Raw genomic sequence first — 57671 nt, forward strand, 5'->3', positions numbered from 1 at the left:
CCTTTGCGGGGAGATGCCGCACCAGCGGCGCCATCGCCTTGCGATGCTGGTCGATCAGGTGCCGCCTGAAGTCGGCGCGCACCCGGCGGCCTGCCCTCGTCATCGCGATGGCGCGTGCCAGATGCGGATGACGGTCGAACCGCTTGCACAGTTTGCGGAAAATCTCGGGCAGTTCGTCCGGCGAGGTGAAGGGAATGTAGCTGAAGACGTTGTCCTCGATCCATTCGCCGGCCGCGGCAAACAGCTCCGCGCGGGTCTTGAAGTGCCGATAGATGGTTCGCTCGGCCACTTTCGCGCGCTTGGCCACCGCGGCCATGGAAATGTCGTCGGCCTCTTCATCCTCCAAAGTCTCGACAAACGCCGCAACGATGCGCTGGCGCGTCATCTCGGCATATTCGTCGCGAAGGCTTGCAGCATGTCGTTCGACTGTACTCATGTCATAAGTCTGACACCTGTCGATTTGCAGGGTCAAGCCGAGACTTGAGGCACGCGGCGCCGCAACAATGGGCGCCTGCCTGCTCCCGGAGGCCAACGGCCGCCGCGAGCACGACCACCGCCTGCCGCCTGAAAAATGGACTTTTGCCCGCCACCAAAATCGGATTTGCTCCGCCGACAAACAGCGCGGGCAACGACGCCGCGCCGGACACGCAAGGGAGCTGCTCATGAACGGGCTTGGCGGACTGAACAAATCTCCCAATGGCGTGGTCATCGGGCTCGTGCAATTGCAGCTGCCGAACGTCGTGACCCGTGCCGATCTCGCCCGGCAGACCGAGCGCATCGTCTGGATGGTCGGCAAGGCCCGCCGCAACCTCTCCACCATGGATCTGGTGGTGTTCCCCGAATACTCGCTGCACGGCCTCTCGATGGACACCAATCCCGAGATCATGTGCCGGCTCGACGGGCCGGAGATCGCGGCGTTCAAGCAGGCCTGCATCGACAACAGGATCTGGGGCTGCTTCTCCATCATGGAGTTCAACCCGCACGGCAATCCCTACAATTCCGGCCTGATCATCGACGACCACGGCGAGATCAAGCTCTATTACCGCAAGCTTCATCCCTGGATTCCGGTCGAACCGTGGGAGCCGGGCGACGTTGGCATTCCCGTAATCGAGGGGCCGAAAGGCGCCAAGATCGCGCTGATCATCTGCCATGACGGCATGTTCCCGGAAATGGCGCGGGAATGCGCCTACAAGGGTGCCGAGATCATGATCCGCACCGCCGGCTATACCGCACCGATCCGCGACGCCTGGCGCTTCACCAATCAGGCCAATTCGTTCCAGAACCTGATGGTCACGGCAAACGTCTGCATGTGCGGCTCGGACGGCTCGTTCGATTCCATGGGCGAAGGCATGATCGTCAATTTCGACGGCAGCGTACTGGCGCACGGTACCACCGGCCGCGCCGACGAGATCATCACCGCCGAGGTGCGCCCCGATCTCGTGCGCGAGGCCCGCATCAGTTGGGGCGTCGAGAACAACATCTACCAGCTCTGGCACCGCGGCTATGTCGCGGTGAAGGGCGGCGCGATGGACTGCCCCTACACCTTTATGCAAGACATGGTTGCAGGCAGCTATCGCCTGCCGTGGGAAGACCAGGTCAAGGTCACCGACGGCAACTCCTGTGGCTTCCCGGCGCCGACGCGGATGTTCGGCAGGACGGCCAAAGCCGCGGAATAAGCGGTTTTCCGGCCGAAACCGCGACATTCTGGCACGGTTGTTGCTCCTTTTGACGCTCAAGTTGCGTCAAACCGGGGGAATCCACCATGTCGACCATTACCGCGGCACCCACCGCTGAGCCCAAGCCGCTCTATACGTCCCTATTCGTCCAGGTCCTGGCCGCACTGGTCCTGGGCATCATCCTCGGCGTGGCCGCTCCGGACTTTGCCATCGGCCTGAAGATCCTCAGCGACGCCTTCCTGAAGCTGATCTCGATGATCGTGGCGCCGATCGTGTTCTGCGTGGTTGTGCATGGCATTGCCGGCGCCGGTGACCTCAAGAAGGTCGGCCGGGTCGGCGTCAAGGCGCTGCTGTATTTCGAGGTCATGACGACAGTCGCGCTCGTGGTCGGCCTGTTGCTTGCCTACATCTTCGGTCCCGGCCACGGCATGAACATCGATCCCTCGACGCTCGATGCCAAGGCGCTCAACACCTACGCCGACAACGCCCACAAGCTGGCGGGCGGTGGCGTCGGTGCATTCCTGATGAACGTGATCCCGACCACATCGTTCGACGCGCTGTCGCGCAACGACGTGCTCCAGGTGCTGTTCTTCGCCGTGCTGTTCGGTGTCGGCTTGGCGCTGGTCGGCGGCGAGAAGGGCGCTCTCGTCACCTCGGTCATCGACGCGGCCTCCACGGTGCTGTTCCGCGTCATGGGGCTGATCGTTCGCGTTGCCCCGCTCGGCGTTCTCGGCGCGGTCGCCTACACCGTCGGCAAATATGGCGTCGGCTCGCTGAAGCAGCTGGTTTCGCTGGTGATGCTGTTCTACATCTCGGTCGGCATCTTCGTGCTCGGTGTGCTCGGCAGCGTGATGGCGCTCGCCGGCATCAACATCCTGAAGTTCCTGTCCTACCTGCGCGAGGAATTGACCATCGTGCTCGCGACCGCCTCTTCCGATGCGGTGCTGCCGCAGATCATGAAGAAGCTGGAGCGCATGGGCGTGAAGGATTCCGTGGTCGGCCTCGTCATCCCGACCGGCTACTCCTTCAACCTCGACGCCTTCTCGATCTATCTCACGCTGGCCGTCGTCTTCATCGCGCAGGCCACCAACACACCGCTGTCCTTCGGCGATCTCCTGCTGGTGCTGGGCGTCTCCCTGATCACGTCGAAGGGCGCGCACGGCGTCCCGGGCTCGGCCATCGTGATCCTGGCCGCGACGCTGAACGCGGTGCCGAGCATTCCGGCGATCGGCCTTGTGCTCGTGCTGTCGGTCGACTGGTTCATCGGCATGGCCCGCGCAGTCGGCAACCTCATCGGCAATTGCGTCGCGACCGTGGTCGTCGCCGCCTGGGAAGGCGACCTCGACCGCGCCAAGGCAGCCAAGGTGCTCGAGGGCGGCGAGCTGGTGGACGTGACGGCGGGATAGCGCGGCGGTTCAGTCGTTCCACTGGAGGAGCGGCGTTCCGTACGCCCTCCTCCACACCGACAGGAAGCGCGGGAACCAGGAGTGCGCCACCGCGCCTTTATAGGCCCAGGTGCGATACTTCAGCCCCTGCTCCGAGATCAGCTCCTGATAACCGCCGTGGACCTCGGTCGCGGTGCGGATGTCTTTCAATATCCCTTGCGCGCAGGCGCGATAGATATTGCTCTCCGAGAATTCGTCAAAGTCCAGCATGCGATCGGCGAACTCGACGTTGAACGTCGGCCACGACGAGCGACCCTGATAGGCCGGTGCCGCAATCTTGTGGATCATCTTGTTCCGCGGATTATCCGCCGACACCAGGAAGTGGAACGTGCTGGGGATGCGGAAGCGAGGCTCGGCGAGGATCAGATCCGTCGTGGCCGCGAACAGCGCACGCTCGCTCGGATCGTTCATATTCCAGAAGCCGCGATGCACGCTGACGAAATCCAGCGCGACCATGGAGGCCGGCGCGCCCGCCGGGCCATCCAGCGAATGCCTGATGTAGCCGTCCTTGCCGAACAGGCGGAGCAGACCCTTCTTGTACTCTGCGAGGTCGCGCCCGAGCAGCCGCTTCAGCTCATTTTCATCGACGATGCCGAGTTGCACGCCCCACACGAACGTCGTGTAGACGCAGGCATTGGTGACAAAGCGCCGGCGCTCGGCGCGGGTGTCGGTTGCTGCCGAACGAGGGCCGCTGGCGTCGCAGAGCAGATATCTGGCGCCGTCAGCATCGTACGGCTCGAGCTCGCTTGCGAGCTTCAGGGTCGCACGCTTGAGATCGGCGCCATATTCGACCAGCAGCAGGCGACCGGCATGCGCGCATTGCGACATCGCCAGATAGGACGACGCCCGCCTCTCGGCCGAGAGCATCTGCTGCAGACCCGCCAGAATGCCGAGCAACGTATCCGAGGGACGCGAGAAATAGTTCACGCCGAGATATCGGCCGCGCCCCGCCGGAACGATTGTCGTGGTGACGACATCGGCGCGAACTGCCTGCAGCAACAGGCGCACGCTTTTCTCGAGCAGGCGGGCCCGACGCAGCGCATCCTGCGCGTCCATGATGGTCTCGGGGTCGAGGACGTCAGGATAGAACCAGGCAAAGTCGCGCGGATAATAGGCGGAGGCGTGCGGAGCACCTGTGACGAGGAAAGCCTCGGTCACCGAAAAAGCGCTGTCCATCGAGTGGCGATAGAGGTCCTCGATCGCCGACGGCGAATGCTGCGACTTTCTCATGAAGCGGTCGCCGAGAAAATTCACCGCCTGAAGCGCGTTGGCGACCAAGGTCGCAGCCGCGCCCTGGTAAAACCGGTTCTCTTGCCGGCTTGAAATGGAATTGTCGCTGTTCATTTGTCTAAGTCGGCTGGCGCCTGGTGAAGTTACGCCATTTTACACTTCTCTGATTCGTGTCTCTACCCGGTGACTTCCGGGCCTACGCCGCTCTCGGCTTGAAATTCTCGATCACCCTGAGCAGCACCCGCGCGCCGGCGTCGGCGTCTGCAAGTTCGACATGCTCGTCGGGATGATGGCTGATGCCGCCGCGGCAGCGAACGAAGATCATGCCGACATCGGCGATGTCGATCATCGCCATGCCGTCATGCCCCGCTCCGCTCGGCAGCTCGAAGGTGGAAAGACCTTCGGCTGCGATCGCCTGCGCGATCTGATCCTTCAGCCAGGGCGCGCAAGGGACAGTGCGGTTCTCATGGGTGACATCGAGCTGAAGCGCCAGTTGCCGGCGCTTGGCGATCGCCTCGATCTGGCGGACCACGTCGGCGACCGCGCGCTTGCGATGCATGTCGGTCGGCGCTCGCATGTCGATGGTGAAGGATACCTCACCCGGAATGACATTGGTCGCGCCGGGCCTCGCCTGGATGTAGCCGACGGTGCCGACCAGCCCGCCCTCGTCGGTGCGGCAGAACTGCTCGATGGCGCCGATGCATTCGGCCGCGCCTGTAAGCGCGTCGCGGCGCAGCGCCATCGGCACGGTGCCGGCGTGACCGGCCATCCCGGTCAACCGTGCCGCCAGCCGTGTCGCGCCCGCAATCGCGCTGACGACGCCGACAGGGAGATTCCGGGCTTCCAGCACCGGCCCCTGCTCGATGTGCAGCTCGAGATAGGCCAGCAGCTCGCGCCGGGCGCGCGCGGCCGCGCCGATATGATCGGGGTCGAGGCCGAATTCGATGATCGCATCGCGCATCGACACACCGTCCCGGTCGCGCGTGTTCAAAACGCTCTCGTCGAACGTGCCGGCCATTGCACGACTGCCGAGCAGGGTCGAGGCGAAGCGCACGCCTTCCTCGTCGGCAAAGCCGACCACCTCGATCGCGAACGGCAGACGTTTGCCCCGGCGATTGAGGTCGGCGACACAGACAATCGCCGTGATCACACCGAGCGGGCCGTCCCATTTGCCGGCATCGCGCACCGTATCGTAATGCGAGCCGAGCATCAGGCAGGGCGCTCCCGGCTGCTCGCCATCATAGCGGCCGCAAACATTGCCGATCGCGTCGAGATGCGCGCTCATGCCGGCCTCGCGCATCCAGCCGAGAATGACGTCCGAGGCCGCGCGCAGCTCCTTCGTGAGAAAGATGCGGGTGAGCTTGTCGCCGTCTTCCGAGATCGCCGCGAGCTCGTTGACCCGACGAACGATCTCGTCGCCGAGCGATGCATTCTGAACGGCGTTACCAGCACCCATCTCGGTCAAGCTTTCCATCCTGGAGACCGCGAGGGGCGGTCGCAGTATCAATCGATACAAGTTCGGTGCCAGCGAATTCAGACCAGCGCCGTCGCGAGTCAGCCGCGTGGTTAGCATGAATGTGGACGATCAGCCGGCCGTCTGCAGTCGTCCATCCGCGCGACAGACGGTTTAAGATTGCTTAACTACATTGCATACAATCAGAAAATACTGCCCAGAATTTAATCTCACACCATCCTGATCAAAATTTGCACATTTGATATATATCATATTTTACAAATGGTTACATCGATATGCACACCCCTTAACCTCTGGCATGAAGCTTGCGACATCCCATCGCGGGCTCCGCCAGACCGGCGCAGCCGCGAGATTTGAGGCGGTCAATCCGCCAAGGGGAGCAAGCAATGGATTTTGGCAGGATTTCACGACGTCATTTGTTGCAGGGCGGTGCCGCCCTCACCCTCGGCGCAGCGGCAGGCGCCCGCCCGGCCTTCGCGGCCGAGACCACGATCGGCTTCATCTATGTCGGCTCGCGCGACGACTACGGCTACAATCAGGCCCACGCGCAGGGCGCGGCGGCGCTGAAGAAGATTCCGGGCCTCAAGGTCGTCGAGGAAGAGAAAGTCCCCGAGACCGACGCGGTCGAGAAGACGATGGAGTCCATGATCAACCTCGACGGCGCCACCCTGCTCTTCCCGACCTCGTTCGGTTACTACAATCCGCACATGATCAAGATGGCCACCAAGTACCCGAAGCTGCGCTTCGAGCACTGCGGCGGCCTCTGGACCGACAAGGACCCGAAGAACGCCGGCAGCTATTTCGGCTATATCGACGAAGCCCAGTACATCTCGGGCATCGTCGCCGGCCTGACGTCGAAGAGCGGCAAGCTCGGCTTCGTCGCGGCCAAGCCGATCCCGCAGGTGCTGCGCAACATCAATGCCTTTACGCTCGGTGCGAAGTCCGTCAATCCGAAGGCCACCACGCAAGTGATCTTCACCGGGGACTGGTCGATGCCGGTCAAGGAGGCCGAAGCCACCAACAGCCTGATCGACCAGGGTGTGGACGTGCTGACCTGTCACGTCGACGGCCCCAAAACCATGGTCGAGAACGCCGCGCGGCGCGGCGCCTTCGTCTGCGGCTATCACACCAACCAGTCGGCGCTGGCGCCCAAGGCCTACCTCACCGGCGCGGAGTGGAACTGGGAAGCACTCTATCCGAAGTTCGTCAAGATGATCGCCGCCGGCGAGGGCATCCCGAACTTCTACCGCGGCGGCCTGAAGGAAGAAATCGTCAAGACCTCGCCCTATGGTGAAGCCGTCTCGGCCGAGGCGCGCAAGGCGGCGGACGAGGCGAAGGCCAAATTCCTGTCCGCGGACGGCTTTGCCATCTTCAAGGGCGGCCTGGTCGACAACAAGGGCAAGACCGTCATCCCGACCGGTACCGACCGCGGTCAGAAGGATCCCGAACTCGAGAAGATGGACTATCTCGTCGAAGGCGTGATCGGAGCGACTTCGTGACATCAGAAACAGCGGATTCTGCCCAGGCGGTTGGGACGATTGCCCCGACCGCCGACCCCGGCTTTCTGCAACGCCACGGCGGCACGATCGAGTATGTCCTGATCCCCGGCGCGGCGCTGGCCGGCGCGCTCGTGGTCTTCGGCATCTTCGTCATGCTGTTCGGCAAGAATCCGCTGGATCTCTATTTCTATATGTACCAGGGCGCCTTCGGCACCTGGTTTTCCTGGCAGAATACGCTGACGCGCGCTGCGCCCCTCATTCTCACCGCGCTTTGCACCGCGCTGCCGGCGCAGCTTGGGATGGTCATTATCGGCGGCGAGGGCGCGCTGTTGATCGGCGCGCTGTCGGCGACCAGCGCAGCACTGCTGCTTCAGGGCATGCCGCCGCTCGTCGTGCAGATCGGCATGGTGATCGGGGGCGTGATCGGCGGCGGCTTGTGGATCATGCTCGCCGGCGCCTTGAGGCAATATCGCGGCGTCAACGAGACGATCTCGAGCTTGCTGCTCGTCTACATCGCGCTCGCGATCCTCAATCATCTCGTCGAAGGCATGATGCGGGATCCCGCAAGCCTCAACAAGCCGTCGACCCGCGAGATAGGCGCCGCCAACATGATCGGCTCCATCCCGGGCACCGACGTGCATTGGGGCCTCGTCTTCGGGCTGATCGCCGCGGTAGCGGCCTACATTCTGATCTATCACACCGTGTTCGGCTTTGCCGCGCGCGTTGCCGGAGGCAACATCCGCGCTGCCAAGATCGTCGGCCTCGGTGTCAGCAAGCTGATCCTCACCATCTGCTTCCTCGCCGGCGGCGCCGCCGGCCTTGCCGGCATGGTCGAGGTCGCGGCCGTCCAAGGTCGGACCAATGCCAATCTCGCGGCCGGTTACGGCTTCACCGGCATCCTGGTCGCCTTCCTGGCACGGCAAAATCCGCTCGCCATCATTCCCGTCGCGATCCTGCTCGGCGGCATCAGCGCCAGCGGCGGCTTGTTGCAGCGCCGCCTGGGACTGCCTGATGCATCGGTGCTGGTGCTTCAGGGCATCATCTTCGTCTTCGTGCTGGCCAGCGATGCGCTCTACGGCCGCATTGGATTCCTGAAGGGCAAGTCCTGATGGCTGACGGATCGATCGGACTCTGGACCGTCCCGCTCGCCGTCCTCGGCGGCGCCATTCGCGTCTCGACGCCCTTCCTGTTCGTGAGCTTGGGGGAATGCATCACCGAGCGTTCGGGCCGCATCAATCTCGGCCTCGAAGGCACGCTGGTGATGGGCGCGATGAGCGCCTACGGCATCTCTTACCTGACGGGATCGCCCTGGCTCGGCGTGCTCGCGGCCGGCATCACCGGCGCCTTGCTTGGCGCGCTGCATGCCGGCATCTGCTCGCTGCCGCGCGTCAACGACGTCGCGGTCGGGATCGCCTTGATGCTGTTCGGCACCGGTCTTGCCTTCTATCTCGGCAAGCCGCTGATCGAGCCCACCGCGCCGCGCCTGCCTGCGATCGATTTCGGCTGGTGGAGCGACATCCCGCAAGTCCGCGCCGCGCTGCGCATCAACGTGCTGTTCCTGATCGGCGTGGTGCTGGCGCCGATCCTCTATTGGGCCTTCCGCATCACGCGCTGGGGCCTGCTCATCCGCACCGCCGGCGAAAGCTCGGACGCCGCGCGCGCGATGGGCCATTCCGTTCTGCTGATCCGTCTGCGCGCCACCATGGTCGGCGGCTTCCTCGCCGGCATCGGCGGCTCCTTTCTGTCATTGTTCTATCCCGGGAGCTGGAACGAGGGCCTCTCCTCAGGCCAGGGCATCACCGCGGTCGCGCTGGTGATATTCGCGCGCTGGGATCCCCTGCTCAGCCTCTGGGCCTCGCTCGCCTTCGGCGGCGCGGCGGCGCTCGGGCCGGCGCTGCAATCGGTCGGCGTCACCTCCGGCTATCACCTCTTCAATGCAGCGCCCTACATCCTGACACTGGCGATCATGATCATCACCTGCTCGCCGAAACGCACGCTGACCGGAGCCCCGGCCGAATTATCGATCACCCGCTAGAAAGCGAGATCATGCCCGAGCGCTATATCAAATCCGAGCCTTACGCCTGGCCTTACAACGGCGATCTCCGCCCTGAAAACACCGCGCTCATCATCATCGACATGCAGACCGATTTTTGCGGCGTCGGCGGCTACGTCGACAAGATGGGCTACGATCTGTCGCTGACGCGGGCGCCGATCGAGCCGATCAAGAAGCTGCTCAGCGTCATGCGCAAGCAGGGCTTCCACATCATCCATACCCGCGAAGGCCACCGTCCCGACCTCTCCGACCTTCCCGCCAACAAGCGCTGGCGTTCGCGGCAGATCGGCGCCGGCATCGGCGATCCCGGCCCGTGCGGGCGCATCCTGGTGCGCGGCGAGCCCGGCTGGGACATCATCGAGGAACTGGCGCCACTGCCGGGTGAGCCGATTATCGACAAGCCCGGCAAGGGCTCGTTCTGCGCCACCGACCTCGAGCTGATCCTGCGCGTGCGCGGCATTGAAAATATCGTGCTGACTGGCATCACCACCGACGTCTGCGTCCACACCACCATGCGCGAGGCCAACGATCGCGGCTTCGAATGCGTGCTGCTCCACGATTGCTGTGGCGCGACCGACAAGAGCAACCACGATCACGCGCTGAAGATGATCAAGATGCAGGGCGGCGTGTTCGGCGCGGTCTCGACCTCGGACGCTTTCATCGGAGCGATCTCGTGATCATTGGCGAGCCGCCACCGCTTGTCGGCGCCTTCGGCGTCGACGCGCTCGCCATGACCATGCGCTTCGGGGACTTCCTGGCCCTGGACAATGTCGAACTGAAGGTACGTCCGGGCTCATTCCACGCGCTGCTCGGCGAGAACGGCGCCGGCAAATCGACACTCGTCAAATGCATCATGGGCTACTACCACGCGACGGAAGGCGACATCCTCGTCGGCGGCCGCGAGCAGGCGATCGCCAATCCGAAGGATGCCCATGCGCTCGGCCTCGGCATGGTCTACCAGCACTTCACGCTGGTGCCGGCGATGACGGTTGCCGAAAACCTCGTGCTTGCCCGCGACGACGTGCCGGCCGCGGTGAACTGGCCGAAGGAGATGAAGGAGCTCGAGGCTTTCCTGGCGCGCATGCCTTTCAAGGTGCCGCTGTCAGCCAAGGTCTCCGACATCTCCGCCGGCGAACGGCAGAAATGCGAGATCCTTAAGCAGCTGTATCTGAAGCGCCGTTTCCTGATCCTGGATGAGCCGACCTCGGTGTTGACGCCGGCGGAGGCCGACGAGGTGCTCGGCATGCTCCGCGACATGGTCGTCAAGAGCGAGCTGACCATCCTGATGATCACGCACAAGTTCCGCGAAGTCATGGCCTTCGCCGACGAGGTCACGATCCTGCGCCGCGGCAAACTCGCCGGCGCCGGCAAAGTGTCGGAACTGACGCCGGACGCAATGGCCCGCACCATGATCGGCGCCGAGGAGCTGACCGTTCAGCCGCCACGCACCGGCGAAGCCGGCAAGGCGCGCCTGGAGCTGGAAAAACTCCGCGCGCTCGACGATGCCGGCGCCGTTGCCGTGCATGACGTCTCGCTCACCGTGCGTGCCGGCGAGATCGTCGGCATTGCCGGCGTCTCCGGCAACGGCCAGCGCCAGCTCGTCGAAGTCCTGGCCGGCCAGCGCGAGGCGGAGGGCGGCGAAATCCGCGTCGCCGGCGATCCCTATCACGCCAGCCGCGAGGAGATGCGGCGCCACAAAATGTCGCTCCTGCCCGAGGAGCCGCTCAAGAACGCCTGTGTCGGCGGCATGAGCGTTGCCGACAACATCGCCTTCCGCGAGTTCGATCGTGCACCTTTTGCCAGCGGCGGCTGGTGGCTCAACCGCGGCGCTTTCCGCGACGATGCCAAGAAGAAGATCCGCCAGTACAAGATCAAGACGCGCGCGCCGGAGACGCCGATCTCGGCGCTCTCAGGCGGCAATGTGCAGCGCGCCGTGCTCGCCCGCGAGCTTGCGAGCGATGTCGAGGTGCTGATTGCGGCCAATCCCTGCTTTGGGCTCGACTTCGCGGCCGTGGCGCAGATCCACGCCGAGATCATGGCCGCACGTAACCGTGGCGCGGCGGTGTTGCTGGTGAGCGAGGACCTCGACGAATTGCTCGAACTCTCGGACCGGCTGGTGGTAATGTTCCACGGCGAATTCGTGTATGAAGCACGAACGAGCGAGGCAGATCTCACCGAGGTCGGCCGGCACATGGCGGGGCACTGACTGCGGAGGCGCGATGGACGGCACAAGCGAACGCGACGAGCGGTTCCTGCGCCTGTCCTTCGCGGTGGCGAGCCGGTCCCTCACCCATGGCAACCATCCCTTCGGCTGCATCGTCGTCGGCGCCGATGGCAAGGTGCTGATCGAGACCGAGAACGGCTACATGCCTGACCATGACGGCACTGCGCATGCCGAGCGCCTCGCAGCCACGCAAGCCTGCCGCACGCTCCCTCGCGATGTGCTGGCAGCGGCGACGCTGTATTCCTCAGCCGAACCCTGCGCGATGTGTTCGGGGGCGATCTACTGGGCCGGCATCGGCCGCGTGGTCTACGGCCTTAGCGAGCACCGCTTGCGCGGCATCACTGGCAACCACCCGGAGAACCCGACGCTCGACCTGCCTTGCCGCGACGTCTTTGCGAGCGGCCAGCGACCGACCGAGGTGATTGGCCCGCTCCTGGAAGACGAGGCCGCAGCACTGCACGACGGCGTTTGGACGAAGTAGGCGCAACAACATTCGATTTCGTAGGGTGGGCAAAGGCGCGTTCGCGCCGTGCCCACCATCTCTCTCGGTCGCAAAAAATGCGTGGGCACGCTTCGCTTTGCCCACCCTACGGCAGTTGTGCCTCCGCGTCTCAAAGGCAGAATGGCGCCGCGCATTCCTGCGCGACGCCATCCTAACCCTGAAGTCTCGGGCGGTCAGAACTTCACAGTGACACCGCCGTAGACCGTGGACTCGGTGCAGCTGTGGGTGCTCTGGCCGGTCGCGGCGACCGTGCAAACGCCGGGCATGGCGTTGTGGTCGAGGCCGAACTTGTTCTGCCAGTAGCGATAGGCGACCCAGAGGTCGACGAAGTGCGAGTACTTGTCACCGAAGGCCGCCTTCGACGCGTCGAAGGTCAGGCGGATCGGTTCGCTGTTCAGCTCGGTCTTCGAAGCGGTCGAGAACCGGCCGATGCCCGAGAGCGCGGGAAGGCCGTTCGAGTCGCCCTTCGGGCCATACCAGCCGGCGCGGCCGCTGATCGACCAGAACTGCATGTTCGGCGGCAGGAAGCCGAGATCCATATAGTAGTTGATTTCGACCGCCCAGGTCGCACGGTAGCTGACGTTGCCGTCGGAGTTGCAGGTCACGCCCGCGACACCAGGGCCGAACAGGCCGCACTGCGTGAAGGCGTTATGGTTCGAGAACTCCCAGTACACCAATGGCGCGACGTCGACGTATCCCTTGTAGGGAAGGTCGAAGGCGAACTGCAGACCACCGACAACGTCGCGCTTTGCGGGCGCCAGGAAGTTGTTTTCGGTGTTCGCGTCCATACCGACTTCGAACGAGATGTTGTGCAGCGGGCCCATGGTGAAGGCCTTGGTGTTGAACAACTCGTTCCAGCCGAAGGTCGAACGGAACAGGCCATAGATCTCGGTGGCGCCGGCGCAGTTGCTGGCGGTGCCGTTGATGTTCACGCCCGGCGCGACACAGGGCGATGCCGGATCGTTGTGACCCGACTTGAACATCGAGATCGTGAAGAAGTTGGTGCCGTAGGCCCAGAGGTCGAAGTGTGTGAACGAGTAGACTTGCTTGGCGGTGGTGCCGTTGATGCTGCCGTCCGGCCGGGTGCTCCACATGCCGGGGTCGGTACCCTTCGGCATCCAGGAGAACGACACGCGGTCATCGATCACCAGGAAGAACGGAAGGTCAGGCGCCTTCTTGGCCGCTTTGACCGGCAGATCTGCCGCGTGAGCCCAGCCACCGATGGCCAGCGTAGCAAGTGACAGCGCCGATGCTGCAACTGCCTTGAAGCGAAACGACATCCTGAATACCCCCAAGTTTGGACACGTAAAATGAACGTCCCTTGGGCGACACTTGCTCCGAACTCCCGAGCTGAGAAGCCTCAACTTTTTTCAAGGCATGCCGCATGTTTCGGCAGCAAACGACGATTCACCGCGGGAAATCTGAGGGTTTTCGCGTGACGTTGCCGCGCGGAATCGACAACGCAATGCCGAACATTCCCGATTGATTTCGTTTGCGTTTCACCTCGACCGAGCAAAGCAAATGCTGATGCTCGCAACGGCCGTCACGACGATCCCGCATTGCATACGCGTGCTGGCGCGATTTTGATCAACGTCACATCGAGCCTGCCCAGCGGGTTCCGATTTGGTTTAAACCGTCACAAATTTGCAACAGACCTTCTGCAGGGCCGCGCCGCAACGGCACCGGGCTCTCACCTATGGCCCGACGAACCGCGCGGCTCGCGACACCGCCCCCTGCCGAAGCGTTAAGCAAGGGATGACGCTTTTTCACACCTTACGCGGCGGTTCAAACTAGCCCACTATTGAGGCACACCATGCAAGCGCATCAACGAATGTTAGATCCGACGCCTCACGGCCTGCATTCCGGCGAGTCCCCGTTGCTCAAGACGGTCGGGCTGACCAAGCGCTATGGCGAGTTCCTCGCCAACGATTCCATCGACATCGACGTCTGGCCTGGGGAAATCCACGCCCTGCTTGGCGAGAACGGCGCCGGCAAATCGACGCTGGTGAAGGCGATCTATGGGCTGATCCAGCCCTCTGCCGGCGAAATCCGCTGGCAGGGCGAACCAATCGTGCTGTCCGGCCCCTCTGAGGCGCGCAGCCGCGGCATCGGCATGGTGTTCCAGCACTTTTCGCTGTTCGACAACCTCACCGTCGCCGAGAACGTCGCCCTTGGCCTCGACGGCAAGGAATCGTTCAAGGACATGTCGGCGCGGCTCGAGCAGGTATCCAGAACCTACGGGCTGCCGCTCGATCCCAGACGGGAGGTCTGGCAATTGTCCGTCGGCGAGCGCCAGCGCATCGAGATCGTTCGCGCGCTGATGCAGGATCCAAAATTCCTGATTCTGGATGAGCCGACCGCCGTGCTGACGCCGCAGGAGGCGGACCAGCTCTTTGTCGTGCTGGAACGGCTCAAGGCCGAGGGCCGCGCCATCCTCTATATCAGCCACAAGCTCGAGGAGGTGAAGCGGCTCTGCGACACCGCCACGATCCTGCGCGGCGGCAGGAAGATCCAGACCTGCAATCCCAGGCAGGAGACCGCCGCCTCGCTCGCGCGCATGATGGTTGGCGGCGAGATCAAGGAAGTGAAGGCGGCCGCCGGGCGGCGGACGACGATACCACGGCTGGTCGTCAACGATCTCTCGCTCGCGCCCGACGAGGCGCATGGGGTCCGGCTCGAACACATCTCGTTCGAATTGAAGGGCGGCGAAATCCTCGGCATCGCCGGCGTCGCCGGCAACGGCCAGGACGAATTGTTTGCCGCCCTGTCCGGCGAGCGATTGTCGAAAGATCCTGGAACGATCGTGATCGAAGGCATCGCCGCCGGCCACCTCTCGATCACCAAGCGCCGCAGGCTCGGCGCCGCCTTCGTGCCCGAAGAGCGGCTCGGCCACGGCACTGCGCCGCGCATGAAGCTGTCGGAGAACGCGCTGCTGACGGGACATGCCGCCAGCGGAATGGTCCATCACGGCTTCATCGACACCGCGGCCACGCTGAAGACGGTGGACAAGGCAACCGAGACGTTTGACGTCCGCAAGGCAAAGCGCGACCCGGAAGCCGCATCCCTCTCCGGCGGTAATCTGCAGAAATTCATTGTCGGCCGCGAGATCCTGCGCAACCCTGCAGTGCTGGTGGTGAGCCAGCCGACCTGGGGCGTCGACGCTGGAGCTGCCGCCGTCATCCGCCAGGCGTTGCTTGACCTTGCGACCGCAGGCGCCGCGGTGCTGGTGACCAGCCAGGATCTCGACGAGCTCGCCGAGATCGCCGACCGTATCGCCGTGATGTTCCACGGCCGGCTGTCTGCTCCGCTGGCGGCAAGCGAGGCGACGCGCGAGAAGCTCGGCCTGTTGATGGGCGGCAGCAGTCTGGAGCCGAAGGAGGCCGCGCATGCAGTTGGTGCTTGAGAAGCGCGCCGAGCGCTCCAACACGATCGCGCTGGTCTCGCCGCTGATCGCGATCGGCCTGACGATCGTGACCATGACCATCCTGTTCGCGATCCTTGGCAAGAATCCGGTGCTCGCCCTGCACGCTTACTTCATCGCGCCTCTGACCGACGGCTATTCGCTTCAGGAGATCGCTGTGAAGGCCACGCCGCTGGTGATGATCGCGATCGGGCTGTCGCTCTGCTACCTCGCCAATGCCTGGAACATCGGCGCTGAGGGGCAATTCCTGATCGGCGCGGTTGCCGGAAGCTGGATTGCGGTCAAGACGCAAGGCACCGATGCCGGAGCCTGGGTGTTGCCGGCCATGCTCGTGCTGGCCGCTGCCGCCGGCGCGCTCTATGCGCTGATCCCGGCAATCTGCAAGGTGAAGTTCGGTGCTAGTGAAATCCTGACCAGCCTGATGCTGGTCTATGTCGCCGACCTCCTGCTGGACTATCTCGTCCGCGGGCCCTGGCGCGACCCGAAGGGTTTCAATTTCCCGACCACGGCGGAGTTCGATCCCGTCTCGACGGTGCCGCTGCTGATCGAAGGTGGCCGGCTGCATTTCGGCTCGATCATTGCACTGCTGGTCGTGGCAGCCGCGGCAATCCTGCTTGGACGCACCATCAAGGGATTCGAGATCCGCGTGGTCGGTGCTGCGCCGCGCGCGGCGCGGTTCGGCGGCTTCAACGCCAACCAGCTGATCATCCTGACCTTCGCGGTGTCCGGCGCGCTGGCCGGCCTTGCCGGCATCATCGAAGTCGCAGGTCCCGTCGGACACCTCCAACCCGGCATCTCACCCGGCTATGGTTTCACCGCGATTATCGTCGCGTTCCTCGGCCGGCTGAACCCGATTGGAATATTAATTGCAGGCCTGTTTCTCGCGCTTACCTTTATCGGCGGCGAGCAGGCGCAGATCGCAATGAAGATCCCGTTGGACGTCACCAAGGTGTTCCAGGGCATCCTGCTCTTCTACGTGCTCGCCTGCGATTCCCTCATTCTCTACCGCTTCAAGCTGGTCTTCCCGAACCGACAGGTGACCCGTGGAGCTGGTTGAAGCCATCATCCTGTCGGTGCTCGCCGCCTCGACACCGCTCCTGATCGCGGCAACCGGCGAACTCGTCACCGAGCGGTCCGGCGTGCTTAATCTCGGCGTCGAGGGCATGATGATTGTCGGCGCGGCCTGCGGCTTTGGCGGCGCGTGGTTGACCGGATCGATTCTGATCGGCGCGCTGTTCGGCATCATCGCGGGAGTGCTGATGTCACTGATCTTCGCGCTGATGGCACTCGGGCTCGCTGTCAACCAGGTCGCAACGGGGTTGGCGTTGACCATCCTAGGCATCGGCCTCTCCGGCCTCATCGGTGCAGGCTTCGTCGGCGAACGGCTCACGCCGGCCGCACATTTATACATTCCTGGCCTCACCGACATTCCTTTGGTCGGCCGCGTTCTGTTCGGCGAGGACGCCTTCGTCTATTTCTCGATCGCACTCATCGTCGGCGTCTGGTGGTTCCTGTATCGCACACGCGCGGGATTGATCCTGCGCGCCTGCGGCGACAATCATATCTCGGCACATGCGCTCGGCTATCCCGTGCTGCGCATCCGCACCCTAGCCGTGATGTTCGGCGGCGCCTGCGCAGGTCTTGCCGGCGCCTATCTGCCGCTTGCCTATACGCCGTTCTTCATTCCCGGCATGACTGCGGGCCGCGGCTGGATCGCGCTCGCGCTCGTCGTGTTCGCATCCTGGCGGCCGGGTCGGCTCGTGGTCGGCGCTTACCTGTTCGGTGCAGTGACGATCCTGCAACTGCATGCGCAAGGCTGGGGCGTCGGCATTCCCTCGCAATTCATGTCTGCACTGCCGTATCTGGCGACGGTCATCGTGCTGGTCCTGCTCTCCCGCGCGCGCACCGGCGGCTCGACCGCGCCGGCCGCGCTCGGCATCGTGTTCGTGCCTGACCGCTAGCGTTTTGGTTTCCGCAGTGTGCGCGATGGGGCGCGCACGCTGCGGATCGTGGCTATCCCCTGATGTTTGGAGATTGATGATGAGGAAATCACTTCTTGCGCTGGCTGCCGGCCTTCTGCTTGCCGGGAGCATCAGTGCAGCTTCCGCCGCCGATAAGCTGAAAGTCGGCTTCATTTACCTCGGCCCGATCGGCGATCTCGGCTGGACCTACCAGCACGATCAAGCGCGCTTGGCGCTCGAGAAGGAGCTTGGCGACAAGATCGAGACCACTTATCTCGAAAATGTCCCTGAAGGTCCCGACGCCGAACGCGCCATCGAGCAGCTCGTCCGCGCCGGCAACAAGCTGATCTTCACGACGTCGTTCGGCTACATGGATCCGACGCTGAAGGTCGCCAAGAAATATCCGAACGTGCATTTCGAGCACGCGACCGGCTACAAGCGCGACAAGAATATGTCGACGTATTCCTCGAAGTGGTATCAGGGCCGCTACATTCAAGGCCTGATCGCGGCCAAGATGTCGAAGTCGGGCGTGCTCGGCTATATCGGTTCGTTCCCGATCCCCGAGGTCGTCTCCGGCATCAACGCGACAATGATCGCGGCGCAGAGCATCAACCCCAACATCAAGGTCAAGATCATCTGGGCCAACACCTGGTTCGACCCGGGCAAGGAAGCCGACGCCGCCAAGGCGCTGATCGACCAGGGCGCCGACGTGATCATGCAGCACACGGACTCGCCCGCCGCGATGCAGATCGCCAGCGAACGCGGCAAGCTCGCCTTCGGCCAGGATTCCGAGATGATCAAGTTCGGGCCCAAGACCCAGCTGACCTCGATCCTCGACACCTGGGCCCCCTACTACATCGCCCGCGTCAAGGCCGAGCTCGACGGCACCTGGAAGTCGGAAGACACCTGGGGCGGTCTCGACAGCCACATGTTTGCGATGGCGCCGTATACCAATATGCCCGACGACGTGAAAAAGATCGCCGAGGATGCCCAGGCCGCGATCACCGCCGGCAAACTGCATCCGTTCAAATGCCCGGTCATTGGGCAGGACGGCAAGGAGATCGAGTGCAAGGGCGGCGCCAATCTCGATGACGGCCAGATCCTCGGCATGAATTTCTACGTCAAGGGCATCGACGACAAGCTGCCGGGCAAGTAGCACGCTTCTTGCATTGCCTAAATCACCTGCTCCTCCCGGAGGAGGTTCGGAGGGGGTGGCCAGAAGCACCCGGCACTTGTGGCCGCCCCCTCTTTCTATCTAGCTCGCCTGCATCGCCCGCGCCGCGGCGCTGTGCCGGCGGATCAGGTCCGGAACGTCCAGTCCCGGGATCGTGCCGTCGATCACGGCCCAGTTCCCCGCCACCATCACCCTGTCAGCCCGATGCGCGCCGCACAGCACCAGCGCAGCCAGGGCATCGCCGTGGCCGGAGAAACGCAGCTCGTCGAGCTTGAACAGCGCGAGGTCGGCGGCCTTGCCGACGGCGATCTCGCCGAGTTCCGGGCGCCCGACGCAGGCTGCCGAACCTTGGGTGGCCCAGCGCAGCGCATCCTTGTGGCTGACCTTGGTCACGCCATAGCGCGCCCGCTGCAGCAGGAACGCCGCGCGCACCTCCTGCATCAGGTTCGACCCATCATTGGAGGCCGAACCGTCGACGCCAATGCCGATCCCGACCCCGGCCTCTTCCATCTCGCACACCGGACAGCAGCCGGAGGCGAGCAGCTGGTTGCTGCACGCGCAATGGCTGATGGTCGTCCTGGCCTTGCCGAGCCGCTTCATCTCGTCGGCGTTGAAAAAGATGCCGTGCGCGAGCCAGGTCCGCGGATTGAGCCAGCCGCATTGCTCGAGATAGTCGAGCGGACGGCAGCCATACATCTGCTGGCAGAACTTGTTCTCGTCCTCGGTCTCGGCCAGGTGCGTGTGCAGGCGCACGTCGAGCTTGTCGGCGAGATCGGCGGTGGCGCACATCAAGGACGTCGTCACCGAAAACGGCGAGCACGGCGCAAGCGCAATCTGAACCATCGCATCCGCGCCGCGCTGGTGATGCTTGGCCACCACGCGCGCGCTGTCGGCCAGGATGGTGTCCTCGTCCTGCACGACGCTGTCAGGCGGCAAGCCGCCGTCGCGTTGCGACAGGTTCATCGAGCCGCGCGTCAGCAGCACACGGACGCCGAGCCGCCTTGCGACGCCGACCTCGATATCGACGGACTCCTCGAGCCCGGCCGGGAAGACATAGTGATGATCCGTCGTCGTCGTGCAGCCCGAGAGCAGCAGTTCCGACATCGCCACGGTGACGCCGAGCTCGAGCGCCTCGGGCGTCATCTTCGCCCACACCGGATAGAGCGCTTGGAGCCAGGGAAACAGCTCGCGATCCATTGCCGCCGGCAGCGCCCGCGTCAGCGTCTGATAAAAATGATGATGGGTGTTGATGAGGCCCGGCAGCACGACATGCTCGCTCGCATCGAACACCGTGACACCGGCAGTCGCCGGCGTTCCAACTGAAGGCACGAGTTCGACGATACGACCATCCTTGACGACGACCCCACGGCCAGCGCCGTCAGCGAGAATGGCCAGGGGATCCCGGATCCAGATCGGCTTTGCGTCGCTCATGTCTCCATTTCTCCTCGCCCTCGTTAACGAATCGCCTGCAAGGCAGAGGCCATCCCGAGAGCGTTATTGCTGCGACTTGTTGTTGCTACTTGGCGCTGGTCTTGCAAGACTTTACCTCGACACAAATCATCAGGCGCAGGCGTTTTCGCAGCCATGGACTTGAATACCATCACAGCGGTCTCCCGTCCGCAAACGCGCGCCGAGCTGCCCGTTTGGACGCCAGGTGATGCTTGGCTCGCGGGCGGCACCTGGCTGTTCTCCGAGCCGCAGATCCACCTCACGCGGCTGATCGATCTCGCCGATCTGAAATGGCCGGCGCTGACGATCACCGACAGTCATCTCAGCATCGCAGCCACCTGCACCATCTCGCAACTCGACGCGTTCACCTCTCCGCCTGACTGGCTCGCGGCCCCGCTGATCAGCCAATGCTGTCGCGCCTTCCTCGCCTCCTTCAAGATCTGGAAAACGGCGACGGTCGGCGGCAATCTCTGCATGTCGCTGCCGGCGGGACCGATGATCTCGCTCACATCCGCACTCGACGGCGTTTGCACAATCTGGAAGGCCGGCGGCGGCGAGCAGAGGATTCCCGTCGCCGAGTTCGTCACCGGCAACCAGCGCAATCGCCTGTCGCCGGGCGACCTTCTGCGGCAGATCGACATTCCGCTTCCTGCCCTGAAGCGTCGCGCCGCGTTTCGCCAGATCTCGCTCGCACCGGTCGGCCGCTCAGCGGCCCTTCTGATCGGAAGCATCGACAGCGATGGTGCGCTGAAGCTGACCGTAACAGCATCGACCGTGCGACCGATCCAGATATTGTTTCCCGGGCCGACCGATGCGAGCACGCTTCGCACTGCGATCTCCGAAGAGATTCCCGACGATCTCTACCACACCGACATTCATGGCAAGCCGCTTTGGCGCAAGCACATGACGCTGCGGCTCGCCGAGGAGATCCGTGCCGAACTGCTGGGTGCAACGCCGTCATGAGCTTCGAGATCAACGGCACGACATTTCCGCAAATGCCGCGCGCCGGCCAATGCCTGCGCACGTTTTTGCGCGAGCTTGGCCAGTTCGGAGTGAAAAAAGGCTGCGACGCCGGCGATTGCGGGGCCTGCACGGTGCTGCTCGACGGCGAGCCGGTGCACAGCTGCCTGATCCCCGCGTTCCGCGCGGAGGGACGCGCCATCACCACGATCGAAGGGCTCGGCGGCGAGGACGGAACGCATCCGATGCAGCAGGCCTTTCTCGACGCGCAAGCGTTCCAGTGCGGCTTCTGCACCGCTGGCATGATCCTGACTTGCGCCTCGTTGAACCAGGCGCAACGTACCGACCTCGGCGCAGCGCTGAAGGGCAATATCTGTCGCTGCACCGGCTATCGCGCGATCGAGGACGCGATCCACGGCAAATGCAATGTCGAGGAGCGCGTCGAGGCCGGCGGCGCCTTCGGCCGCAGCCTGCCGGCGCCCGCAGGGCCGGACGTCGTCCGTGGCAAGGCGCGCTACACGTTCGACACCGAGATCGAGGGCCTGCTGCACGTCAAGCTGCTGCGCTCGCCGCACGCGCATGCCCGGATCGTGTCGATCGACAAGTCGGCGGCGATGGCAGTTCCGGGCGTGCACGCCATCCTGACGCATGAGGATGCGCCGATGGTGCTGACATCGACGGCGCGGCATGAGAAGGATTGGATGGATCCCGAGGATACCCGCATCCTCGACGACGTCGTCCGCTTCGTCGGCCAGAGGGTCGCGGCGGTGGTGGCCGAGAGTGAAGGCATGGCCGAGGAGGCGTGCCGGCGGCTGAACGTCACGTACGAGATTCTGCCCGCGCTGATCGATCCGGAGCAGGCGATGATACCGGGCGCGCCGCTCGTTCATCCCGACAAGACCAGCGCCAACCGCGTTGCCGACGCGCAACGCAACCTGGTCGCCGAGATTCATGGCGAGTTCGGCGATGTCGCCTCCGCACTCGCCACCTCCGCCGTGACGTACGAGGCCACGTTCCACAGCCATCGCGTGCAGCATGCGGCGCTGGAGACCCATGGCGGCCTCGCCTGCCTCGACGAAGCAGGCGTGCTCAACGTCCGCAGTTCGACACAGGTGCCATTCCTGACCCGGCGCGCGCTCTCGGACATCTTTAGGCTTCCGATGGACAAGGTCCGCGTGTTCTGCGAGCGCGTCGGCGGCGGCTTTGGCGGCAAGCAGGAGATGTTCGTCGAGGATATCCTGGCGCTGGCCGCGCTGAAGACGGGACGCCCCGTCAAGCTCGAGCTCACCCGGGAGGAACAGTTCATCGCGACCTCGACGCGGCATCCGATGCGGGTCCACATCAAGGCCGGCGCCGACTCCAGCGGCAAGCTCACCGCGCTCCAGCTCGACGTGCTCTCCAACACCGGCGCTTACGGCAATCACGGCCCCTCCGTGATGTTCCACGCAGTGAACGAATCGATCGCCGTCTATAACTGCCCCAACAAGCGGGTCGATGGCTTCGTTGTCTACACCAATACGGTGCCCGCCGGCGCGTTTCGCGGCTATGGCCTGCCGCAGTCGGTGATCGCGGTGGAAGCCGCGATCGACGAACTGGCCAGGCAGCTCGGCATCAGCCCTTATGACATGCGCCGCCGCAATATCGTCAGGCCCGGCGATCCCATGCTGTCGCCACCTGAGTCCGAATATCACGACGTGCTGTATGGCTCCTACGGGCTCGACCAATGCATCGACCTCGTCGAACGCGCCATGCTGGCGGATCAGCCGCAGCCCGAGCTGTCGCCGGACTGGCTGACCGGCGACGGCATCGCTCTGACCATGATCGACACCGCACCACCCGCCGGCCACATCGCCGACGCCATGATCGCGCTCAACGAGGATGGCGGCTTCGATCTCACCGTCGGTACCGCCGAGTTCGGCAACGGCACCAGCACGGTACACCGGCAGATCGCCGCGACTGTCCTGGCGACCACCGTCGGCAGGATCCGCCTGCGCCAATCCGATACCGCCCATGGCGGCCACGACACCGGCGCCTATGGCAGCACCGGCACCTTCGTGGCCGGCAAGGCGACGCAGGCCGCCGCGGCGCAGCTTGCGGCCGATCTGAAGGCGGCCGCTGCCGGTGCGTGGCTTTGCGATGTCGCGAGCTGCACGCTCGAGGACGAATTCGTCGTCAGCGGCGTGCGCCGCATGTCCTTTACTGAGATCGCGAAGCTCGCGCGCGAGGCGGGTCGTCCGCTCGCGGCGCAAGGCAATTCCGAGGGAACGCCACGCTCGGTCGGGTTCAACGTCCAGGGCTTTCGCGTCGCCGTGAACAAGGGCACCGGCGAGATCAGGATTCTCCGGAGCGTGCAGGCCGCCGATGCCGGAATCGTCGCCAATCCCATGCAATGCCGCGGCCAGGTCGAGGGCGGCGTCGCGCAAGCCCTCGGTGCTGCGCTCTACGAGGAGATGGTGATCGACGCGGAGGGGCGCGTCACCAATGCCAAATTCCGTGACTACCATCTGCCGTCCTTCGCGGACGTGCCGCGCACGGAGGTGTTGTTCGCCGAGACATCCGATACGATCGGGCCGCTGGGCGCGAAGTCGATGAGCGAGAGCCCGTACAATCCGGTCGCCGCCGCTCTCGGCAACGCCATCGCCGATGCCACCGGCATCCGCTTCACCGCGCCGCCTTTCAAGCCGGACCGGCTGTTTCCCGCGCTCCTCGCCAAGTTCGGCGGCTAGCTGCCGCGATAGGTCGAATAGCTCCACGGCGTGACCAGCAGCGGCACGTGGTAGTGCGCCTCCGGCTCGCCGATCGCAAAGCGTAGCGGGATCTCGTCGAGGAACGGCGGATCCGACAGCGGCACGTTGCGCTCGGCGTAATACTTTCCGACGTTGAAGCGGAGCTCGTAGCGGCCGATGGGCAGCGGGCGACCGCCGATCAGCGGCTGGTCGGTGCGGCCGTCAGCATTGGTGACGGTGCGCGCGATGATACGATTCTCGCCGAGCGCAGCGAGCTCGACCAGCTCCACAGGAATCCCCGGCGCGGGCTTGCCGGCGTGGTTGTCCAGCACATGGGTCGAGAGCCGGCCGTGCACCTTCAGCGTGTCGTCGGCGATGACCAACTGGTCGAGCCGCAGCGCCGAGATGCGCCCGATCTCCTCGATCGCACGACGCGTCTCGGTCTTGGCAATGTTGCGCAGCCGCGTCTCGAAGTCGCGCAGCACCGCATCCTTGGTGTGACGTCGCACGCAGACGATATAGGGGAAGCCGAACTTTTCGCGGTAAGCGTTGTTGACGCGCTCGAACGCCGAATATTCGGCCTCCGACAGCCGGTCGAGGCCGGCGCTGTTCTGCTCGTCAGTCGAATCCGCCGTCAGGCCCGCCGCGCGCTGGGTCTTGTTGGCCAAGTCAGGATGCGCGCGGAGCAACGCCAGCTGCACGTCGGGTTCGGCCGCCTGGATCGCCGCCATCAGCGCGGCGTGCAACTGATTGATGCCGGCGAACGGCCGCTGCGCCGCGATCTGCTCGGCAATCCACGGCGAATATTCGACGACATTGGCGAGCGCGGCGACGAAGTCGGCCTTGGTTGCGGCGTTGAGATCGGCGAGCGGGATTTGCGCCATCAGATTTTTACCGGAGCTCGAACGCGTCGGCGGCGAGATGCGCGTGCTTGTCGTGCCAATGCTGCGCGATCTGCAGCCGCGTCGGCACCCAAACGCGATCGTGCTTGCCGACATAATCGAGGAAGCGGATCAGGCCCGCGGCGCGGCCGGGCCGGCCGGCGAGGCGGCAGTGCAGTCCCACCGACATCATCTTCGGCGCGGTCTCGCCTTCGGCGTAGAGCACGTCGAAGGCGTCCTTCAGATAGGTGAAGAACTGCTCGCCTTCGGCAAACCCTTGCGGGTTGATGAAGCGCATGTCGTTGGCGTCGAGCGTATAGGGAATCATGAGCTGCTTGCCGTTCGCGCCCTTGACCCAATAGGGCAGATCGTCGGCATAGGAATCGCAGAGATAGAGGAAGCCGCCCTCCTCCATCAACAGACGGTTGGTGTTGATCGAGGAGCGCCCGGTGTACCAGCCGAGCGGCCGCGATCCGACCGCCTCGGTGTGGACACGGATGGACTCGGCGATCTCGGCGCGCTCCTGCGCCTCGGTCATGTCCTTGTGCTCGATCCATTTCAGGCTGTGGCTTGCGATGTCCCAGCCTGATTCCTTCATCGCCGCGACGATCTCGGGATTGCGCTTCAGCGCAGTGGAGACCCCGAACACGGTGGCCGGCCATTTGCGCTCGCCAAACAGCCGCCACAAGCGCCAGAAGCCGGCGCGCGAGCCATATTCGAACATGGATTCGATATTGGCGTGCCGCTGGCCCGGCCAGGGCTGCGCACCCAGCACGTCGGACAGGAACGCTTCCGAGGCGCGGTCGCCGTGCAAGATGTTGTTCTCGCCACCCTCCTCGAAATTGACAACGAACTGCACCGCGACCCGGGCGTTGCCGGGCCACTCTGGATGCGGCGGGTTGCGACCGTAACCGCGGAGATCGCGCGGGTAGCTGTTGTCAGTCACTCAGACTTCCTCGAAGCGGATCGGCAGCGCACCCTTCCACAGCACGCTCTTGCCGAGCGGTGCCAGGTTCTCCAGCCCCGAAGTCACGGTGATGAAGTGATTGCCGGCGAGCTGGCCCATCTTGCTGGCGAAATGCACGCCGCCATAGGCGAGCAGGATCTCGGTCTCGCTGATGCCGCCGGGATAGAGGATGATCTGGCCCGGGGCAGGATAGCTGGTGTGATTCTCGTAGCCGACACCGAAGTCGAGATCGCCGAGCGGCATCCAGACGCCTTCGCCGCTCCAGCGCACATGGATGATGTGGCTCTCGAACGGCAGCGCCTTGCGGAACGCCGCGACGGTCTTGGGTGCGGCCTGCTCTTCGAAGCGGGCATCGAAGGTGAAATCGCCGGCGCGGATAACGAGTTTGCTCATCTCATCTCTCTGGGTCGGGGCCAAGGGATCGCCCCACGGGGAACTTGCACGCAAAGAGCATTCCAGCGGGCTTCGCGCAAGGGCGTGAGGTCCGTTACCTGCGGTCGTAGGACCAGCCGAAAATGCCGCTCCGCCGTACCTCCGGCTCGGGCTCCGCAGCGGCGGCGGCCGGCGGCGCCTCCTTCAGTTCCGCCTGCGGGGGTGGCGGCGGCGGCACCGGCAGGTTCTCGCATTTCATGGAATAGACCAGCTTGCCGTCCGCGGTGCGTCCGATCGGAGCGCAGGGGTCGGGATGCGCCGCCGCGGCTTTGGGAGCGGGTTTGACCTGCGCCACCGCCGGCGAGGCGATCAAAAGCAGGACCAGCAGATATTTCGACATCGTTGTCGCGCCTGAAACCTTCATTGCTCCCATTCAACCGGATTGCGCCAGCCAAGTCCATCGGGCCCGGCTGGGCGACTGCCGAATATTTAACCGGGACCAAAAAATTTGCTCGCCCCATCGTGAACCCGGCCAGGGTGATATCAGGCCGGACGCATCGCCATGTCATCCGCGACGACGATGATATTCTCACGACCGGAACGTCGTCACGGGAGAAACACCATGCGGAAGACTCTTGCCCTTCTTGGCGCGACGCTCATCACCGCCATCACCATCCAGACCGCCAGCGCGAACGACCGTCAGCACGTTCGCAAGGCACGACCTGCCCCCATTACCCAGTCGGTGCGCGACTCCAATGCAGCCATGTGGCCGTCGCAGCCCTCTGAACCCGACTGGTCGCGCTACGCCAATGGCGCAATGTCGGCACCGGCGGGACGGTGAGACGAAAGGTGTAGAGCGCTCTCGTGCCCCGGACGCGGTGCAGCGCGTTGCGTTGCTGCGCAGAGCCGGGACCCACGCGACACGGATTGCTCGGAGATCTGGGCTCTGCAGCGCACCGTACCGGACGATGCTTCGCATCGCCGGGGACGCTGCGCTGCGTCCGGGGCACGAAAGCGGAAGATGCGGCGCGACGTTCCACGTCATTGCGAGCGGAGCGAAGCAATCCAGACTGCCTCCGCAGAGAGATTCTGGATTGCTTCGCTGCGCTCGCAATGACGGAGTGTGTGGCGGCAGGCTGGTTCTCCAAGTGACCCTGTCATTCCCCGCGCAGGCGGGGAATCCAGTACGCCGCGGCTTCTCGGTTCTTTCATTGCTGTCTCGGCGTACTGGATCGCCCGGTCCTAGTGCGCAATTGCGCACTGGCCGGGCGATGACGGCGAGCGTGTAGACGCAGTATGAGGCCACGGCATCGCTCTTCCGTTCGCAGGTGTCGTAGGGTGGGCAAAGGCGCCAAGCGCCGTGCCCACCATGTGCTGGTGGTGGGTACGCTTCGCTTTGCCCACCCTACGATAGCGTCGCCTGCGGCAAGCAGCTCCAATCGCAGACACGCCTTTGCGGTTGGACGCTCCACACCTCCGCAAAGGCTTGACCGTAGCGACGACGGCCGGGACCACACGGTTTTGCCGTACGCGCGTTCGCTTGGTGCCGCAGGGGCTTTCGGCAGTGTGCACACGCACCGAAAGCATGTTGGCACGACGAACGAACAGCGCCGCTCATCCACACGCGGTCTCGGGCTCACAGGGACTACCCGCCCTGCCCGCACCCTCTCGTGCCGACGCTGCCGCGTCCACCGCATCCCCGGCTCGCAAACGTGACGACGTACGATCGCCCCTCAAGGTGAGCCGGGATGGGCGATACATACGACATTTCCGAATTTCGGTAAAGTGTAATATTTTTGCGCACGTGGATTGACAGAGGGCGACACACGCCGGCCTCTCCGTGTCATTCCGGGGCGCGCTTCTTGGCGCGAGCCCGGAATCCATTTCACAGCGTGACCTGGGGCCCGATGGATTCCGGGCTCGATGCTGCGCATCGCCCCGGAATGACGATGGGGAGAGTCCGTGGCCATATCAATACGGATCGTAGTAGGAGCGCGGCCCACCATAGTAGCCATAGCCCGGACCATAATAGCGCGGGCCGCCATAGTAATAATTGTCGTAATATTCCTGGCGCCGGCTCTCGGCGATCGCGCCTCCGATCAAACCGGCCGCGGCGCCCATGAAGGCAAGGCCCGCAGCGCTCGGCCCGCGCCGGTAATAGCGATGACGGCGCGCGGCGCTGAAATCGGTCGCGGCGGATGCGCCCTGCCCGGCCGTGGCGGCGGGCGGAGCCTTGGCCGGACCCTTGGCCGCTGCCGGCGATCCGGCAGCCGACGGCGCGACGGACGCGACGGCCAGAGCAAGACCGGCGAACGCCGCCAGTGCAGTGCTGCGGCCATTTCTCGATTTCACCGACCTGTCACTCATCTTCGCGTCCTCTGCTCTCGCCAAAAAAGGCGACATGAAAACACGGTATAATGCGCAAGGCGCCGCAATGGTTTCGCGATCGCGGCAATCTGCCACGCTTTGACTGGATGTACCGCGTCTAGGCCCGATAGCTCCAGTACTTCCGCACCGCATCGCCCGCGGCCTGGAGGTCAAAACGCTGGTCGGGCGCGAGTTGCTGCACGATCAAACTGAACATGTCGTTCAGGATCGAGCGCTTCTCGCCGAAATAGGAATGGCGCAGGCCGACCAGGCTGGTATCGACCAGCGAGGCATCGATGGTGTCGACGCCGTCGACGATCGTCAGCGCCTCGCCAGCCTCGCCCGCCCGGGGATAGCCGTGCACGAATTTCGAGGCCAGCAGCGCCACGTCGCGCGACGAGGCATAGAGCGTGACGCGCGCCGCGCAGCCTTTGAATTTTGCCGCGAGCTGGACAAAACGGTCACGATCGATATCAGGCGCGGCAAAGACGATCTGACCGAGCTTTGCGGCATCGGCCGGCAACCGCCAGGACGTCACGCCTTCGAGCGTGTTGATCACGGCGCGGTTGCCCATGCTGTGAGCGATGACGTGGACCTTGCCGGCGCCGATCTCGCCGAGCGCGAGCTGGAGAAACGCTTCGAAATGATCGCGCGACCAGTCGATCGTGCTCTCGTCCACCGTGTACTTCCTGGTGTCCGCCGCCGACGCCCAGCTATAGAGCAGCGTCCTGCCGGCGAATTTCAGATCCACGGCAAGCTGCCCGGCGCGCCGCGCCGCGTCTTCAAATGTGACGTTATAACCATGTACGAAGATCAGGACGTCGTGCAAATCCGCCGCCGCAAGCGAATCCTTCAAGGTGGTGACGAAGGCGTCCCTGCCCAGCGCGCCCACCGACTTGAGGATGACGTGCTTCTCCGGATTGGCCGAGAATTCGAGGTGCCACCACTTCGGACCGGTGAGCTCGCCGAGGTCGCGGCCATGCGTGGGCACGCTGACCTCGGCGATCCCGAATGACGGCGTCCCGCGCGCAGCGCCAAAATAATGCGCGGGCGTGTCGTCGCCGCGGGCGCGGTCGGTGCCGTAGAACACGGGGATGGTGACGATTCCGGTCGCCTCATCCATGGTCGGCTCGACGATATCAGGGACGACCAGCGGCGAGACCCGGCCACGGCGGGTCACGGTCTCGGTGGCGGGTGCGGGGGCCGCCATGTCTTCCATCACATGCGAGACGAGCTCCGTAGCGGGCGCCTCTGCGAGCAGCCGCACGAGCAGCAGGTCGAGCGACTGGCGAAGCCTGGCCGGATCCTCGCCTTTGCCGGCGCGACCGGCCAATTCCTGCAATTCGTCGGCGTAAGGGGGCCATTTGTCGCCCAGCAGATCCTTCAGCCGGGGCCCGAGTTCGAGCAAGGCAAGCAACAGGCGAAGCGTGTCCGACATCGCACGTCCCTCGTCGCTGGATGCGGCCGGGGGCCAGCCCCGCCGTCGATCCCTAGCCTAGAGGTTGTGAACGATCTGGCAAGTCCGCCCGGCGTGCCGACCTCAGCCTGCCTGGGTGCGATTAGGACAATGCACCCAGCACGCCGCGCGTGGCCTTGTCGATCTCCTCGACATAGCGGCGGCGGGCGGTGGTCTCGGTCAGGAAGCCGACCACCTTGCGGCTGTCGGTGGAATCGACCACCGCCAGCATTTCGGCCTCGGCCTCGTCGAACACCGCCATGGCAGACTTCACGTTCATTTCCGGGATCAGCACGATCTCGGTCAGCCGCGCAAGTTCGATGATCTGGATGTCGTCGGCGATGGTGTCGAGGTCGCTGGAGAACAAATCGGGCAGCAGGACCAGGCCGACATATTCGTCGGCGTTGTTGACGACGACGACGCCCGGGCGCGATCCCAGCGGAAATTCGCTGCGGGTCGCGGCGATCGTGGTGCTCGAGGGCACCTTGGCGACGTCGGAGCGCATCAGACGCTCGACGGTGAGGTTGCGCAGCCAGCCGACGTCATTGGCGCTGCGGATGGTCTCGCCGCGCAGATGCAGGCGCCAGGTCGAGAAGGAGTGGCCGAACATGAAGCGGACGCAGATCGAGGTGACGATGCAGCCGGCCAGCACCACGGCGGTGACGTCGACATTGCGGGTCATCTCGAGCACGAGGAACGACATGGTCAAGGGACCGCCGACGATGGCAACGCCCAGCGTCGCCATGCCGGTCAGCATCGCCACCAGCGGATCGATCACGAAGTTCGGGCTGATCAGGAGCAGCACCGCGGAGAAGAACTTTCCGATCAGGCTGCCGACGAACAGCGAGGCGAAGAACAGACCGCCGCGGAAGCCCGAGGCCAGCGAGATCAGGCAGGCCGTCACCTTCAGCCCGATGATGATCGCGACCAGGCCGATCGTCATGTCGTGGAAGAGGTCGAGCACCATGGCGCCGTGGCCGGCCGCCAGCACCTGCGGCGTGACGAGGGCGAAGCTGCCGACGATGAGACCGCCGAACACCGGGCGCAGCCAGACTGGCAGCCATTTGAACAGGCGCTCGAACATCGGCGAGGAGCGCATCACGGCAATGCCTACGCCGCTGGTGATGAGCGCGAGCCCGATCAACGCCAGATATTGTTCGACGCCGACGGCGCTGACCTTCGGTATTTCGATGGAGTAAGGCGCGCCGCCGAGCCATTGCGCAGTGAGCGCGCCGGCGAGCGACGCCGCCAGGATCGGCGCGGCGCTGCCGACCGAATAGACGCCGACGATCAGCTCGCAGGCGTAGAACGCGCCGGTGATCGGCGCGCCGAACGCCGCGGCGATCGCAGCGGCGGCGCCGCAGCCGACGATCAGGCGAAGATCGTTACGGCGGAGATTGAAGAATTTGCCGAACAGGGAGGCGATGCCCGAGCCGATCTGGGTGTAGCCGGCCTCGAGGCCGACAGACGCGCCGCAGCCGTTCGAGATCAGGGTCTGGCTCGACACCACCACGCTGTCGCGCATCGACAGATTGCCGCCGCGCAGCGCGTTGGCCTCGATCGGGTCGACCGCGCTCGAGATCTTCAGCCGCCGCCGCCACCATTCCATGATGCCGAGCATGAGGCCGCCGAGCGCCGGCGCGATCATCGCCGCCCACGGATTGATATAGGTGTTGGCGGAGAGGCGTACGTCGATCGGAATGCCGTAGATCACGACATGGGCGATCTGCGCGATCACGGCCATCAGGGTCACGATCGCACCGGCCAGCGTGCCGATGACGAGCGCGAGCGGGATCAGGTAGAACTCGTTGCTGCGCAACAGCGCGCGCAGCCGGACCATCGTGCGGTTGGTCCCCTTGCCGTCGACGAAATATCTGATCCGCGCGAACACCGCTTGCGAGCCCTACCCTTCCGACAGGCCGTAGCCGGCCATGCGCTGACGGACCCGCTCGATCTCGGCGCTCGAGAGCAGCGGCGGTTTACCGATCTGGAGGCAGCCGTGATATTGCCGCGCCAGCGTCTCGACCTCGACGGCGAGCCACATCGCCTTGTCGAGCGTCTGGCCGATCGCAATCATGCCGTGATGGTCCAGCAGGCAGGCGAGCCGCCCCTCCAGGGCGCGCACGGCGTGCCTGGACAATTCCACTGTCCCGAAGGTGGCATAGGGCGCGCAGCGGATGCTGTTGCCGCCGGCCGCCGCGATCATGTAGTGCACCGGCGGAATCTCCATGCCCATGATCGCCAGGATGGTGCAATAGGTCGGATGGGCGTGCACGACGGCGTTGACCTCAGTGCGCGCCTTCAGGATGTCCAGATGGAAGCGCCACTCGCTGGACGGCTTCTGGCTAGGTGCATGCGAGCCGTCCATCGCCATGAAGACGATCTGGTCCGGCGTCATGGTGTCATAGGGCAGGCTGGTGGGCGTGATCAGGAGCCCCTCGCCATGCCGCACGCTGATATTGCCTGAGGTGCCCTGGTTGATGCCGAGCGCATTCATGCGGCGGCAGGCGTCGATGATGGCCTGTCTCTTTGCGAGTTCGTCCGCTGTCATCGACTTCGATTTCATCTCGACCTTCTTGACGATGGGCGTCTTGTTAGACCCGAAGTACGTCAAAGCAATATGGCTGCGCAAGCGAAAGCGGAACTGTTCTGGCGCCAGATTGCCGGCGCGCCCGCATGGGCGATGAATTTATTGTAAAATCAACAGATTAACAGTTCGTCGCGGACCCAGAAGTCTCAACACAGGTTGGCCCGGACAGCCGCAATGCCGTTGATCGCGAATTGCACCGAATAGGCCCCGGCGGCATGCCGAGCACCCGCGAGGGTACCGCATTTCCGGTGCGGCCGAGCGTGCGCGCGCAGCAGCGTCACGAAGGCGGAGAGGGCGAAGTCGAGCATGGCTGGGCGTCACGGAAGTCCAGCCACAGCGGCTCGCGCAGGCCTTCGCGAGGAACATTTGCCTGTCCCGGCTCTTGATCGCGAGAGGATTGAGGAAGGACGGGCCTTCCCGTGTCGCCTCATCAGGAGGACCTATGGCGAAGAAAGCAAAGAAACGTGCACCCGCGAAAAAGGCCGCATCGCGCCGCCCGCGTCGGGTGCCCAAGATGCTGAGCGACCTTTTCCTGGAAACGCTGAAAGACATCTATTACGCGGAGAACAAGATCATCAAGACGCTGCCGAAGATGGCCAAGGCCGCGCATTCGAAGGACCTTGCGGCCGCCTTCAACAAGCACCTGCGGGAGACGCAGGGCCAGGTCAAACGGCTGGAGCAGATCTTCGGGATGCTGGACAAGCCCGCTCGCGGCAAGCCGTGCGAGGCGATCAACGGCATCACCGACGAGGGCGCCGAGATCATGAAGGACTTCAAGAACGCCCCTGCCCTCGACGCGGGCCTGCTTGCCGCGGCGCAGGCCGTCGAGCACTACGAGATCTCCCGATACGGCACACTTCGCACCTGGGCCGAGGAGCTCGGCATGCCCGAAGCGGCAAGGCTGCTGCAGGATACGCTCGACGAGGAAGAGGCGACCGACCACACCCTGACCGAGCTCGCCACGTCGGTCATCAACCTCGAAGCGGAGGCCGAATACCGCGAAGCCGCCTGATCCCGACCACCCGCCCAATTGTTGCCTCCGGCGCCGCGGAACATCTTTCGCGGCGCCGATGCGCCTCAGCACAAGGGATTGGCGCAAGGACCTGTCGCAAGGACCTGGCGCAAGGGCCTGCTCCCGTTCGAGAGGCAGGCATGCCGCCAACGCGCGATGCTGGAATTTGCGGGAACCATCACCATATCCCCGTTTTCCAACCGCAGCGCCTTCTTCCGAGTTTTGCCATGCAACCCAAGAATCCCTTCGACTGGATGCTGTCCGAGGCCCTCGACCAGCTGACCCGCGGCGAACGCATGCGGCAGCAGTTCGGCCGTCAGGACGCCTGCTGGGAGCCGCCGATCGACGTGCTCGAGACCGAGCATGAGCTTCTGATCCTGGTCGCGCTTCCCGGCGTCAATCCGGACAATGTCGAGACGGTCATCCATGACGGGGTCCTGGTCATTTCGGGCCAGCGCACGCTGCCGCCGGAACTGCGCAACGCCCGCATCCACCGGCTCGAGCTGCCGCAGGGACGCTTTGAGCGCCGCATTGCATTGCCCCTTGGCCGCTACGCCATCAGCCGCTTCGTGATGGACGGCTGCGTCGCGCTGCGCCTCGCCAAATCCTGAGGTCGATCATGGCCACCGAACAGATGAATACCGCACAGACCAATCCTGACGTGAAGATCCCCGACGACGCACTGATCATCATCCCCGTGCGCGAGATGGTGCTGTTCCCCGGCGCCATCGCGCCGATCGCGATCGCCCGGCCGAAATCCGTCGCCGCCGCCCAGCAGGCGCTGCGCGAGCAGCGGCCGGTCGGCATCGTGCTGCAGCGGAGCCCCGAGATCGACGAGCCCGGCCCCGATGATGTCTACAAGGTCGCGACCATCGCCAACATCGTGCGCTACATCACCGCACCCGACGGCACGCATCACATCGTCTGCCAGGGCGTGCAGCGCGCGCGTATCCTCGACTTCCTGCCGGGGACGCCGTTCCTGGCTGCGCGTTTCCAGCAGATCCCCGAGCCGACCACGACCTCACCCGAGATCGAGGCACGAGCGCTGAACCTGCAGCGCCAAGCCATCGAGGCGATCGAGCTGCTGCCGCAGGCCCCGCCTGAGCTGGTCGCGATGTTCCAGGGCACCAGTGCGCCCGGCGCGCTGGCGGACCTGGCGACGTCGTTCATGGACATCAAGCCGCAGGACAAGCAGGAGGTGCTGGAGACCATCGACCTCTCCTTGCGCGTCGAGAAGGTGTCGAAGCACCTGGCCGAACGGCTGGAGGTGCTGCGCATCTCCAACGAGATCGGCCAGAAGACCCGCGCCTCGTTCGACGAGCGGCAGCGCGAGGCGATCCTGCGCGAGCAGATGGCGACGATTCAGCGGCAACTGGGCGAAGGCGACGGCAAGGCCGCCGAAGTCGCCGAGCTGACGGCTGCGATCGCCAAGGCCAACATGCCGCCGGAAGCGGACGCGCATGCCAGGAAGGAGCTGCGCCGCTACGAGCGCATGCCCGAGGCTGCCGGTGAAGCCGGCATGGTGCGCACCTATCTGGACTGGCTGATCGAGCTGCCCTGGGCGCTGCCGGCGGAGAAGCCGATCGACATCAAGGAAGCACGTCGCATCCTGGATGCGGATCACTATGGCCTGGAGAAGATCAAGAGCCGGATCATCGAATATCTGGCGGTGCGCAAGCTGGCGCCGCAAGGCAAGGCGCCGATCCTCTGCTTCGTCGGCCCGCCCGGCGTCGGCAAGACCTCGCTCGGCCAGTCCATCGCCCGCGCGATGGATCGCCCCTTCGTGCGCGTCAGCCTGGGCGGCGTGCATGACGAGGCCGAGATCCGCGGCCACCGCCGCACCTATATCGGCGCGTTGCCCGGCAACATCATCCAGGGCATCAAGAAGGCGGGCGCCCGCAACTGCGTCATGATGCTGGACGAGATCGACAAGATGGGCCGTGGCGTGCAGGGCGACCCCTCCGCCGCGATGCTGGAGGTGCTCGACCCCGAGCAGAACGGAACGTTCCGGGACAATTATCTGGGCGTGCCCTTCGACCTGTCGCGTGTTGTCTTCATCGCGACCGCCAACATGCTGGACCAGATTCCGGGTCCGCTGCTGGACCGCATGGAGCTGATCAGCCTCGCCGGTTACACCGAGGACGAGAAGCTGGAGATCGCACGGCGCTATCTGGTGCGGCGGCAGCTGGAGGCCAACGGCCTCTCGCCCGACCAGGCCGAGATCGAGCCGGAGGCCTTGAAGCTGATCGTCAAGGGTTACACGCGCGAGGCCGGCGTGCGTAACCTCGAGCGCGAGATCGGCAAGGTGTTCCGCCATGCCGCGGTGCAGATTGCCGAAGGCACGACCGCAAAGGTCGTGGTCACGGCAAAGGACATCGCGGCCATACTGGGCCAGCCGCGCTTCGAGGGCGAGATCGCACTGCGCACCAGCGTTCCGGGCGTGGCCACCGGCCTGGCCTGGACGCCTGTCGGCGGCGACATCCTGTTCATCGAGGCAACGCGGGTGCCCGGCAAGGGCGCGATGATCCTGACCGGCCAGCTCGGCGAGGTCATGCGCGAGAGCGTGCAGGCTGCGCTGACGCTGGTGAAGAGCAGAGCCAGCCAGTTCGGCATCGATGCCTCGATGTTCGAGAAGAGCGACATCCACGTTCACGTGCCCGCGGGGGCAACCCCGAAGGACGGACCGAGCGCGGGCGTTGCGATGTTCACGGCGCTGACGTCGCTGCTCACCAATCGCACGGTGCGGAGCGACACGGCCATGACCGGCGAGATCTCGCTGCGCGGCCTGGTGCTGCCGGTCGGCGGCATCAAGGAGAAGGTCGTGGCTGCGGCCGCGGCCGGCTTGAAGCGGGTGATGCTGCCGGCGCGCAACAAGCGGGACTATGACGACATCCCGAAGAGCGCGCGGGACAATCTCGAATTCATCTGGCTGGAACGTATCGACGAGGCCATCGCCGCCGCGCTCGAGCCGGCGGAAGTCGGCGCCAAGGTCGAAGCGGCGGAGTGAATGCGATGAAGAAACTGCTGGAAGACGCGAAGCGATCGCGGACAACGCAGAAGCTGCGCCAGCTGCTGGGTCGGGCCATCGACCGGGTGCGCGATGCGCTTGCAGGACCGGAGCCGCGGCTTCAGCCGATCCCGGTCCGGGTGAAGCGCCGCAAGGGTTGAGCCCTCCGTCTCAGGCCCTCGCGGCTGCCCCAAGTCAAAAGGCCCCCTTTATCGAGGGGGCCTTTGCGTTATCAGGCCACGGCGTCCTTGGCCGCCTTGACCGGGCGGGCGCGGACGATCTTCCGGGCCGGCTTGGCCTTGAACATCATCTCTTCACCCGTGAACGGGTTGGTGCCCTTGCGCGCCTTGGTCGCGGGCTTCTTGATGACCACGAACTTGGCGAAGCCCGGCACCAGGAACAGGCCGTTCTTCTTGAGCTCCTTGTGGCCGACGTCGGTCAGCGTCTCCATGACGCTCTTGACGTCGCGCTTGGAAAGCTCGGTGGCGGTCGCAATCTTTTCGATCAACTGCGATTTGGACATTTGGGCTGGCATCGTGTCTCCTCTGATTCGTTGCCGGTTGCATATTAGACCAACCGGCGAAGGCCTATAGCCTTCTGCACAGTTTTGTCGCGGTTTTACGGGCTTTTTTGGCCCCCTGAGACAAAAAACCCTGCATTTTAGCGGCTTCCAGAGCGGATGGCGCCTCGCGCAGCGGTTTTTGCCTTGTTTCAAAGGCCCGCAAGCAGCCTTGCTAAAGCTGATTCGATGCTTTCGACAAGCGACGACCGGCCTCTTTGTGAGAGGAGAAGCGCGATTCACCCTGAAAAATAAGGCTTGATCGTCGCCCTGCGACGTTTTTCCCTGCTTTTTACGGGGCCGCGGCGCGCTAGACGCGCTCGATGATGATGGCCGGCGCCATGCCGCCGGCCGCGCACATGGTGACGAGACCGCGCTTGAGGTCGCGCCGTTCGAGTTCGTCGAGCACGGTGCCGATCAGAATCGATCCGGTCGCGCCGATTGGATGACCGAGCGCGATCGAGCCGCCATTGACATTGACCTTGGCGCGGTCGAGCTTGAGATCCCTGATATATTTTTCGGTCACCACCGCAAAGGCCTCGTTGATCTCGAACAGGTCGATGTCGTCGATGGTGAGCCCGGCCTTCGCCAGCACCTTCTTCGTCGCCGGCACCGGCGCGTTCAGCATCAAGGTCGGGGAGTCCCCCATATTGGCCATCGCCACCACGCGAGCGCGGGCTTTAAGGCCGTGCGCTCTAGCGTAAGACGGCGATGCGAGCAGGATCGCGGCAGCGCCGTCAACGACGCCCGACGAGTTGCCGGCATGGTGCACGAAGTTGATGTCGAGATCAGGATATTTTTGCAGGATCAGGCCGCGATAGGTCGTGCCCTTGTCGTCCAGCGCATAGTCGGCGATCGCGGGGAACGCCGGCTTCAGGGCAGCCAGCCCTTCCATCGTCGTCCGCGGGCGCGGATATTCTTCATGGTCGAGCGCGAGGCTGCCGTCCTCGCGATGCACGGGCACGAGGCTCTTCTTGAAATGGCCGCCGGCAATCGCCTGCGCGGCGCGCTTCTGGCTTTCGAGGCCAAGCGCGTCGACGTCCTGCCGGGTGATGCCTTCCAGCGTCGCGATCGCATCGGCGCAGACGCCCTGATGCGACTGCGGATGTCTGGCGCGAAGCCGCAGATTGCCGGAGTCCATCATCATCGGACCGCCGCCGCGGCGCCCCTCCATCGACATCATCTCGCAGCCGCCGGCGATGACCAGATCCTCCGCGCCCGCCATGATCGAGCTCGCCGCCATGTTGACGCTGGTGATGCCGGAACCGCAGAAGCGATCCAGCGTCACGGCGCTGGCTCGCACGTCATAACCGGCATCCAGCGCCGACATGCGGCCAAGATCGCCGCTTTGCGTTGCCACCTGCGCGCTGCAGCCCCAGACGATGTCGTCGACATCGGCGGTGTTGATCCCGGTGCGATCAGCCAGGGCGCGCAGCACGGTGGCACCTAACTGCTGCGGATGAATGCCCGAGAGAGCTCCCTTGCCGGCCTTGCCGACGCCGCGCGGGGTGCGGCAGGCATCGATGATCAGCGCGTCGGTCATGGGCGTTGTCCTCTTGTTATGCGTGTTGAGGACGGTTTTGAATCACGGGGGAGGCGGAGTCAATGCAAGGTGTTTACGCGCCTCACGCGCATTTTCCGCGACACGAAAGCATCCGCGACGTCATGGCCGGGCTTGTCCCGGCCATCCACGCGGCACAAGAACGTGGATGGCCGGGACAGGCCCGGGCATGACGACCTTCTGCATGTTTGATGCCATCACGCGCCCGCCGCGTTCCTCGCGATCACGTTGCGATAGAAACTCGCGCTGAGTTTTGGCGTTCGCACCTGGGTGTCGAAATTGACGTGGTAGAGCCCGAAGCGCTTGTTGAGGCCGAACACCCATTCGAAATTGTCGAGCAGGCTCCAGAGGAAATAACCGCGCACCGGCACGCCTTCCGCGGTGGCACGCTGAAGCTGGGCCAGATAGTTGCGCAGATACATGATGCGCTCGGTGTCGTAGATCTTGCCGTCGGGCGTGACCTGATCCTCGCCGGAGGCACCGTTCTCGGTGATATAGATCGCATCGGTCTTCCAGATCTTTGCCGCGAGCTTCGGCACCCAATAGATCGTCTCGGGGCCGACGCGCAGCCAATCCGAATTCATGTGCGGAAAGGATTTCGGGATCGGCAGCGGCATGAAGCCCGCGCCCTGGTCGGAGGCGACGATATAATGTTGCGGCGCGTAGATGTTGAGGCCGAGGAAGTCGACCGGTGAGCCGATGACCTTCAACTCCGCGTCGGTGTATTTCGGCGCATCGGCGCCTGCATATTTCAGGAATGCGTCGGTGTAGCGGCCCGTCATGATGACGTTGAGATAGCCGGCGTTCAGCTCGCGCAGCGCGATCTCGGTGGCGCGGACGTTCTCGGGCGTGTCGATCGCGGGAATGCAGGCGTCAATGTTCTCGGCAGGTCCGACGCGCGTGCCGCGGCGGCCATGGGCGCGCACCGCCTGCACGGCGAGACCATGCGCGAGTGCGCTGTTGTGCCTGATCTGGTTCACGTCGGCCTGCGGCAGCGTCAGGCCGGGCGCATCGATGCCGATGCCGTAGCCGAAATAGACGAAGCGGCCGCTCTCGTTCAACGTGAACACGTTCCCGACGCGATCGGTGAGATGCTCGGCGACATAGGCCGCGTAATCGCCGAAGATCTTGCAGGTCTCGGTCGACCGCCAGCCGCCAAAGCGATCCTGCAATGATTGCGGCAGGTCCCAGTGATAAAGCGTCAGCCACGGCTCGATGCCGTTCTTCAGGAGCTCGTCGATCAGGCGATTGTAGAAGTCGAGTCCCCCAGGGTTCGGCTTGCCGTCACCATCAGGGAACACCCGCGGCCAGGCCACCGAGAAACGATAGGCTTTGCAGCCGAGCTCCTTGATCAGCGCAATGTCGTCCTTGTAGCGATGATAATGCTCAACGGCGCGATCGCCATTGGTGCCGTCCTCGATCTTGCCGGGGATGCGGACGAACTTGTCCCAGATCGAGACCCCTCGCCCGTCCTCATCGACCGCACCCTCGACCTGATAGGACGAGGTCGCTGTACCCCAGAGGAAGGCCGGCGGAAAACTACTCCCGCTGCGCGGCGCCGCTGCCGGCTTGGCCTCGACCATTTCAAGGGGACTTGCGATTCCTGCTGCGGAGAGTCCCGCGACTTTCGCGAACTGGCGACGCGAGACCTTGTCCGACATTGATGCTGCCCCGAAAAGATTGATGCGGCGGCACAATGACGGCGCGCAGGCGGTTTGAGAAGCGCCGGCGCCGAGATTTGTTGATGCGGAATTGCGCTGTCCCGACCCGCGATATCGAAGCAGGCGCGATGGCTTCCTCGCTCAGCGCGAGCGCCTCGGCAGCTTTGGCAGCTTGGCGGGATTGAACGCCGGGACCTCCGCGGTCCGTTCGGGCGCGGCCGGCTGTTCCGCCAGAATGAGCGTTCCCTGGAGGACGACTCCCCGCGCCTGCGCGGCCGTCGCCGTGTAGGTTGCGATCTTGCCGGGGCACGTGCCCTCGATGTCCAGCGTAAGTTCATCATAGACGCCGAACACCGTGTCACGTCCTTCGGTGTGACGCTTCGTCGACACGGTCGCGGTGAAGCGGTCGCCATCGAGCTCCAGGGAGCCGTGATACGTCATCAGGCTGTCACGGCCCCAGATTTGGCCATCGGCGACATGGACAATGCCGGTGCCCTGGTCGAATGGCGTCTTGTACCACGCCGCGTAGGTCCCGTCCCTCAGCATGGGGCCGTCTCCCCTGGTCTCGCTACGCCAATTCATCCGCACGATCGGCGCTAAAGCCCGGTTAATGACCGGGCCCGTACGAATCCGGTACCTCTGGCCTCAAGTTCCCTGGACATGTTCGGGAGGATGACGCCGAAGAGGCGAACTTCGAGGGGACTTCGCGCGAACAACGCCTGCTGTTGCACGCTCGACGTGCTTTTGCTACGGTTGAGGTACGCGCCTCATTTCACCTCATGGGCCGGCCGGTGACCCGCCCTTGCCGCAAAGTTGCGGATCGGCGTCCGACCTGTGCGTCCAGTGAGGGGGATGAGGCATGTGCCCGGTTCGGGCTGAAGCAGAGTTGGCCTTCATGAAGGGCCGACCGCCAAAGGGGAGGATGGTAATGAAGCGTCTCTTGCTCGCAGGTGTATCTGTCGCGTTCGCGATGTCTCTGGGCCTCGGCTCGGTCGATGCGGCGGACAAGAAGGTTCTGGCCTTCGTCGTCAACGGCGCGTCCGACTTCTGGAAGATCGCGGAAGCCGGCGTGAAGAAGGCCCAGGGCGAACTGCCCAACTACAATCTTCAGCTCAAATATCCGGAACAGGCCGCCGCGGCCGTCCAGCAGCGCATGATGGACGACCTCGTCGCCGCCGGTGCCGCCGGCATCATGGTCAGCGCGGTCGATCCGAAGAACCAGGTCGAGCATCTCAACAAGATCGCTTCGCAGACGCTGCTGTTCACCACCGACAGCGACGCGCCGAACTCGAAGCGCATCGCCTATATCGGCTCGTCCAACGTCGACCTCGGCAAGGACGCCGGCAAGCTGATGCTGAAGGCGCTGCCGAACGGCGGCAAGTGCGTCGGCTTCGTCGGCCTGCCCGGCGCCGACAACGCCCGCGAGCGCATCGAGGGCGTCAAGGAGACCATCAAGGGTTCCAAGGTCGAGCTGGTCGACGTTCGCGGCGACGAGATCGATCAGACCCGCGCCAAGCGCAACGTCGAGGACATCCTGGCCGCCATGCCCGACGTGAGCTGCCTGGTCGGCTTCTACTCCTACAACACCCCGCGCATCTATGAAGTGCTGAAGGAGGCCGGCAAGCTCGGCAAGATCCAGATCATCGGCTTCGACGAGGATCCGATCACGCTGGGCGGCGTCAAGGAAGGCGCTATCGCCGGCACCGTCGTGCAGCAGCCGTTCGAGTGGGGCTATCAAGGCATGAAGCTGATGGCGAAGTACATCGAGGGCGACAAGTCCGGCGTACCCGCGGGCGGCATCATCATCGTGCCCGGCAAGGTCATCGACAAGAGCAATGTCGACGACTTCATGGCCTCGATGAAGGCGATGCTCAAGAAGTAGGAGACGCGCGGGCGTTGCCCGCAGCCTTCAATGACTGAGCCGTTTCTCGAACTCGTCGACATCAGCAAGAGCTATCCCGGCGTGGTCGCACTCGACCACGTCGGCCTTGCCGTGTCGCCGGGCGAGGTGATCGCGCTGATCGGCGAGAACGGCGCCGGCAAGTCGACCTTGATGAAGGTGCTCGGCGGCGTGGTCGAGCCGAGTGGCGGCCGCATCCGCGTCGACGGCGTCGAGCGCAGCGCGCTGACGGTGGCCGAGGCGATCGCCGCGGGCATCGCCTTCGTCCATCAGGAGCTCAACCTGTTCGACAATCTCGACGTGGCCGGCAACGTCTTCATCGGCCGCGAGCCCGTGCATGGCGGGCCGCTGCGGCTGATCGACCGCAAGGCGCTCTACGCCAGGACGCAGCCGCTGCTCGACCGCCTAGGTGCCGATTTCGCGCCGGACGCGCCGCTCGCCGAGCTGTCGCTGGCCCAGCGCCAGCTCGTCGAGATCATGAAGGCGCTGTCGCTCGATGCGCGCCTTGTCATCATGGACGAGCCGACATCGAGCCTGACCCTGTCCGAGACCGACCGCCTGATGCGGGTCATCGCGGCCCTGAGGGGCCACGGCGTCAGCATCATCTTCATCACCCATCGCCTCAACGAGGTGATGCAATGCGCCGACCGCGCGGTGGTGTTGCGCGACGGACGCATGGTCGGCGCGCTGACCCGTGCCGAGCTTTCGCCGGCCGCGATGATCCGCCTGATGATCGGGCGCGACCTCAAATCGCTCTACGTGCCGCCGGCCGCCCCGCCCGGCGAAGCCGTGCTCGACATCGTCGAGGCCGTGACCGACACCTATCCGGAGCGCACGGTGAGCCTTTCGGTTCGCCGCGGCGAGATTTTGGGGCTGGCCGGCCTCGTCGGCTCCGGCCGGACCGAACTGGCGCGGGCCGTTTTTGGCGTCGATCCGCTCCGGGGCGGCGCGATCAAGCTGAACGGCGAAGCCATCCGCGTGACCAACCCGCGCGCGGCGATCGACCATGGCATCTACCTGATCCCGGAGGACCGCAAGGGCTGCGGGCTGCTGCTCGACGTGTCGATCGCCGAGAACATTTCGCTGCCGGATCTGGCGTCCTATCTGCGCTTCCTCCTCGTGAACACCGCGCAGGAGACCAAGAACGCCCGGGTCCAGCGCGAGCAGCTCAAGATCCGCGCGCCTGACGTTGCAACCGCTGTCGGCTCGCTGTCCGGCGGCAATCAGCAGAAGGTCGTGCTGGCGAAATGGCTGTCGATGCGGCCCAAGGTGCTGATCTTCGACGAGCCGACGCGCGGCGTCGACGTCGGCGCCAAGCAGGAGATCTACGAGATGCTGCGCCGGCTGACCGACGCCGGCGTCGCCATCCTGATGATTTCGAGCGACATGGAAGAGGTGATCGGGGTCAGCGACCGGATCGCCGTCATGCACGAGGGCGCGATCTCGGGGTTCCTTGATCGCAGCCAGTTCAGCGAGCACAACGTGCTCCAGTTGGCCGTCGGCCACGCGGTTTGAGATGAGGGTGCCTTGAACAAGAAAGATCTGAGCCTGCTGGTCCTGATCCTCGTCGTCGGCGCGGTGGTGGCCTTCATCAATCCGCGTTTCCTCTATGTCGGCAATCTCTCCAACACGCTGAACCAGGTCGGGATGTTCGGCATCTTCTCGATCGCGGAAGCCTTTGTCATCATCATCGGCGGGATCGAGCTCTCGGTCGGATCGGTGATCGCCCTGCTCGGCGTTCTCTTCATCGACCTCATCGTCAATCACGACGTCAACTGGATGCTCGCCGTGGCCGCGATCATCGCGAGCGGCCTCGTGATCGGCCTCGTGCACGGCGCGCTGGTCACGCGGATGCATATCCAGCCGTTCGTGGTGACGCTGTGCGGGCTTCTGATCTATCGCGGCGCGGCGCGCTATTACACCGAGGACGCGACCGCCGGCTTCGGCTTCGGCGCCAGCTTCCCGACGCTGGAATGGCTGACCGCGGGCCGCACCAATCTGCTGGGCTTTCCCGTCCCGCACAGCATCGTGGCGCTGATTGTCGTTGCCGCCATTGCGTGGGTGCTGCTGCATCGCTCGGTGTTCGGCCGCTATCTCTACGCGGTCGGCAAGAACGAGGAGGCCGCGCGCTATTCGGGCATCCGCTCCGAACGCGTGATGGTTTCGGCCTATGTCATCTGCGGCGGGCTGACCGCGTTTGCCGCGATCCTGTTCGCGATGTACACCCGCTCGATCTCGCCGGCCGTGCACGGCTCGTTCTACGAGCTCTATGCCATCGCCGCGGCCGTGCTCGGCGGCTGCTCCTTGCGCGGCGGCGAAGGCTCAATCGTCGGCGTCGTGCTCGGCACCGTGCTGCTGCAGGTGCTGCAGAACCTCGTCAATCTCCTGGGCATCCCGAGCTCGCTGAATTTCGCCGTGATGGGCGCGGTGATCCTGATCGGCGTGCTCGCCGACCAGTATCTCGTCCAGCGCCGGCAGCGCGTGAGCGCGGCCAAGGGCCGGACCCAGGCAAGCCTCACGGCTGCCCCGCTCGAGGGGTGAGGTGGCGTGAGCTCAAAACAACCCCATGCACAGTAGCCGGGGATAGCAAAATTAATGGCTTGATGCGCAACGCGATCGGGATGACCAATCATCGCGCATGAGCTCGTTGTTCGAGCACAATATTTCCGAAAAACAGAATACCGCTTGTTCCGTCGGGCAAAACAGGCGTATGATGGCATCATCAGGGACTGCGGGTCCCGATCATGTGCTAACGTCCCTCCGCAAGCCCCGCGAGCGTCATCGCTGCTCTGAGTTCATGCACCGTCGCTGTTCCCGCGCCGGCAGCCCGGAACGCCAGAGGAGCCGGATTCAGCGGAAGCCGCGTCACGTTGGCCGGGCCGCGCGGCGGCTCGTATATCATCGCCTGGCTTGCGCCGAATGGAATCCGATCGAGCTGCCGAATGGCGCTGCGCATCTCGCGGAGTCCGGCATTCAGAGGCATGGCAAGGGGCGGCTGATCGGACCAGACGCCGAGCGCGCGGGCCGCATCCGGCAACCCGGCTCCAGTCTGCCAGGGATGACCGACGGGCTGCGCCGTATCCTTCAGAATCTGGAACAGCCGTTCGACCCGGTGGGCGTCCTTGGCGATGAAGGTGCCCTTGAAGTCGGCGTGGTCGGCGAGGATCAAGGCTGCAAGCGCGGCAACGTGAGCAGCTGCGAGCGAGGTGCCGTCGCAGACGGCGTAGCCGCCCGGCGACTGGCAGGTAATGACTGCAACACCGGGCGAGCACAGGTCGAGTTCGGGCCCGCGGCAGGAAAACGGCGGTACGAACAACCCCCCCGCCGCCGCAGTGGCAGCTGCGGCCTGCGCCGCCTGCGGACTGTCTTCCGGGAAGCTTCCCATCCGTCCGACAGCGCCGACTGCCATGACATGCGGGGAACAGGCCGGAAACAGTACGCCCGCTCCGGAGTTGCCGGCAGCGGCGATGATGCTGACGCCTTGCTGCTTGGCCATGGCAATGCGCTGCTCGACCAGCACGGAGCCGCGCTGACAACCGACTCCAACGCACGCCACGTCGATACTGTTTTGCAGGCAATAATCGAGCGCCGCGATCAGGTCGCTGCAACGGGCATCAGTTGGAAGCTTGTAAACATGCAGCTCGCTGTCCGGGGCATAGCCACGGATACCGTGATCTGCCTGCGCAGCCGCACGGATGATGCCCGCGCAAGGCGTGCCGTGGCCAGTGACGTCATTCGACCATGAGCGTTCTTCGCCACCCCTGGCATCGATACCGTGATTGATGTCAGCCAATTGCTTGTGGCTGGTCGCCACGCCGCTGTCGATGAGAGCGACCTTGACGTCAGCGCCGCGGCATTGGTTTGGAATCTGATCGAAGCGCATCGCTTCGCCGCCCCAATCCAGCCCGCCAGGGAGCGCCAACGGTTTCAGGGTGAGGGTATTCACCGCATCGGCCTCGATATTGGGCTGCTGTTGCCACACGCCCCAATGGCCGGAGCGCGGGCTCACGAATACGGCGGCGATTGTTTCCGGCACTTCGTCCTGCAGCGTCAGAACGACGCTGCCATCACCATCCGTTCGTCCCTGCACTGACGCCTGCTCGCCGACGAGCTGCACAGCTGCTTGTTCGACCGGCGCACCTGCTTCGCTGAGGACCCGGATGGTCACCTTCAAGTCCGGCCCGAGTGCGGTCATCGTCGTGGCCGCCGGGATGAAAGAGGAGGCCGGGCGGACAAAGGATGCAGCTCTCAGATGGCCGTCCGGCTCGATGATCAGGCTGCCGGCCGTGGAGCGGCGCAAGGCGGCGGCGGCTTCGTCAGGCATGCGCACGATCGCAATTGGCGGACCACTGACGCCGCGCTGGTCATGGGTCCACAGGATGTTGCCGAACTGGTTGAGTTGTTCGGCCAGGGTTTGAGCGCTGACACCGGGGCCCGCTGGGGCGATCATATATTGAGTGCTGCGCACTGGTTTACGTCGATTGTCGCTTGAGGTCGGTCGCGCATCATCTGGGCTTATTGCCATGGCGTCGCCTCCGATTTCAGTGGATGGAAGATTGCGTGCGATCCATCGAAGCCTGCCGCAGCACCGGAAGGCGGGGATCGGCTGCGCGGGCGGCTTCGATCGCGCGATAGGCGAAATAGATCAGGTTGAAGGCCTGTGCAAAATCCCGCTCGGTAAACTTATTGGCTGCCTGGGTGACGATCGAGACGCAGTTTTCGAGGCCCGCATGCTGTGCCGCGTTGGCCTCCAGATAGGCAGAGAGCGAACGTAATGATTCTGCGATCATGTCTCCGATCATGCTTTCCGCGGCCTGATGATCGAGCACCGGGTTCGGCATCGGGAAGGTGCCGGGCGCGGTTCGGAACGGCTGCTCGAACCCTTGCGACTGCAGGCGCAGGAGCAGCGGCATCAAATTGCTGAGCAGGCCCACGAGCTGCTGAATGTCTGAGGAGTGGCGCTGTGACGATGCGGCGGAGGGATTGGAATCCGACATGAGGGTTCTCCTTCGGAGGATGCGCTGCGCGACCGCCGCTTCTGGCGGCGGTCGCGCCTTAGTGCGCGGTCAGATCATCCGCTGCTGGCCGTAGGCCTGGAGGTTACCGATGACCTGCGGAATGACGCCGATCAGCTGGCGGGTGATGTCGGCGACATCCTGCTGCGTCAGTTGCCGCTGCTGGCCAAAGCTGGTCTGAGCACCGCCGAATGCCGCCTGGAACTGCGGTGCACCGAACTGGGTGCCCCACATCTGCGTGGGCTGAGTTTGCGTTGGATAGCCGAGGCCAAATTGACCGAGGCCGCCGAATTGCCCCTGACCGGGACCGCCATGCATGGCCGAATGCTGCATTTGGGGCTGGCTTTGCAGCATTCCCACGATCTGCGGCACGATGGGCAGGATCTGCCGCACGACCTCGCTCACATCTTGCGGACTTAGCTGCCGCGGCGCCTGGCCGTAGGCCGCATAGCCTATGCCGGCGAACGGGTTCTGAGCTTGCGCGAGAATCTGAGGCAACGCCGGTATCAATTGCCGCACGACCTCACTCACGTCCTGCTGCGACAGCTGGCGCTGTTGTCCGCCCCATTGCTGGCCCCAGCCCGTTTGCCCGCCCCAGCCGGGGCCATATCCAAACGCGCCAAAGGTCGGCTGACCGCCGAACTGACCATGTTGCTGTCCATAGGCCGCCTGGCCCAATCCAAGGCCGCCGCCTCCATATTGCTGGCCGCCTTGCGAACCGAATGCTCCCAAGCCCCATTGTTGCGGCCCGAATTGTCCGAATGGCGAACCATGCGCGAGGTTCTGTTGCAGGGTATCGTAATAGGTCATCGCTTGCCTCCTTGCGATGGTTGGTGCCCTCAGCCCAAAACCCTTCCAAGAATTCTTCCAAGAATCCTTCCAAGAATGCTGCGAAGGCCGGTCGCACACGCGACCTCTTCGCCGGCAATAGCGATCCGTCGCGCCGGTGCGACGGCGCTGGACCTTCGAGTTCAAATGTTTGGTACGGATGTCTCAGCCGCAAGCGATGTCGCCCGCATGGAAGGCGCGAGTTGCGTCCCCGACGAAGTGACAAGCCGACGGTAGGAAATTTTTGAGCGGCAAAATGAAGCCGTCGAGAGATGTGGAGCGGATTTTCCTCACCGGCATGGTGGCCGATGATGTATCGCTTATGTCTTACGTCCGCTCATACGCTAGGCAATTACGCTGGTGCCTCCCCGGTACTGTAATGAGCAGAGACGCGAAAAACGCACTCACGTCAAAATAGTTTCGCGAAAGCGCGGCGATATTTTGGCAGCAATCAAACTCCGCAAAAATTTCAAGCCGGGATTTTCGTCAGCACTCTTTGCCTGGTCAACGAGCCTTCCGATGTGCATCGGCATCAACTTCAGCGAATGCAGCGATGCCGATTCAACGTGCTTTAGTACGCGAGGTTGAGCAAGGTGCCGACGCGCTCGGAGGTGGCGGGATGGCTGCGCAGCAAGCGTGCCGGATCATTCACAAATGCGGACGTGCGACTTGGCGCAGAGCCAATGTGATGGCGCTCGAGCTTGTCGAGCGCGGCGATGAGCGCTCGCGAATCGCCGGTGAGCTCGAGCGCCGTTGCATCCGCATCCATTTCACGCACGCGCGACAGCGCAAGTCCGAGCAGCTGGCCGAGAGCCGGGGCTGCGCTCAGCAGCGTCGCCAATGGCTGGCTTGATGTCATGCCAGTGAGATGATGGCTGCTTCGCAGCCGCGCGAGACCGGCGAGCGAGGTCCAGTCGATCGCGCGTCGCAACGCCGTCGCCCAGCCCATCGTCCAGGCGTCATTGTTGCGGATATGAGCGACTTCATGGGCCAATATCCCGGCAACTTCGTCGCGCGTCATGCCGCGCAGCAGGCCTTCGGTCAGCACGATGGCGCTGCGTTCCGGTCCACCAAGCGCATAGGCATTCATGTCGCGCGGTGCCGGCAGGCAATAGAGATCCGGCAATCGCACGAGGCCGGCCCGGCTGCAAACCCTTGTCAGAATGGCGAACAGGTCCGGCACCTCGGCGTGGGACAGCAGGTTGGCGCCGAACCAGCGATACATGTTCTCGCGCGAGATGATCGTTTCGTCGGGACGGGGCGTGCTTCCCATGAGCGCCCGCTGCATTCCCTCGGCCCCACCGACGATCCAGCCGCACACGGCGAGCAGCAACGTCATTGAAAGGATCGCCAATTGGGATGATTGATGGTTCGCAGCCTGATGGGCGTGCCGCCGATGCCGCAACCGCCACTGGTCTTTCGGGCTCAGCTCGATCCTGCATCGCAGGAAGATGCCCGGCTCTCCCGACGGCCAATGCATTTCCACGCTGACGGTAGGGCCGCACCGCAAAACGCGCAGCATCTCTCGCGGTGCATGTCGCACCAAGGCGAACGAAATGCCCGGTGTGAAGCCGACAACGACATCATGGCCGTGCCGATCACCACGCAACGCTATCGGGCTTACGCCAGCGTGAATCACCGTTGTCCCCCTTGTACACTGTCCCCTTGTGCACGCTCAAAGCGAAAGGATATGGATCTCACAGTGCGCTGTCATGCCAGTTTCATGCCGAAGTCCCGGTATCCACAAGGATCGATCTGCCCCGGTGAAAGCGTCACAGGAACCGGGTTCCTGTTCAAGATAAACGATGGTTTGGTCATGCGCTTCGGATGCTACTGCGGCGGCGGTCGCCGCCGGTGACGGCATAGGACGGTCACGAGCCCGGGCCATCCCCTGTCCAGCGATTTGTGAGCGCGCGCACCGGCAAACTCGGCAACGAACAAAAGGATGCCAGACAGGATGATGAGGACGGGCGGATGCCTAGAACGTCACCCGCATTCCCGCATAGAACGCGCGCGGCCTTGCCGGGCTCAGCGAGCGCGGGTCGGTGAAGGGGTTGCCGCCGCTCGTGAAGTTCGGCAGAGCGCCGGTGTCGAAGAACTGGCCGTAGGTCGCGTATCTGACGTCGAAGACGTTGTCGACCTTGCCGTAGAGCTGGACGTTTCTGGTGACCTGGTAGGAGGTGTGCAGGTTGCCGACCGTGTAGGACGGCAGCTTGGAATATTGGTTGGATTCGTCGCCGACGAGGTATTGGCTGGAGACGAACAGCGCGACGCCGCCGACCTTCCACGCGTCGGTCACGGCATAGTCGACACCGACCTTGACACGGTGGCGCGGGATCGCGGGGATCTGGTTGCCTGGCAAGACGTGGATGTGGCCGTCCGCATCGGCGAACGGGCTGTTCGAGCCGAGCGTCAATGGATCGAGGAAGCGGGCATCAATGAAGGTGTAGCTGGCCTGGAACTGAAGCGCCTGCGACTTGATGTCGACCTCGGCCTCCAGCCCCTGCCGCCGTGTCCGGCCGACATTGCTGAAATAGCCAAATCCGGTTCGATCAGGGACCGGGACGGCCAGGATGTCGTCATAGTTGGTGGCGCGAAAGGCGCCGAGCTTCCAGCCGAGTGTGCCGATGTTCAGCTCCTTAGCTCCGCGCAGGCCCGCTTCGACCGTCTTGGACACGACCTGCTTCAACGACGGGTCGGAGACCAGAAACGCTGCGATGAGACAGGGATTGTGCGGATCGGCGCAGCCGAGCTCGAGTGGCGTCGGCACGCGGTTGGCCTCGGAATAGCCGGCATAGGCGGTCAGCTCCGAATTGATCTTGTAGGTGCCGCCGATCACCGGATTGAACCTTGTGTAGGTGGTGTCGCCGTTGAGCGCGGTGCCGAGCTGGTCCTCCAGCGAGATGCGCGCCACGTTGAAGCGGCCTCCGCCTGTGATCGCGAAGGCATCCGTCACGTTGAACGTATCGGTCGCATACAGGCCGTTATATTGATTGACCGTCCGCAGCGAGACGGGACCGGCAAGCCCGGTCGCGTTCGTGCCTGATGGCCCGAGGAAGACGCCGCTGCCAGTCACGACATAGTTCTCTCCGATCGAGCCGATCTCCGCCATGGCATCGTAGCGCGTGGTGCTGGCATCATAGCTCGTGCCGATCACGAAGCGGTTCTCGTGCCCGAACAATTGATCGGTGTTGGTGGCCTGCCCCGAGACGCCAAGGCTGGTCGAGCGTATCGAGCTGCGGTCGATCTCGCCAAGAATCGTGCCCGGCGCAAAGGGATTGCCGAGCTGGACGCCATTGGTGCCGTTCGCGGGCGTTGCACCGTCGCCGAAGCACAGCAGCGTCGCGTCCGCCGTGCACTCCTCGACGTTGGTTGGATTGCCGTCGACGACCTTTTGCTCGTAGCGGCGCAGATGCGCGGTGCCTTCCAGCGTCCAGGTCGGCGTCGCATCGGCCTTGGCCGTGAGGTTGAGATAGCCGACGCGGTTGGAGCTGGTCTGCGGTGTCGTGTAGGTCGCGCCCCAATAATTGTTCAGCAGCTCGGCCGGCACGGTGGCGTTGGCGCCGAAATCGTTCTTGGCAGCTCCGACATTGACGTGGAATTCGCTGTCCCCCTTGATGTAGCCGACGTCGCTGTAGAAGCGCCGTACATCCGATTGGGAGAAGTTGCGGAAACCATTGTCGTGCAGGCCTTCGAGCGCGGCGTAGACGCCGTAGTTCTGGTCGACCTGCTTGCCCCATTGTGCCGAGCCCTGGATGCGGCCGAACGAGCCGCCCATCACATCGAGCTCTGCGCCTTGATAGGTGAAGCCGTCCTTCATTTGCAGATTGATCGCGCCCCCGAGCGCGTTGAGGCCGAAGGCGGGATTGTTGGTCACCAGCGTCGCCGACCTGATCGCCGCAGTCGGGATCAGGTCCCAGTTGACGGCGTCCGAGAACGCTTCGTTGATGCGCACGCCGTTCTGGTACACGGCGAGGCCTTGCGGCGTGCCTGTCACGGGCGAGGCGACAAAGCCGCGAAACTCGACATTGGGCTGGAACGGGTTGCCGGTGACCTCGCTGATGCTGACGCCGGCGATGTTGTCGCGGAGCGCATCGGTGACGTTGAGCGAGCCGGTGCGCTTGATCTGGCCCGCATCGACCGCGTTGATCGCCGACGGAACCTTGTCGACGTCGAGACCCCTGCCGGTGCCGGGCGCGGTCGGATAGACGTAGATCCGGCCAGTGCTCCTCGGCTTGCCTGCGTTCGCAGCTGTCCGCGCGACGCGGCGCGCCGGCGCGCGACGCGCGACCGGCTGCGGCGCCACCACCTCGACCGCCGGCAGATTCTGGACGTTGGTCTCCTCGTCCTGCGCGGCGCGCGCGCCGGTCGCGAGAACGAATCCCGACATCAGACCTGATGAGACCGAGGCCAACAAGAGACCTCGCGTGTGTCCAGCCCAGCGCATTCCCATCGTCCCACCCGTAACCACCGGCTGTTTTCATGTTCGCCTGATGGTTTGAGGCGAGTGTAATCGGCGGCACCTGATGCACTAGCCACAAAAGGTCGTAGGCTATCCGCACCCATTTTCCCGACGGAATCGGGAATTATTCCCGATCGGGAATTTTCCTGCTCGAACCGGGCGCGATCAGGCCGCCGCGGTTGGAACCAATGCTTCCACAGTGACGCCACCCTCGCCCGAGGCCACGTTGAGCGTGCCACCGAGCGCCAGGATGCGCTCGCGCATGCCGACAAGGCCGAAGCCAAGCTTCTGGCCAGGCTCCATGCCGCGGCCGTTGTCGCTGACCCGCACACGCGCGCAGCAGCGACCATCGCGGCCCGGCTGCTCCGCGGGCTCGATCACCACCTCGATCGCAGTCGCGCCGGCGTGGCGGAACGCGTTGGTGAGCGCCTCCTGCACGACGCGATAGATGGTGAGGTCGGCCGTCTCGCCGATGACGCCGAGCGCGGGCGAGATCGTGGTCTCGATGGTGACGTCGGGATGCGACTCCCGCCACAGCCGCGACAGCGATTCCAGCGCCTTGCCGAGGCCTAGCTCGGCAAGGCCGACCGGCCGCAACCGCTCCAGGACACGCCGCGTGAACTGCTGCAGCGCGTTGATCTGCTCCAGCAGCGCGCCGCCGTGCTTTCGCACGGCGTCTGCGCTCGGGGCCCGGCCATCGGCTAGCTTCGCCAGCGCGCTGGCATGGGCGCGCAGCGAGAACAGATACGGCCCGAACTCGTCATGCAGCTCGCGCGCGATCTCCTTGCGCTCGACATCCTGGAGCGACACCGCGCGCTCGGCAAGGCGTCGCTTGTCCTCGACCGCCTCGCCGAGTGTCGCCGCCAGATGATTAAGCCTGGTGCAGATCGCAGCCAACTCAGGCGCGCCACCGGGTGCAACGCGTGCACCGTAGTCGCCGCCCTCGAGCTCGCCCATGGTCTGCGCCAGGGACTGCAGCGGCGCAAGCGCCCGGCCGACAACTGTCATCATCACCAGGAACAGCACCAGCGCGATCACCGAGCCGACCTCGAGCTGGGTGACGATGGCATCCCAGATCTCGGCGATCTCGTCATTGGGATGCGAGGTGATCACCAGCGAGCCGGGCTTGCCATGAACCGTAACAGGCACGCTGACGGCGGTTTGCTCGGGATGAACCAGGCTGACGAACCAGGCCGGCGGCCCCGATGGATCGTCATCCGCATCGGACCGCGGTGGTGTCAGCGGGTTACCGCCGGCATCGCGAAGCGCGATGCTGACGTGACGCAGACGGTTCAGATCGTGCGCGATCTGGTTCAGCCTCGCATCGGGATCCGGCGCCTCGTTGAGATCGGCAACGATCATCTCGATGAATTCGCGCGCCAGCCGGATCACGCTCTGGTCCTCGGCCTGCACGCGCGGCCCCGCTTCCGCGACCTGGCGGGCGATGTTGACCGCGAGCCCGAGGGCAAGCAGCAGCGCCAGCAGAAGGTTGATGCGCCCACGCAAGGAAAGATTTTGCCACATTGCTTTCGCCCGTACCCGCTGCGGATCGCTCGCGCCTGCCCAACAACGTTGACAGGGGCGAAGCGCCCGATATCTAATCGGAAACGTACAGCAATCCCGGCGGGGTTGCATGGGCCGACAAGCTTTCTGGTTCGGCATCATGCGGCGCGGAATCGCGAAACTCACGCGAAATCGCGAAACTAAAGCGTCCGGCGCTGTCGCGGGGAACGCCTATGCGCATTCTGATCGTCGACGATCATCCCATTGTCGCCTCCGGCTGCCGCGCCGTGCTGGCCGACGAAGGCGAGGTCGAGATCCTGGAGGCCGCCGACGCCGAGGATGGCGAGAGCGTCTTCATCGTCGAGCGCCCCGACCTCTGCATCATCGACATCAATTTGCCGACTGTCTCCGGCTTCGAGCTGGCGCGCCGCATCCTCGGGCACGCGCCGGAGGCCCGCATCATCATGTTCAGCATGAACGACGACCCCGCCTTCGCCGCGCGCGCGATCGAATGCGGCGCCAGGGGCTACGTCTCCAAGACCGGCGATCCTGATGATCTCGTCGAGGCCATCCGCGCCGTCGGCGCTGGCGGAACTTACTTGCCGAGTGCGATCGCGCGCAGCATCGCCTTCGCGGGGCCCGCACTGGCGCAGAGCCCGCTGTCGAAGCTGAACGCGCGCGAGATGGAGATCTTGCGGCTGCTCAGCGCCGGAAAAAGCCTGTCGGAAATCGCCTGGCTGGTGCAATCGTCCTACAAGACGGTCGCCAACACCTCCTCGATCATGCGGCAGAAGCTGGGGGTGAAGACCTCGGTCGAGCTGGTACGGCTGGCGATCGACAGCGGCGTCGCCTGAACGCGCGCCACAAACTTTGGTCACACACGCATTGCATTCTCGATGTGGCGAGATGCCACGGAGCTATCAGGCATGACGATCCAGACTGTCTCGACCAACAGGTCCCATGGCGGCGTGCAGGGCGTATATCGCCATGCAAGTTCGGCGACCGGAACCGACATGGTGTTCTCGGTCTATGTTCCCCCGCATGCGGAAGGCGCCAAGCTGCCCGTGGTCTGGTATCTCTCCGGCCTCACCTGCACCCATGCCAACGTCACCGAGAAAGGCGAATTCCGCAAAGCCTGCGCCGAGCTCGGCCTGATCTTCGTCGCCCCCGACACCTCGCCGCGCGGCCCCGACGTGCCTGGTGATCCGAACAATGCCTATGATTTCGGCCTGGGCGCCGGCTTCTATGTCGATGCGACGGAGGCACCGTTCGCGCGCCATTATCGCATGTGGAGCTATGTCACCGACGAATTGCCGAAGCTCGTGGCGGGACATTTTCCGGTCGATGCCAAGCGGCAGTCGATCATGGGCCATTCCATGGGCGGCCACGGCGCGCTGACCGTGGCGCTGCGCAACCCGCACCGCTACCGCGCGACAAGCGCCTTCGCCCCGATCGTGGCGCCATCACAGGTGCCGTGGGGCATCAAGGCGCTGACCTTCTATCTCGGTCCGAACAAGGAGGCCTGGCGCAGCCATGACACCGTGGCGCTGATCGAGGACGGCGCAAAGTTTTCCGGCTTCCTTGTCGATGTCGGCGAGGCCGACAATTTCCTGAAGGAGCAGCTCAAGCCCGAGCTGCTGCAGGCGGCTTGCACCAAGGCCAACATCCCGCTGACGCTGCGGCGGCAGCCGGGCTACGACCACAGCTACTATTTCATCTCGACCTTCATGAGCGAGCATCTGCATTGGCATGCGGAGCGGCTGAAGGGGTGAGGTCTTTTCTTCTCCCCCTTGTGATGAGGGGTATATCTCCGCAACCGCAGCATCGTAGGGTGGGCAAAGCGACTTGTCCGCCGTAGCTCGGAGAGTGAAGGCGGAAGCATGCCCACGATTTGTCCCGAACCATCGACCGATCGTGGGCACGGCGCAAGTGCGCCTTTGCCCACCCTACGATCCCCCACTCGCTGAGAATATCCTACTAGGGCTTGCCGTAGTTCGGCGCCAACAGGCGGTTGCGGATCAGATAGCTCATCGTGCGCGTCCAGGATTCATCGGTGTTGCCGCGCATGTCGGCGCTGGCAGCCGTGATCATGTTGCCGGTCTTCACGTCACGCAGGTAAATGTTGAGATTGATGATCAGGTTCGAGACCTTCTGCACCATGCCTGTGATCTCGAGGTCTGCGCCCAGCTGTCCGGCAAGCTTGAGGTCGCAGCCGCCGCAGGCCTGCAGATTGCTGTGACGGGCCGCATCCCTGACCGGCGCGATATCGAGCACCTGGAACTTGCCTGAATCCGCCAGCTCCTTGCGGAGTTGCTCGCTGATACGATCGAGCCGCGCCTCTTCCGGCTTGGAGCCGTAGAACTCGCCGGGCAGGCTGGTGTCGATCAGCTCGAAATCGAACACGGCAAGCTTTGGCGGCTCGGCGGCTGCCTGCGATCCCATCAGCAGCAAAGCTGCGAAACATATCAGCGCTCGCATGATCGTGATTCCGATCCTCGTGTCGCGACGACCAAATGCGGGGTTGCAAGCCCGGCCAAATCGGTCATGCTTGAACAGAAACAATTCTCCATCGGCGGTCAAGCCGGGGAGGAGGTTGCGGAGGAAGCATGATCCGATGGTTGCTCGGCCCGATCGGCCTGTGTCTGGCAGCGGCGCAGGCGCTCGCGGCCGACTCTGTGACGATCGGCGTCGGCTATCTCGGTTTAGCCGGCACCAGGTCGACGCTCTCGCTGGTCGAGCAGCCGGCCGAGAATGACGGCGTCGCCGGCGCCAAGCTCGCGATCGAGGACAACAACACGACAGGAAAATTCCTCGGCCAGCGCTTCACGCTGGAGGAGCACCGCATCAGGGAGGGCGAAGATCCGGTCCAGGCTGCGACTGCGCTCGCCGAGCACAACGGTTTCATTGTCGCCGCCCTGCCGGCCGATGCGCTGCTGAAAGTGGCCGATGCCTTGCGCGATCGCGGCACGCTGCTGTTCAACGCCAGCGCCATCGACGAGCGGCTGCGCGAGGCCGATTGCCGCGCCAATGTGATCCACACCGCGCCGACGCGGTCGATGCTGGCGGATGCACTTGGCCAGTACCTGGTGTGGAAGAAATGGTCGCGCTGGCTGCTGGTGGTCGGCTCGCATGACGAGGACAAGCTCTATGCCGATGCGCTGCGGCGTGCGGCTGCACGGTTCGGCGCCAAGATCGTGCAGGAGCGCACATTTGAAGACACCGGCGGCGCGCGCCGCACGGATAGCGGCGTCACGCTGATCCAGCGGCAGATGCCGGTGTTCACGCAACAGGCACCTGCCTATGACGTGCTTGTCGCTGCGGATGAAAGCGAGGTGTTCGCCGCCTATCTGCCCTATCGCACCTGGGATCCCCGCCCCGTCGCCGGCTCGGCCGGCCTCGTGCCGCGCAGCTGGGATGCGGCGCAGGACCAATGGGGCGCGACGCAGATGCAGAACCGCTTCATGAAGCTGAACGCGCGCCGCATGACCGCGCTCGACATGCAGGCCTGGACCGCGGTGCGCATGATTGGCGAAGCCACCTCGCGGACCAATTCCGCCGACGTCAAGAAAGTCACCGACTTCATCAAGGGACCGAATTTCGAGGTCGCCGCGTTCAAGGGCACAAGGCTGACGCTGCGCGACTGGAATCTGCAGCTGCGGCAGCCGATCCTGCTGGTCGACGGCCGCATGGTGGTGTCGGTGTCGCCGCAGGAAGGGTTTCTGCACCAGGTCTCCGA

At 64.3% G+C, this 57671-nt stretch carries 50 protein-coding genes (2 of these 50 only partly in view); 25 read left to right on the plus strand and 25 right to left on the minus strand.

Annotated features, from left to right (window positions below; genetic code table 11):
• A protein-coding gene (locus HYH07_RS02745; protein WP_220001016.1) for a TetR/AcrR family transcriptional regulator crosses the window boundary here: on the minus strand, window positions 1-436 show its 5' portion. It extends 239 nt beyond the left edge of the window; the window shows 436 of its 675 coding nt (coding positions 1-436); its start codon is at window positions 434-436; its stop codon lies beyond the left edge, outside the window.
• Window positions 437-662: 226 nt separating this feature from the next.
• Here HYH07_RS02745 and HYH07_RS02750 point away from each other — a divergent pair, with 226 nt between their 5' ends.
• Window positions 663-1676, plus strand: a complete 1014-nt coding sequence (locus HYH07_RS02750; protein ID WP_220001017.1) for a formamidase — start codon at window positions 663-665, stop codon at window positions 1674-1676.
• Window positions 1677-1762: 86 nt separating this feature from the next.
• The gene (locus HYH07_RS02755; RefSeq protein ID WP_220001018.1) at window positions 1763-3082 is read left to right on the plus strand and encodes a dicarboxylate/amino acid:cation symporter; all 1320 of its coding nucleotides are present in this window, start codon (window positions 1763-1765) and stop codon (window positions 3080-3082) included.
• A gap of 9 nt (window positions 3083-3091) precedes the next feature.
• Here the strand turns inward: HYH07_RS02755 and HYH07_RS02760 are convergent, their stop codons facing one another.
• Together HYH07_RS02760 and HYH07_RS02765 are read right to left on the minus strand one after the other, a co-directional pair.
• Entirely contained in the window at window positions 3092-4465 is a 1374-nt protein-coding gene (locus HYH07_RS02760) for a hypothetical protein (protein ID WP_220001019.1), read from the minus strand.
• A gap of 82 nt (window positions 4466-4547) precedes the next feature.
• On the minus strand, window positions 4548-5807 hold the full coding sequence (locus tag HYH07_RS02765; RefSeq protein ID WP_220001209.1) for an allantoate amidohydrolase: 1260 nt from the start codon (window positions 5805-5807) through the stop codon (window positions 4548-4550).
• Window positions 5808-6211: 404 nt separating this feature from the next.
• On the opposite strand from HYH07_RS02765, the gene HYH07_RS02770 reads away from it, so the two are divergent.
• Genes HYH07_RS02770 through HYH07_RS02795 form a run of 6 tightly spaced genes read left to right on the plus strand, consistent with a single transcriptional unit; the run spans window position 6212 to window position 12082 of the window.
• Entirely contained in the window at window positions 6212-7324 is a 1113-nt protein-coding gene (locus tag HYH07_RS02770) for a BMP family ABC transporter substrate-binding protein (RefSeq protein WP_220001020.1), read from the plus strand.
• Entirely contained in the window at window positions 7321-8433 is a 1113-nt protein-coding gene (locus HYH07_RS02775; RefSeq protein WP_220001021.1) for an ABC transporter permease, read from the plus strand. Before HYH07_RS02770 ends, HYH07_RS02775 begins: the two co-directional genes overlap by 4 nt.
• Complete coding sequence (locus HYH07_RS02780) at window positions 8433-9359, plus strand: ABC transporter permease (RefSeq protein ID WP_220001022.1); 927 nt, start codon at window positions 8433-8435, stop codon at window positions 9357-9359. Before HYH07_RS02775 ends, HYH07_RS02780 begins: the two co-directional genes overlap by 1 nt.
• An 11-nt stretch (window positions 9360-9370) precedes the next feature.
• Window positions 9371-10054, plus strand: a complete 684-nt coding sequence (locus tag HYH07_RS02785; RefSeq protein WP_027562432.1) for a cysteine hydrolase family protein — start codon at window positions 9371-9373, stop codon at window positions 10052-10054.
• Window positions 10051-11583, plus strand: coding sequence for an ABC transporter ATP-binding protein (locus HYH07_RS02790; RefSeq protein WP_220001023.1), 1533 nt, complete (start codon window positions 10051-10053; stop codon window positions 11581-11583). The genes HYH07_RS02785 and HYH07_RS02790 overlap by 4 nt, the downstream gene beginning before the upstream one ends.
• Before the next feature lie 13 nt (window positions 11584-11596).
• Window positions 11597-12082 carry a nucleoside deaminase gene (locus HYH07_RS02795; RefSeq protein ID WP_220001024.1) on the plus strand — a complete coding sequence of 162 codons (486 nt, stop codon included), beginning with the start codon at window positions 11597-11599 and terminating at the stop codon, window positions 12080-12082.
• Window positions 12083-12276: 194 nt separating this feature from the next.
• Here the strand turns inward: HYH07_RS02795 and HYH07_RS02800 are convergent, their stop codons facing one another.
• Window positions 12277-13383, minus strand: coding sequence for a hypothetical protein (locus tag HYH07_RS02800; protein ID WP_057750732.1), 1107 nt, complete (start codon window positions 13381-13383; stop codon window positions 12277-12279).
• A 551-nt stretch (window positions 13384-13934) separates the two neighbouring features.
• Between HYH07_RS02800 and HYH07_RS02805 the strand changes: the two genes are divergently transcribed.
• The 4 genes from HYH07_RS02805 (at window position 13935) to HYH07_RS02820 (ending at window position 18641) form a co-directional block, all read left to right on the plus strand.
• Window positions 13935-15506 (plus strand): ABC transporter ATP-binding protein, encoded by a 1572-nt coding sequence (locus HYH07_RS02805; protein WP_220001025.1) that lies wholly within the window; start codon window positions 13935-13937, stop codon window positions 15504-15506.
• Window positions 15490-16581: an ABC transporter permease gene (locus tag HYH07_RS02810; RefSeq protein ID WP_220001026.1), complete on the plus strand. Its 1092-nt coding sequence runs from the start codon at window positions 15490-15492 to the stop codon at window positions 16579-16581. Before HYH07_RS02805 ends, HYH07_RS02810 begins: the two co-directional genes overlap by 17 nt.
• A complete protein-coding gene (locus tag HYH07_RS02815; RefSeq protein ID WP_220001027.1) occupies window positions 16568-17485 on the plus strand; it encodes an ABC transporter permease in 918 nt (305 codons plus the stop codon). The genes HYH07_RS02810 and HYH07_RS02815 overlap by 14 nt, the downstream gene beginning before the upstream one ends.
• 79 nt (window positions 17486-17564) lie before the next feature.
• Window positions 17565-18641 (plus strand): BMP family ABC transporter substrate-binding protein, encoded by a 1077-nt coding sequence (locus tag HYH07_RS02820; RefSeq protein WP_220001028.1) that lies wholly within the window; start codon window positions 17565-17567, stop codon window positions 18639-18641.
• A gap of 99 nt (window positions 18642-18740) precedes the next feature.
• On the opposite strand, the gene HYH07_RS02825 is transcribed toward HYH07_RS02820, so the two are convergent.
• On the minus strand, window positions 18741-20090 hold the full coding sequence (locus HYH07_RS02825) for an 8-oxoguanine deaminase (RefSeq protein ID WP_220001029.1): 1350 nt from the start codon (window positions 20088-20090) through the stop codon (window positions 18741-18743).
• A 153-nt stretch (window positions 20091-20243) separates the two neighbouring features.
• Between HYH07_RS02825 and HYH07_RS02830 the strand changes: the two genes are divergently transcribed.
• Both HYH07_RS02830 and HYH07_RS02835 read left to right on the plus strand, forming a co-directional pair.
• Window positions 20244-21071, plus strand: a complete 828-nt coding sequence (locus tag HYH07_RS02830) for an FAD binding domain-containing protein (protein WP_220001030.1) — start codon at window positions 20244-20246, stop codon at window positions 21069-21071.
• Window positions 21068-23794 carry a molybdopterin-dependent oxidoreductase gene (locus HYH07_RS02835; protein ID WP_220001031.1) on the plus strand — a complete coding sequence of 909 codons (2727 nt, stop codon included), beginning with the start codon at window positions 21068-21070 and terminating at the stop codon, window positions 23792-23794. The genes HYH07_RS02830 and HYH07_RS02835 overlap by 4 nt, the downstream gene beginning before the upstream one ends.
• On the opposite strand, the gene uraD is transcribed toward HYH07_RS02835, so the two are convergent.
• The 4 genes from uraD to HYH07_RS02855 all read right to left on the minus strand — a co-directional run bounded on the left by uraD (window position 23791) and on the right by HYH07_RS02855 (window position 26414).
• Window positions 23791-24678 (minus strand): 2-oxo-4-hydroxy-4-carboxy-5-ureidoimidazoline decarboxylase, encoded by an 888-nt coding sequence (gene uraD, locus HYH07_RS02840; protein ID WP_220001032.1) that lies wholly within the window; start codon window positions 24676-24678, stop codon window positions 23791-23793. The two genes, HYH07_RS02835 and uraD, sit on opposite strands and share 4 nt — an antisense overlap.
• A gap of 7 nt (window positions 24679-24685) precedes the next feature.
• Window positions 24686-25621 (minus strand): allantoinase PuuE, encoded by a 936-nt coding sequence (gene puuE / locus HYH07_RS02845; protein WP_220001033.1) that lies wholly within the window; start codon window positions 25619-25621, stop codon window positions 24686-24688.
• Complete coding sequence (locus tag HYH07_RS02850; protein WP_057750758.1) at window positions 25622-26035, minus strand: DUF3830 family protein; 414 nt, start codon at window positions 26033-26035, stop codon at window positions 25622-25624.
• Between the two features lie 94 nt (window positions 26036-26129).
• The gene (locus HYH07_RS02855) at window positions 26130-26414 is read right to left on the minus strand and encodes a hypothetical protein (protein WP_220001210.1); all 285 of its coding nucleotides are present in this window, start codon (window positions 26412-26414) and stop codon (window positions 26130-26132) included.
• A 222-nt stretch (window positions 26415-26636) separates the two neighbouring features.
• Here HYH07_RS02855 and HYH07_RS02860 point away from each other — a divergent pair, with 222 nt between their 5' ends.
• Window positions 26637-26855, plus strand: coding sequence for a hypothetical protein (locus tag HYH07_RS02860; protein ID WP_220001034.1), 219 nt, complete (start codon window positions 26637-26639; stop codon window positions 26853-26855).
• 1130 nt (window positions 26856-27985) lie between these two features.
• Here the strand turns inward: HYH07_RS02860 and HYH07_RS02865 are convergent.
• From HYH07_RS02865 to HYH07_RS02885, 5 genes are all read right to left on the minus strand, one after another.
• Window positions 27986-28381: a hypothetical protein gene (locus tag HYH07_RS02865; RefSeq protein ID WP_220001035.1), complete on the minus strand. Its 396-nt coding sequence runs from the start codon at window positions 28379-28381 to the stop codon at window positions 27986-27988.
• A gap of 118 nt (window positions 28382-28499) precedes the next feature.
• Entirely contained in the window at window positions 28500-29819 is a 1320-nt protein-coding gene (locus HYH07_RS02870) for an alpha/beta hydrolase (RefSeq protein ID WP_220001036.1), read from the minus strand.
• Window positions 29820-29940: 121 nt separating this feature from the next.
• Window positions 29941-31728, minus strand: a complete 1788-nt coding sequence (locus tag HYH07_RS02875) for a chloride channel protein (RefSeq protein WP_220001037.1) — start codon at window positions 31726-31728, stop codon at window positions 29941-29943.
• Between the two features lie 12 nt (window positions 31729-31740).
• Window positions 31741-32388, minus strand: a complete 648-nt coding sequence (locus tag HYH07_RS02880; protein WP_220001038.1) for an L-fuculose-phosphate aldolase — start codon at window positions 32386-32388, stop codon at window positions 31741-31743.
• A 185-nt stretch (window positions 32389-32573) separates the two neighbouring features.
• Entirely contained in the window at window positions 32574-32735 is a 162-nt protein-coding gene (locus HYH07_RS02885) for a hypothetical protein (RefSeq protein ID WP_220001039.1), read from the minus strand.
• A gap of 134 nt (window positions 32736-32869) precedes the next feature.
• Here HYH07_RS02885 and HYH07_RS02890 point away from each other — a divergent pair, with 134 nt between their 5' ends.
• From HYH07_RS02890 to HYH07_RS02905, 4 genes are all read left to right on the plus strand, one after another.
• Window positions 32870-33439, plus strand: coding sequence for a ferritin-like domain-containing protein (locus HYH07_RS02890; RefSeq protein ID WP_057750779.1), 570 nt, complete (start codon window positions 32870-32872; stop codon window positions 33437-33439).
• Between the two features lie 227 nt (window positions 33440-33666).
• Entirely contained in the window at window positions 33667-34050 is a 384-nt protein-coding gene (locus tag HYH07_RS02895) for an Hsp20/alpha crystallin family protein (protein WP_057751381.1), read from the plus strand.
• A gap of 8 nt (window positions 34051-34058) precedes the next feature.
• Complete coding sequence (gene lon, locus HYH07_RS02900) at window positions 34059-36446, plus strand: endopeptidase La (RefSeq protein WP_220001040.1); 2388 nt, start codon at window positions 34059-34061, stop codon at window positions 36444-36446.
• Between the two features lie 5 nt (window positions 36447-36451).
• On the plus strand, window positions 36452-36607 hold the full coding sequence (locus HYH07_RS02905) for a hypothetical protein (RefSeq protein ID WP_167353991.1): 156 nt from the start codon (window positions 36452-36454) through the stop codon (window positions 36605-36607).
• A gap of 71 nt (window positions 36608-36678) precedes the next feature.
• On the opposite strand, the gene HYH07_RS02910 is transcribed toward HYH07_RS02905, so the two are convergent.
• From HYH07_RS02910 to HYH07_RS02925, 4 genes are all read right to left on the minus strand, one after another.
• Window positions 36679-36981 carry an HU family DNA-binding protein gene (locus HYH07_RS02910; protein WP_008139488.1) on the minus strand — a complete coding sequence of 101 codons (303 nt, stop codon included), beginning with the start codon at window positions 36979-36981 and terminating at the stop codon, window positions 36679-36681.
• Window positions 36982-37315: 334 nt separating this feature from the next.
• Entirely contained in the window at window positions 37316-38548 is a 1233-nt protein-coding gene (locus HYH07_RS02915; protein ID WP_220001041.1) for an acetyl-CoA C-acetyltransferase, read from the minus strand.
• Between the two features lie 215 nt (window positions 38549-38763).
• Complete coding sequence (locus HYH07_RS02920) at window positions 38764-40227, minus strand: GH1 family beta-glucosidase (protein WP_220001042.1); 1464 nt, start codon at window positions 40225-40227, stop codon at window positions 38764-38766.
• Window positions 40228-40368: 141 nt separating this feature from the next.
• Window positions 40369-40773: a hypothetical protein gene (locus HYH07_RS02925; protein ID WP_220001043.1), complete on the minus strand. Its 405-nt coding sequence runs from the start codon at window positions 40771-40773 to the stop codon at window positions 40369-40371.
• 382 nt (window positions 40774-41155) lie between these two features.
• Here HYH07_RS02925 and HYH07_RS02930 point away from each other — a divergent pair, with 382 nt between their 5' ends.
• The 3 genes from HYH07_RS02930 to HYH07_RS02940 are packed head-to-tail and all read left to right on the plus strand — an operon-like array spanning window position 41156 to window position 44668.
• On the plus strand, window positions 41156-42109 hold the full coding sequence (locus tag HYH07_RS02930) for a sugar-binding protein (RefSeq protein ID WP_057750794.1): 954 nt from the start codon (window positions 41156-41158) through the stop codon (window positions 42107-42109).
• Between the two features lie 30 nt (window positions 42110-42139).
• Window positions 42140-43642 carry a sugar ABC transporter ATP-binding protein gene (locus HYH07_RS02935; protein WP_220001044.1) on the plus strand — a complete coding sequence of 501 codons (1503 nt, stop codon included), beginning with the start codon at window positions 42140-42142 and terminating at the stop codon, window positions 43640-43642.
• A 12-nt stretch (window positions 43643-43654) separates the two neighbouring features.
• Window positions 43655-44668: an ABC transporter permease gene (locus HYH07_RS02940; protein WP_220001045.1), complete on the plus strand. Its 1014-nt coding sequence runs from the start codon at window positions 43655-43657 to the stop codon at window positions 44666-44668.
• Window positions 44669-44876: 208 nt separating this feature from the next.
• On the opposite strand, the gene HYH07_RS02945 is transcribed toward HYH07_RS02940, so the two are convergent.
• From HYH07_RS02945 to HYH07_RS02970, 6 genes are all read right to left on the minus strand, one after another.
• Window positions 44877-46577: a S8 family serine peptidase gene (locus HYH07_RS02945; RefSeq protein ID WP_220001046.1), complete on the minus strand. Its 1701-nt coding sequence runs from the start codon at window positions 46575-46577 to the stop codon at window positions 44877-44879.
• Window positions 46578-46668: 91 nt separating this feature from the next.
• The gene (locus HYH07_RS02950) at window positions 46669-47061 is read right to left on the minus strand and encodes a hypothetical protein (RefSeq protein ID WP_220001047.1); all 393 of its coding nucleotides are present in this window, start codon (window positions 47059-47061) and stop codon (window positions 46669-46671) included.
• 132 nt (window positions 47062-47193) lie between these two features.
• Entirely contained in the window at window positions 47194-47952 is a 759-nt protein-coding gene (locus tag HYH07_RS02955; protein WP_220001048.1) for a hypothetical protein, read from the minus strand.
• A gap of 589 nt (window positions 47953-48541) precedes the next feature.
• Window positions 48542-49309, minus strand: a complete 768-nt coding sequence (locus HYH07_RS02960; protein WP_220001049.1) for a M48 family metalloprotease — start codon at window positions 49307-49309, stop codon at window positions 48542-48544.
• Between the two features lie 639 nt (window positions 49310-49948).
• Window positions 49949-52417 carry a TonB-dependent receptor gene (locus tag HYH07_RS02965; protein WP_409363873.1) on the minus strand — a complete coding sequence of 823 codons (2469 nt, stop codon included), beginning with the start codon at window positions 52415-52417 and terminating at the stop codon, window positions 49949-49951.
• A 180-nt stretch (window positions 52418-52597) separates the two neighbouring features.
• Entirely contained in the window at window positions 52598-53956 is a 1359-nt protein-coding gene (locus tag HYH07_RS02970) for a histidine kinase (RefSeq protein ID WP_220001051.1), read from the minus strand.
• A 212-nt stretch (window positions 53957-54168) separates the two neighbouring features.
• On the opposite strand from HYH07_RS02970, the gene HYH07_RS02975 reads away from it, so the two are divergent.
• Entirely contained in the window at window positions 54169-54789 is a 621-nt protein-coding gene (locus tag HYH07_RS02975) for a response regulator transcription factor (protein ID WP_220001052.1), read from the plus strand.
• A gap of 72 nt (window positions 54790-54861) precedes the next feature.
• Complete coding sequence (gene fghA / locus HYH07_RS02980) at window positions 54862-55707, plus strand: S-formylglutathione hydrolase (protein ID WP_220001053.1); 846 nt, start codon at window positions 54862-54864, stop codon at window positions 55705-55707.
• A gap of 205 nt (window positions 55708-55912) precedes the next feature.
• Here fghA and HYH07_RS02985 read toward each other — a convergent pair whose 3' ends face one another.
• On the minus strand, window positions 55913-56413 hold the full coding sequence (locus HYH07_RS02985) for a DUF3280 domain-containing protein (protein WP_220001054.1): 501 nt from the start codon (window positions 56411-56413) through the stop codon (window positions 55913-55915).
• 128 nt (window positions 56414-56541) lie between these two features.
• Here HYH07_RS02985 and HYH07_RS02990 point away from each other — a divergent pair, with 128 nt between their 5' ends.
• A protein-coding gene (locus tag HYH07_RS02990) for an ABC transporter substrate-binding protein (protein ID WP_220001055.1) crosses the window boundary here: on the plus strand, window positions 56542-57671 show its 5' portion. The gene runs 52 nt beyond the window's last position; only the first 1130 of its 1182 coding nucleotides appear in the window; it begins with the start codon at window positions 56542-56544; its stop codon lies beyond the right edge, outside the window.

The organism is Bradyrhizobium sp. BR 10261 (genome assembly GCF_019455395.1).
Classification (GTDB): Bacteria; Pseudomonadota; Alphaproteobacteria; order Rhizobiales; family Xanthobacteraceae; genus Bradyrhizobium; species Bradyrhizobium manausense.

Excerpts from the sequence above, each read along its gene's own strand:
- HYH07_RS02955 (WP_220001048.1), bottom strand. The coding sequence starts at position 47,952 with ATGACCTATTACGATACCCTGCAACAGAACCTCGCGCATGGTTCGCCA.
- HYH07_RS02930 (WP_057750794.1), top strand. The coding sequence starts at position 41,156 with ATGAAGCGTCTCTTGCTCGCAGGTGTATCTGTCGCGTTCGCGATGTCT.
- HYH07_RS02880 (WP_220001038.1), bottom strand. The coding sequence starts at position 32,388 with ATGACAGCGGACGAACTCGCAAAGAGACAGGCCATCATCGACGCCTGC.
- HYH07_RS02830 (WP_220001030.1), top strand. The coding sequence starts at position 20,244 with ATGGACTTGAATACCATCACAGCGGTCTCCCGTCCGCAAACGCGCGCC.
- HYH07_RS02865 (WP_220001035.1), bottom strand. The coding sequence starts at position 28,381 with ATGAGTGACAGGTCGGTGAAATCGAGAAATGGCCGCAGCACTGCACTG.
- HYH07_RS02915 (WP_220001041.1), bottom strand. The coding sequence starts at position 38,548 with ATGACCGACGCGCTGATCATCGATGCCTGCCGCACCCCGCGCGGCGTC.
- HYH07_RS02855 (WP_220001210.1), bottom strand. The coding sequence starts at position 26,414 with ATGTCGAAATATCTGCTGGTCCTGCTTTTGATCGCCTCGCCGGCGGTG.
- HYH07_RS02890 (WP_057750779.1), top strand. The coding sequence starts at position 32,870 with ATGGCGAAGAAAGCAAAGAAACGTGCACCCGCGAAAAAGGCCGCATCG.
- HYH07_RS02965 (WP_409363873.1), bottom strand. The coding sequence starts at position 52,417 with ATGCGCTGGGCTGGACACACGCGAGGTCTCTTGTTGGCCTCGGTCTCA.
- HYH07_RS02985 (WP_220001054.1), bottom strand. The coding sequence starts at position 56,413 with ATGCGAGCGCTGATATGTTTCGCAGCTTTGCTGCTGATGGGATCGCAG.
- fghA (WP_220001053.1), top strand. The coding sequence starts at position 54,862 with ATGACGATCCAGACTGTCTCGACCAACAGGTCCCATGGCGGCGTGCAG.
- HYH07_RS02920 (WP_220001042.1), bottom strand. The coding sequence starts at position 40,227 with ATGTCGGACAAGGTCTCGCGTCGCCAGTTCGCGAAAGTCGCGGGACTC.
- HYH07_RS02785 (WP_027562432.1), top strand. The coding sequence starts at position 9,371 with ATGCCCGAGCGCTATATCAAATCCGAGCCTTACGCCTGGCCTTACAAC.
- HYH07_RS02910 (WP_008139488.1), bottom strand. The coding sequence starts at position 36,981 with ATGCCAGCCCAAATGTCCAAATCGCAGTTGATCGAAAAGATTGCGACC.
- HYH07_RS02905 (WP_167353991.1), top strand. The coding sequence starts at position 36,452 with ATGAAGAAACTGCTGGAAGACGCGAAGCGATCGCGGACAACGCAGAAG.
- HYH07_RS02870 (WP_220001036.1), bottom strand. The coding sequence starts at position 29,819 with ATGTCGGACACGCTTCGCCTGTTGCTTGCCTTGCTCGAACTCGGGCCC.
- HYH07_RS02765 (WP_220001209.1), bottom strand. The coding sequence starts at position 5,807 with ATGGGTGCTGGTAACGCCGTTCAGAATGCATCGCTCGGCGACGAGATC.
- HYH07_RS02795 (WP_220001024.1), top strand. The coding sequence starts at position 11,597 with ATGGACGGCACAAGCGAACGCGACGAGCGGTTCCTGCGCCTGTCCTTC.
- HYH07_RS02975 (WP_220001052.1), top strand. The coding sequence starts at position 54,169 with ATGCGCATTCTGATCGTCGACGATCATCCCATTGTCGCCTCCGGCTGC.
- HYH07_RS02825 (WP_220001029.1), bottom strand. The coding sequence starts at position 20,090 with ATGAGCGACGCAAAGCCGATCTGGATCCGGGATCCCCTGGCCATTCTC.
- HYH07_RS02835 (WP_220001031.1), top strand. The coding sequence starts at position 21,068 with ATGAGCTTCGAGATCAACGGCACGACATTTCCGCAAATGCCGCGCGCC.
- HYH07_RS02895 (WP_057751381.1), top strand. The coding sequence starts at position 33,667 with ATGCAACCCAAGAATCCCTTCGACTGGATGCTGTCCGAGGCCCTCGAC.
- HYH07_RS02935 (WP_220001044.1), top strand. The coding sequence starts at position 42,140 with ATGACTGAGCCGTTTCTCGAACTCGTCGACATCAGCAAGAGCTATCCC.
- HYH07_RS02850 (WP_057750758.1), bottom strand. The coding sequence starts at position 26,035 with ATGAGCAAACTCGTTATCCGCGCCGGCGATTTCACCTTCGATGCCCGC.
- HYH07_RS02860 (WP_220001034.1), top strand. The coding sequence starts at position 26,637 with ATGCGGAAGACTCTTGCCCTTCTTGGCGCGACGCTCATCACCGCCATC.
- HYH07_RS02925 (WP_220001043.1), bottom strand. The coding sequence starts at position 40,773 with ATGCTGAGGGACGGGACCTACGCGGCGTGGTACAAGACGCCATTCGAC.
- HYH07_RS02755 (WP_220001018.1), top strand. The coding sequence starts at position 1,763 with ATGTCGACCATTACCGCGGCACCCACCGCTGAGCCCAAGCCGCTCTAT.
- HYH07_RS02800 (WP_057750732.1), bottom strand. The coding sequence starts at position 13,383 with ATGTCGTTTCGCTTCAAGGCAGTTGCAGCATCGGCGCTGTCACTTGCT.
- uraD (WP_220001032.1), bottom strand. The coding sequence starts at position 24,678 with ATGGCGCAAATCCCGCTCGCCGATCTCAACGCCGCAACCAAGGCCGAC.
- HYH07_RS02885 (WP_220001039.1), bottom strand. The coding sequence starts at position 32,735 with ATGCTCGACTTCGCCCTCTCCGCCTTCGTGACGCTGCTGCGCGCGCAC.
- HYH07_RS02945 (WP_220001046.1), bottom strand. The coding sequence starts at position 46,577 with ATGATCGCCCCAGCGGGCCCCGGTGTCAGCGCTCAAACCCTGGCCGAA.
- HYH07_RS02970 (WP_220001051.1), bottom strand. The coding sequence starts at position 53,956 with ATGTGGCAAAATCTTTCCTTGCGTGGGCGCATCAACCTTCTGCTGGCG.
- HYH07_RS02960 (WP_220001049.1), bottom strand. The coding sequence starts at position 49,309 with ATGACGTTGCTGCTCGCCGTGTGCGGCTGGATCGTCGGTGGGGCCGAG.
- HYH07_RS02780 (WP_220001022.1), top strand. The coding sequence starts at position 8,433 with ATGGCTGACGGATCGATCGGACTCTGGACCGTCCCGCTCGCCGTCCTC.
- lon (WP_220001040.1), top strand. The coding sequence starts at position 34,059 with ATGGCCACCGAACAGATGAATACCGCACAGACCAATCCTGACGTGAAG.
- HYH07_RS02770 (WP_220001020.1), top strand. The coding sequence starts at position 6,212 with ATGGATTTTGGCAGGATTTCACGACGTCATTTGTTGCAGGGCGGTGCC.
- HYH07_RS02750 (WP_220001017.1), top strand. The coding sequence starts at position 663 with ATGAACGGGCTTGGCGGACTGAACAAATCTCCCAATGGCGTGGTCATC.
- HYH07_RS02810 (WP_220001026.1), top strand. The coding sequence starts at position 15,490 with ATGCAGTTGGTGCTTGAGAAGCGCGCCGAGCGCTCCAACACGATCGCG.
- HYH07_RS02820 (WP_220001028.1), top strand. The coding sequence starts at position 17,565 with ATGAGGAAATCACTTCTTGCGCTGGCTGCCGGCCTTCTGCTTGCCGGG.
- HYH07_RS02805 (WP_220001025.1), top strand. The coding sequence starts at position 13,935 with ATGTTAGATCCGACGCCTCACGGCCTGCATTCCGGCGAGTCCCCGTTG.
- HYH07_RS02760 (WP_220001019.1), bottom strand. The coding sequence starts at position 4,465 with ATGAACAGCGACAATTCCATTTCAAGCCGGCAAGAGAACCGGTTTTAC.